Consider the following 57,522-nt stretch of genomic DNA (forward strand, 5'->3'; position numbering starts at 1 on the left):
CTCGTTGTCATTGGCGACTTTTTAATAATAACAGAAGTCGTTTTCTGAGTCAAGATTTTTTTGAAAAGTTTTTTTAGTTAGTTACCAAGTTACCTTAGCAACAGATAATAATATACCATCTCAAACGAATCTATGCAACTACTTTTAAAAAGAAAAAATATTCTTATAATTTAATCATAATTCGTATTTATTTTCTCAAAGGATATTAAATGCTATTCTTTCATTTAATTAAAATATTATCAAACCACCTTAAAAGTATAAACCCATATAAAAAGAAAAGCGGAGCACACAATCAAACGCCCCGCTTTCTTTATTAACGATGTCTCATTAATGGGAATAACAATACATCTCTAATAGATGGAGAATTAGTTAAAAGCATAACTAAACGATCAATCCCTATGCCCAATCCTCCTGTAGGCGGCATTCCGTATTCTAGCGCTTCAATGAAGTCGTCATCCATTAAGTGCGCCTCATCATTACCCTGCTCACGCTCTTTTAGCTGCGCTTCAAATCTTTCGCGCTGATCAATAGGATCATTTAGTTCTGTAAATGCATTCGCATGCTCTCTGCCAACGATAAACAATTCAAAACGATCAGTAAAGCGAGGATCCTCTTCATTTCTTTTTGCTAGAGGTGAAATCTCTACTGGATGTCCATATATAAAAGTCGGCTGAATTAATTTTTCTTCTACTCGTTGTTCAAAAAATTCATTTACAATATGTCCATATGCCATATTATCATTTATTTCAATATTATTTTCTTTAGCTAATCTTCTAGCATCTTCTAAACTTGTTTCTGGCCAAAAATCTACACCAGTATATTGTTTGATTGCATCTACCATATGAAGTCTTGTCCATTCTGGTTTTAAATCAACTTGGTATTCACCATAAGCAACAGTTGTGCTGCCATGTATTTCATTCGCAATATGAGCTACTAAATTTTCAGTCAAACTCATAATATCGCGATAGTCCGCATATGCCTCGTATAATTCAATCATTGTAAACTCTGGATTGTGCCTAGTCGAAACTCCTTCATTACGGAAAACACGTCCAATTTCGTACACTTTTTCTAAACCCCCGACAATTAGGCGTTTCAAATGCAACTCAATAGCAATACGCATATAAAGAGGCATATCTAATGCATTATGGTGAGTAATAAATGGACGCGCTGATGCTCCACCAGCAATAGAATGCATCATTGGCGTTTCTACCTCTAAATAGCCATGACTGTCTAAATATCTGCGCATTGCTTGTATAATTTTACTACGAAGAATAAATGTGCTTTTACTTTCTTCACTGGCGATTAAATCTAAATAACGTTGGCGATAACGCTGTTCAATATCTTTTAATCCATGGAATTTATCAGGAAGCGGGCGAAGTGCTTTTGTCAGCAATGTAAAATCTTTGACTTTGATTGATAATTCCCCAACATTTGTTTTAAACAATGTTCCTTCCACTCCAACAATATCCCCTAAATCTACAGAGTTAAATATAGAATATTGTTCTTCTCCAACATTATCTTTCCTTACATATAATTGAATTTGGCCTTGAAGATCTTGTATATGGGCAAACCCAGCTTTTCCTTTTCCTCTTTTAGTCATTACTCTTCCAGCAAGAGCAACAACGATATCTTTTTCTTCTAGTTCTTCTTTTTCAAAAGAGCTGTACTTTTGTTTTAGCTCTTCAGATAAATTTGTTCTTTCAAAACGTTTTCCGAATGGATCTATTCCCTGTTCACGCAACTCATTCATTTTGCTGCGTCTTACTTGCAATTGGTCATTTAATTCTTCATGACTCATTTTTAATCATCTCCAGCATCTTTTTTATGTATGATCACCTAAAAAAGGAATCGTAAATTTTTATACATACTTTATTATTCTACACAATGTCACAATTCCAGACACTAAAAAAGAAAAAAAACTGTCAGATTTTTGTCCGACAGCTGATTTTCAAAATATATTATAAAAAAAGAACCTAGCAAAAGTCAAAGTTACCCTACTTGAATTTCCTTTTTCTCCACTTCTATTACAAGACTATCTAACAAGTTAACTAGTTGTTCTCTTGTTTCACATTGATTAACTTCATTGCGGGCTTTTGCATTCCCTCTTATTCCTTTTAAATACCAAGCTGCATGTTTTCTCATTTCTCTTACCGCAACATTTTCACTTTTCAAAGCAATTAAACGATCCAAATGAAGTTTGCAAACCTCAATTTTTTCTCGCACAGATGGTTCTTCCATTAATTCGCCTGTTTCTAAATAGTTAACTGTGCGATAGATCATCCATGGATTGCCTAATGCTGCTCTCCCTATCATCACACCATCACAGCCTGTCTCCTCAAGCATTCTTTTTGCATCTTGAGGAGTTTCTACATCTCCATTACCGATTAATGGTATATTAATGGATTGTTTCACTTCACGAATAATATCCCAGTTCGCCTTTCCTTCATACATCTGCACACGTGTACGGCCATGAAGCGACACTGCACTTCCTCCCGCACGTTCCACAGCTTGTGCATTTTTAACTGCATATATATGATCTTCATCCCAGCCCATGCGCATTTTAACTGTAACCGGCTTATCCACTGCCTCTACAACCGCCGAAACCATCTCATAAATTTTATTTGAATCTAATAGCCATTTTGCTCCTGCATCACATTTTGTAATCTTCGGCACAGGGCAGCCCATATTAATATCGATTATATCCGCATTTGTATTTTTATCAACGAACTTAGCAGCTTCTACTAAAGTCTCTCTTTCACCACCAAATATTTGCAGACTTAACGGATTTTCTCTTTCATCAATATAAAGCATGTTCATTGTTTTTTCATTTTTAAAAACAATCCCTTTATCACTTATCATTTCCGCACAAACTAGTCCCGCACCAAACTCTTTTACCGTTAAACGGAAGGCAGAATTACAGATTCCAGCCATTGGTGCAAGAACTACTCTATTTGTCATTTCGACATTTCCTATTTTAAACAATAAATCTTACCTCCTTAATTAAATTATGATTTTATTTAGAATCAGGGTCTAAGTCTTGCCTAGTTATTTTTAAAGCTTCTGCAATTAAATTTATTATATCCTCTGATGGAATCCTGTTTCCCCGCTCAATTTCACCGAGAATAGATACAGATACAAGAATTTCTTTTGCCAATCCCTCTTGGGTATACCCTTTTAATTTTCGAAAAGCTCGAATACGTCTTCCCCATTTTTCTGTTGTCTCCATATCCTTACTCCTTCTTTACCCCGCAAAAACTCGTTGCTTTCTATTAAAGGCATTGATTTATTCGGTAGTTGTATTGCTGGAGCTATTTCCAATAAAGGAATCATAACAAACGCTCTTTCTTCTATTCTTGGATGTGGAATGCTTAGTTTCTCTGATTCTATATTTTCATGATTATACAATAAAATGTCAAGGTCTATTGTCCTTGGACCCCACCTTATTATCCTTTTTCTTCCTAATTCATTTTCTACTGACTGGCAAACCTTCAATAAATCAAGTGGAGTTAAAGATGTGCACACCTCTAAAACAATATTTAAAAAAGGATCTTGTTCTACATAACCAACAGGATCCGTTTCATAAATAGATGAAATACTTACCAAGCTAATCTCTTCCTGTTGCCCCAACATGCGCACCGCTTCTTGCAAATATTCTACCCGGTTACCAACATTAGATCCCAATGAAATATAAGCTTTATTTCTCATTGCCTGCTCCTAAAAATCTCAACAGATACTGATTGATAGTGTCCTGGTATCGGGGGATCTGGTTTAATGACAGCAACGCGCACGCTTTCAATACGATAATAGACAGACAAAAGCTTTTGTGCAATTTTTTCCGCCAACGCCTCAATAAGTTGACAAGGTGCACCCTCCACTATTTCTCTAACATCAAAGTACAGCTGACCATAATTAACCGAGTGTTCCAAATTGTCGCTTTCACCCGCTTCCCTTAAATCAGCTTCCACTTCTAAATCTATAATAAAACGCTGGCCTAGTTTATTTTCTTCTGGAAAAACCCCGTGATATCCGTAAAACTCCATTTTGGTTAAACGTATCTTATCCACTATATTCGCCCTTTCCCATTAATGCATCCATCATACGGGCCATTCTCGCCATTTCTTTTACATCGTGCACCCGTACTATTTGGCATCCCTTTTGTATTCCAAAACAAACCGTTGCTCCTGTTCCTTCCATTCTTTCAGCTACGGGCAAGTCTAATACATTTCCAATCATTGATTTTTTTGAAGTACCAAGCAAAACAGGATATCCTAGTTCTACTAGCTTATCCAAACCTCTCATCATTTCAAGGTTTTGCTGAAGGCTTTTAGCAAAACCTATGCCTGGGTCTAAAATAATATTAGATTCGGCTACTCCTGCATTTTTTGCAATTTGAATGCTTTCTGCAATATCTATTAATACATCCTCGATAAAGTTTGTATATTTCCGATCCTCTCTATTGTGCATTAAAATGATAGGCACTTTTTTTTCTGCAGCAATCATAGCTATTGATGGATCTTTTTTTGCTCCCCAAATATCATTTATAATATGGGCTCCTGCTTTTAACGCTTCCTTGGCAACCGGACTTTTATACGTATCAATAGAAATCGGAACATCTACTTCAGCAGCAATTGCCTCAATGATGGGAATCACTCTTTCTAATTCCTCTTCTATCGAAATTTCTACATACCCTGGTCTTGTGGATTCACCGCCAATATCAATGATATGCGCACCATTTTCAATCATATTAAGCGCATGTTTTAAAGCATAATCTCTTCTGTTGTATTTTCCACCATCAGAAAAGGAATCCGGATTAACATTCAGTATCCCCATGATCAAGGTTTTATTTTTATAATCAAGCGTATAGGGACTACATTTTAATTTTTTATCACTCATCATCAATTCCTCCTATCTCTTTCATTGCCCATAACGAACTAGTGAACTGCTGATACGCTTTATGAAGCATTGCAGTTATCTCCCCATCTTCCCCCTTAAAATAATGGGTTTCAATATGGCTCAATGCCACAATTTCTTGAATAGAATTTGTCGTAAATACTTCTTCCGCTTCTATTAAATGCTCTACAGGATAAAAATTTTCTTCTACCCTTAATCCCTTATTCCGCGCAAGAGAAATAATGAATCTTCTTGTAATGCCATTTAAAATACCTGTATTTAAACACGGAGTGTATAATGTATGATCCTTTACCCAGAACAAATTAGAAGTGATTCCTTCCGCTACATAATTATCTTTCGTTAAAAAAATCCCCTCTACATCCAACTTATCTCCTACTTCTCTTTTAGCAAAAACATTATTGAGATAATGGTGTGACTTTAACCGCTCTCTACCCTCAGGTGTATTGCGTGGAATAGTTACTATTTGCCCCTTTTTCTCGAACATGCTATTCCGCTTTTCTAATGATTTGATATAAACAATGACCGTAGGATTTATATAAGGGGCCGTTTGCAAACCAATTGCGCCACTCCCTGCCGAAACATTAAAACGAATATAAGCATTTGTTAATCCGTTTGCTTTTAGTAAATCATTTAATAATTTCACTACCTCTAAACGATTAAAAACTCTATTAATATTTAAAAGCTGGAGCCCTTCATTTAATCGAGTTATATGATCATCTAATAAAAATGGATGGCCATCATAAATACGAAATGTTTCAAACAATCCTAATCCATACATAAATCCATGATCAAAAGGAGATATTACCGCTTCTTCCTGCTTTACAATTTGTCCATTCAAATATATATACATTTATTTACTCTCACATCTAGCATAATGATCAATAAAATTTTTCAACAATTTCATACCAGCAGTTGTCATAATTGACTCAGGATGAAATTGCACTCCCTCAATCGCCAATTCCTTATGGCGAATCCCCATAATTTCTCCTTCTTCTGTCCATGCACTTATTTCCAAGCATTCAGGCAATGTTTCTTTTTTTACAATTAAAGAGTGGTATCTTGTAGCTGGAAATGGATTGGGAAGTCCAGCAAAAATTGTTTGATTATCATGGTACATAAGAGAAGTTTTTCCATGCATTTGGTTTTCTGCCTTTATAACATCCCCTCCAAATACTTGCGCGATGGCTTGATGCCCTAAACACACACCCATAATAGGAACTTCATTAGCAAAGGCAGCAATAGTTTCTAAGCTTATCCCCGCTTCATTTGGGCTGCAAGGACCTGGGGAGACCATTAAATAATCAGGAGATGCTTTTTTTATTTCTTGAATAGTTGTTTGATCATTTCTTTTGACAACTAGATGTTCGCCCATCGATCCTAAATATTGAACAAGGTTATAAGTGAATGAGTCATAATTATCAATCATATAGATCATTTCTTTACTCCTTTTTTTCTGCTAATTCTTTTGCATTCCATAAAGCTCTTGCTTTTTTCATAGATTCTTTATATTCATTTGCAGGAACAGAATCAATTACAATCCCAGCACCCGCTTGTACATATGATTTATTTCCTTTTACAAGCATTGTTCTAATCATAATATTTAATTCTATATCTTTGTTAAAGCCAAGCCATCCAAGTGACCCAGTATACGCCCCTCTTCTCACAGGCTCCAGTTCCTCAATAATTTCCATCGTTCTTATCTTTGGTGCACCAGTTATTGTTCCTCCTGGAAACATACTGTCTATTAAATCGAACTCATTTTTATCTTCAGCTAATTTTCCACGCACATTTGAAACAATATGCATAACATGGGAATATTTCTCGATTACCATAAACTCATTTACTTCTACCGTTCCATACTCGCAAACTCTCCCAAGATCATTTCGTTCTAAATCAACTAGCATGACATGTTCAGCACGTTCTTTTTCACTTTCTATCAATTCATTTGCAAGTATTTGGTCTTCGATGTTATCTGCTCCTCTTGACCTTGTTCCAGCAATTGGCCTTGTACTTACCTCACTCCCCTTCTTCTTCACTAAAAGCTCAGGAGAACCAGAAACCAGCTGAAAATCCGGCGTATGGAAATAGCCCATATAAGGAGATGGATTTAATACTCTCAACTGTTTATATACCTCGATTGCTGGAACATGCAATGGTTGAGATTGGCGGACAGATAAGTTAACTTGAAAAACGTCTCCTTGCGAAATATACTCTTGAATCTTTCTAACAGATTTCTGGAAGTCATTATCTTGGATAGATACTTCTACACCATATGATTTCTCTGCTTGCACAGCAACGTTTTCTTGGCCTGTATATTCCTCCAAAAGGCCAACACGTTTTTTTATTTTACTTTCTATACTATCTTGTACATCTTCTTTATATAATCCCATCAGCCATAAAAATTGTTCTTGATGATCATACACATACCACTCATCAAATAACAGAAAATATACTTCTGGTATTTCAAGGTCGTTTAGCGTTTCTTCAGGAAGTCTTTCAATATAACGAATATAATCATAGCTAATAAAACCAAGCGCCCCACCTTGGAAATCAGGCCATTCTATATTTGTTTCTACCTCATACTTTCTCATTTCCTTTTTCACTAAATGAAGAGGATTCCCTTCAAAAATTTCTGCGCTTCCTTCTTTTACAACAGTTAATTGATTATTTTCCCCTATCATTCTTACGATTGGTTTATTAGCAGCAATGCTATATCTTCCACCTCTTCCGCTTTCTAACAAAACATAATATGGTTCATCATTGGATAGTTGGAGGAATTTTTTATAAAAATGCTCATATGGCATTGGTCTTTTTTCGCCGTATACTTTAAACTTTTCCAAAAATTTTTCGCCCCTTACCATTTTTTCTTTTATCATCATACATGAGATTGAAGCAAAAAGACAAAAAAATTAGAATTTGATTACAAAAAAACAAGCAACCTTAATAGGATGCTTGTTTTTTTAAGTATAAAAGCAATTTATTGCTTTTTCTTTTTATTCCTCATCAAACTGATAAAGTGGTGTGCTCAAATAACGTTCTCCATTACTTGGAATAATCGCCAATACCTTTTTGCCTTTTCCTAACTCTTTAGCTACTTTTAATGCAGCATAAATTGCAGCACCAGAAGAAATGCCGCCTAATATACCTTCTTCCTTACCTGCACGGCGAGCATATTCAAAAGCCTGTTCTGTAGTTACTTGAATAATATCATCATATACTTCTTCATTTAATGTTGCCGGAACAAATCCTGCACCAATTCCTTGAATTTTATGAGGACCTGGTTTACCGCCAGACAATACTGGTGAATCAGCTGGTTCTACTGCATATATTTTGATATCATTATATGCTTCTTTTAACACTTCACCAGCACCAGAAATAGTACCGCCAGTTCCAATACCAGAAATAAATGCATCAAGTTTTTCTTCTCCAAAAGCAGCAACAATTTCTGGTCCAGTTGTTAATTTATGCACTTCTGGATTAGATAAGTTTTTGAACTGCTGTGGCAGGAAGTATCCATTTTCTTTAGCCAATTCCTCTGCTTTGCGAATCGCTCCGCCCATCCCTTCTGGTCCTGGCGTTAATACGATTTGTGCACCGTAAGCCTTAAGTAATCTTCGTCTTTCAATACTCATAGTTTCTGGCATCACAAGGATTGAGTTATACCCTTTCGCTGAAGCTACCATAGCTAATCCAATTCCAGTGTTTCCACTAGTTGGTTCAATAATAGTGCTTCCTTCTTTTAGATCTCCGCTTTTTTCGGCAGCTTCAATCATCGCAAGAGCAATACGATCTTTAACACTGCTTCCAGGGTTCATATATTCTAGTTTCAAATAGACGTCTGCACTGTTTTCTTCTACTAAACGATTTAATTTTACTATAGGTGTTTGACCGATTAATTCTAAAATTGAGTTAGCTAAGCGTGGCATACATAATCTCCCCTTTTTCTTAATCCGAGTATTTTAATTGGTTTTATAATATATAATTTATCAATGAATCTTCTTTTTGTCAATTAATACACTTTAATTTTACAAAAAATTCACACTACAAGGGTAATTTTATTCTACTGAAAAAACTCTTCTAAATAAAAAAGAAGATAAACACTATAATAAGGTTTATCCTCTGTTTATCTCCTTTTATCTTGCTTCAGATAAAAGAGCCTCTAACTCACTTTTTGTAAATAAGTACTTTTCATTACAAAAATGACAATGTGCTTCTGCCTTTTCATCTGTTGCAATCATATCTTCAATTTCGTCATTTCCTAAGCTGATAATAGCATTTGAAAATCTGTCTTTGGAACATGTGCAAGTAAAAGATACTGGCATTTTTTCAATGATCTTCATATTATTTGCTCCAAAAATTTCTTCAAGAATTTGTTCAGGAGACAATCCCTTTTGAATAAGTTTCGAAATAGGCGGTATTTCTCCTAAACGTTTCTCTATTGCCGTAATCGTTTCATCATCAGTTCCTGGCATCAATTGAATAATAAACCCTCCAGCTGCAAGAATAGAATTATCTGGATTTACAAGTACGCCAACACCTACTGATGATGGAACCTGCTCTGATGTAACTAAGTAATAAGTAAAATCTTCACCAAGCTCACCTGAAACAATCGGCACTTGTCCTGTAAAGTAGTCACGCATGCCAATGTCTTTAACAACAGATAATGTCCCTTCAGTTCCTACTGCTCTTCTGACATCCAATTTACCATGTTCATTTAAATCAAAATGAGTTTGCGGATTCGTAACATAACCCCTTACTTCTCCTTTTGCATTCCCATCTACTAAAATTAAACCGATAGGACCGCCGCCATCTATTTTAACAGTAAGCTTTTGGTCACCCTTCAATAAGGCTCCAAGCATAGCAGTAGCTGATATCGCTCTTCCTAATGCCGCAGATGCTGTAGGCCATGTATAATGCCTTCTTTGCGCTTCTGCTACTGTTTCCGTGCTTTTTATAGCATATGCGCGTACTTGATCATTAAATGCCAATGCTTTAACTAGATAATCACTCATTTTTTTGACTCCTTTTTAGGCTTATTCCCCAAAGCAACATCTTGCTTTTTCACCTTACTTTATATTTTCTGTATTTTTATTATAAATAAGCTGCAAGCCTTTTAATGTTAGAAATGGATCTACAACATCAATAACATCAGATTCTTTTGCTATTAAGTTAGCCAATCCCCCTGTTGCAATAACTTTAGGATTTGCTTTACTGTATTCTTTCATGCGTTTTACAATTCCCTCAACTTGACCAACATATCCAAATAATATGCCAGATTGCATAGCAGAAATGGTATTTTTCCCTATAACTCCTTCAGGACGAGCTATTTCTATTCTGGGAAGTTTTGCTGCTTTTGAATATAATGCTTCCGTAGCAATGTTTATGCCTGGAGAAATGGCTCCTCCCATATATTCTTTATTCTCATTAATATAACAAAATGTCGTTGCTGTCCCAAAATCTACAACAATCAAAGGACTTCCATATTCTTCAATCGCCGCTACCGCATTTACAATTCTATCTGCCCCTACTTCTTTAGGATTATCATATTTAATATTTAAGCTTGTTTTTGTTCCAGGACCAACTATAAGCGGTTTAATATGAAAATATTTGTGGCACATTCTTTCTAAAGCAAACATGATTGGAGGCACTACTGATGAAATAATAATGCCGTCTATGCTAGAAAAACTTAAATGGACATGATCAAATAGCGATTTAATGATCATGCCATACTCATCTTCCGTTTTATAACGATTTGTTTCTATTCTCCAATGATGTTCTAATTTATCATTATCATATACTCCTAAAACAATATTCGTATTTCCAATATCAAAAACAAAAATCATGACCCTCACCACTTTATTATTATTGTACGTTATACGATTTTAGTTTAATGCTTAATCTATTTTAAAGAAGAAAACAATTCTATGCAAAACACTGCAAACATCATAACATATTACCTTGCCAATAGTGAAATATTCGAATTCTGCACATATAATACAAAAAGATGTGCAAATAAATCGCACATCTTTTAATGTATTATAGTTCTTCTTTTGGATCCACATCTTCTTTTTTCATATTAATGTTTACTTTCACATCATCTGAAGAAGAAGAAATAGTTTCTGTTGAAGAGGAACGATCCGGAAGTTTCCCCTCTTTAAACAAACTATTAATTTGTTCAGCATCCAACGTTTCTATTTCAAGAAGTGTTTCCGCAATTAAATTTAGCTTCTCACGATTTTCAGTAAGAATTGTCTTCGCTCTCTCGTAACACTCTTTAATGATTCTTTGAATTTCTTGATCAATATCATAAGCAATAGCATCTGAATAGTTTTGCTCATTATTCAAATCTCTTCCTAAGAATACCTGCCCTTGAGATTGACCAAACTGTAATGGGCCTAGTTTTTCACTCATTCCATATTCTGTTACCATTTTTCTTGCAATATTAGTAGCTCTTTGGAAGTCATTATGTGCTCCAGTGCTTACTTCGCCAAACACAATATCTTCTGCTACGCGTCCGCCTAATAAACCTGTAATCTTATCAAGAAGCTCTTGTTTTGTCATTAAAAAACGATCTTCTTTCGGAAGCATTACTGCATATCCGCCTGCTTGACCGCGAGGAACGATGGTTACTTTATGAACCATATCTGCTTCATCGAGCACTACACCTATAATTGTATGTCCACCTTCATGATAGGCAACAATATTGCGTTCTTTTTTGGAAATAACACGGCTTTTCTTAGCAGGTCCTGCAATAACGCGATCTGTTGCTTCATCCATATCTTCCATATCAATCTTTTTCTTATCTGCTCTAGCAGCAACAAGAGCTGCTTCATTTAATAAATTTTCTAAGTCTGCGCCAGAAAAACCTGGAGTACGCATTGCAATTGCTCTTAAATCAACAGCCGCATCTAACGGCTTATTGCGTGCATGAACGCGAAGAACTGCTTCACGACCATTTACATCAGGTCTATCAACCGTAATTTGACGGTCAAATCGGCCTGGGCGCAATAATGCAGGATCTAGAATATCTGGCCGGTTTGTTGCCGCAATGATAATAATCCCTTCATTCGCACCAAATCCATCCATTTCTACTAGAAGTTGGTTTAATGTTTGTTCACGTTCATCATGGCCACCACCAAGACCCGCTCCACGCTGACGGCCTACTGCATCAATTTCATCGATAAAAATAATACATGGCGCATTCTTTTTAGCAGTTTCAAATAAATCACGAACACGTGATGCACCGACACCAACAAACATTTCTACAAAGTCAGATCCACTGATTGAGAAAAACGGCACACCAGCTTCACCAGCTACAGCTCTTGCTAATAATGTTTTCCCAGTACCTGGAGGTCCATTCAGCAAAACGCCTTTAGGTATTCTTGCTCCAAGCTCAGCAAATTTTCTTGGGTCTTTTAAAAATTCAACCACTTCCACCAGTTCTTGCTTTTCTTCATCAGCGCCAGCTACATCTTTAAAGCGCACTTTTTTCTTTTCTTCATTGTAAAGTTTTGCTTTGCTTTTCCCAAAGTTCATTACTCTTCCGCCGCCGCCTTGCGCTTGGTTAAGCAAGAAGAAGAATAAAATGAAAATAATCACAAAAGGAATGATTGAAGTAAAGAATGTTACCCAGCTGTTTGTTTCCTGTGCCGGCAAAAACTCTACTTTTGAGCCTTCTTGTGCAGCTTTGTCAATTCTTTGCTGCACCGTTTCGCTATTTGTTACGTAAGACACAAAATATTCATCGCTTTTGTATGAATTTAACTGTCCTTTAACTTCTAATACCCCACGCTCAGGCTGGCTTGTAATAGATTTCACTTCACCTTTTTCAAGATGGCTGATTAATTGATTATAGGATATATGCTTGGTAGGTTCGTTGTTTCCATTGAAAAAACTTACTACACCTATAATTACTAAAAATATTAATAAATAAAAGATGGTATTACGGAAAATACGATTCATCCCTTACCTCCTCCCACGGTAAACAAACTATAGTGTATAGTATCATAGAAAATTGTGTAAATTCAAGAAATTACCCTTTTGTTTGCTGCCTTTAATTATTGTTTGGTTATTCGTTAGTTGCAGTGTAAACTTCCGGTTTTAACACTCCAATATATGGAAGATTACGGTATTTCTCTGCATAATCTAATCCGTACCCAACAACAAAAGCATCCGGTACAATAAAGCCTACATAATCTGCCTGTAGATCTGCCTTTCTTCCAGTTGGCTTATCCAAAAGTGTAACTATTTTAATTGACTTTGCTTTGCGGTATCTAAATAATTCCACCAAATAGCTTAAAGTTAAACCACTATCAATAATGTCCTCAATAATGAGAATATCTCTTCCTTCCACTGAAGTGTCTAGATCTTTTAAAATTTTCACTTCGCCAGATGAAACAGTTGAATTTCCATAGCTTGATACATCCATAAAATCCATTTCCAAGTATGTATCAATTCGCTTCAACAAGTCGCCCATAAAAGGCATTGCACCTTTTAAAACGCCAATTGCAAGAGGAAATCTGTCTGTGTATTCTTCTGTTAATTGAAATGCTAAATCCTTTATTTTTGCTTGAATTTCTTCTTCCGATATTAGAACTTTTTCAATATCTTGTTTCATTAAATATGTGCCCCCTAGAAGATCATTGCTTTTTATATGTTATTAATAGATAACAATCACTATTCTTATTGCTAAAAGAATAAATAGATTTTTTTAGACCTGGTATCCATAAAAGATTATTTTCCGCATCTGTTACAATTGGCCATGCTGCTCTTTGCTGTATAGGTATTTTTTCATCGATAAATACCCTGTTTACTTTTTTAGTGCCAGCCATTCCTTTTAGCTTTATCCTATCTCCATTTCTCCTAGTGCGAATGATGAGTGGATATTTAATAGAATCAGTGCAGAGAAGAATGCTGTCAGCTTCTAAACCTTCTGGCCTTTTATCTATATATTCTACCTTAATATAGTACCCATTAGGTAATAATAACTCTCCTGTTTTTAAAATTTCATAATAAAAGGGGTCTTCAGCTGGAAAATTCAATTGAAAATAGGCTAACTGATAGGATTTAACCACTTTTAGATTTTCAGGGAGATCAATATTTCCTGATGAATGAGGACTATTCAACAATGCAATAATTTGGTCTGTATGTAATGCGGATAATGAAGCAGGTTTATCTTTATAAAGATAGTTTAATATTAGTTGAATACATCTTCTTTGTAAAGAATTAGCTGTTGAAAGAAATGCATTAATGTCAATAACTATTTCATTCTCTTTCTTATCCATTATCACTGTATTCCATATTTGAACAGTTAATTCCATTAAAAACTGCTCATCTTCTGCCATTTCTTCACTAAATCGCTGAAAATGCTGAATAACACGGTTATTTTCCTTTTTCAGAAAGGGCATTACATGTTTGCGAAACCTATTTCTGCTATATATTTCCTTATCATTACTTGGATCTCTTCTTGGATTCAATTCATTTATTGTACAGTAATTCTCGATTTCCTGTCTTTCTAAACAAAGAAATGGCCGAAATAGTATTCCATTTCCAAATTTCCTTTCAAATGGAATTCCCGCTCGCGCACGCCCGGCACTTCCTCTAGTTAAATGCATCAGGATAGTTTCTGCTTGATCATCTCCATGATGACCTAATGCTAAATAGTCCATATTATACATTGCTATCATTTCTTTAAAAAATGAATAGCGGCATTCTCTTGAAGCTGTTTGCCCATTCACTCCTGTTTCCCTTATGTATTTAGGCACATCTATTCTTTTCCAAACAAATGGGATCGATTTCCCCTCACAAAATTCTCCAACAAACTTTGCCTCTTCTAGTGATTCCTCCCCCCTAAACATATGATCAACATGCGCCGCCATAATAGAAATATTCCACTCTTCCTGTTTGGCCCACAGGAGATGTAGCAATGCAAGAGAATCTGGACCTCCAGAAACTCCTACTAAAACTTTACTTCCTTCAAGGGGCAATCCCTTCTTTTTTAAAAAATCTTTTACCTTTAGTTCTAGCATATGCATAACTTCCTTATTTCATTATCACAATTCTTTCAACCGCTGCTCATCTTTAAAAACAGATATAAAATAGAATTCTTACTAATAGGATACCACTTTTGTTTTACTATTTTCAAAAAAGACCTCTAAATTATAAATAAAACCCATCAGTTTTTGATAACATTTCCTTAGCGAGGAGGCGGTTTAGCTTTTTCATTTGCTCTTCTATGAAAGTTCACCAATTAATAAAATCAATTTTAACCGTTAACTTGCTGATTTATAAAAAACAATATTATCCTCTACAAGTAGTTATCCCCCGAAATATCAAGAGGCAATTAGCCTTTAACCCTCAGCGTTAAGTTAGTTGGCCATAAATGTAAAAGAAATATAGCAATGAAATAATGAGAATAAGAAGCACCGATTCCAAAATGCCTGTTTTCCTTTTTCGTTTTTTCACTAGTTGTCTACTTCTTATATTTGGTTTAGCCGCTGATTGTTTCTTTGGATTAGAATCCTGATTTTTCACCTGATTAGCCGATGATGCGTTTATTGTTCCTGGCCCTGGCATTAATTTGCTGCCACTAGAAAGCTTCAACAGTGCCTGTTTCATTTCGTTAGCACTACTGTATTTTCCCATAAAGGCTTGCATCAGAACATTTTCAAATGATCGCAACTCTTTTTTTTGTTGAATCATGGCTTTTAACTGGGCAATCCCTCCTGTTGTTTTATTAAACCTTTTTGGATAAGCAATATTCATTATTACCATACCAACCGCAAATAGGTCATAAGATGGTTCTGCCTTTCTTGTTCCTAGCCCCCAGTAGCCCCGATCAAAGAACTCTGTGAACTCCTTAATGGCCCTTCCCTTTATTGTTGTTCCCCCTACATCAATGCATCTAATCCTTGTAGGAGGGCCAGTAATAATTAAATTTTCTGGTTTCAAATCACCAAAAACCCAATTATTGTCATGCAGGACTTGTAAATCTTTTAATAGCTGAATCATTAATACATTGACCCAAGAACTCTCCTTTTGAGAAATAAATGTTAACAGTTCAGGCCCCTTTATATATTCCATTGCATAAAAAGATATTGTTCCCCCTCCTGTCACCCAATCATCTACATCTATCAAAGAAGGTCCAAGGCTGTAACCTTGGACCTTTGCAAAGGATTTTAATACATTGACTTCAGAAATAATAGACAGTCCATTATCACTTATTTTTAATGCAACTTTCCCCCATTTGCATTCTGCTAAAAAAACAGTCCCGTTTGCACCAAAACCCAGTTCTTTTAAGATAGTATAATTATTCCCATGCCATTTCCCCTTAATAACTGTACCTGAATTGATTCTAAATGGACTCTTCGAAGTATTCATCATCATGAGAAATTAAGCCCCTTAATGAACGTTTATTTTTAAAATAGTGGATAGCCTCTTTTAAAGCAGGACCTGTTGGCGTAATGCCTCCTGTGGAAAGTTTAGAAAATATAGTAGTAAGCGATTCTAGTCTAGGTGTCCAATCAAGCAGTTTTTCTACCTCTTTCTTTTTCCCGGGAAATACAAAAACAGCATATTTATTTTCTCCTGACCTTGCATTTAAACTTAAAGATAAATCAATTAATGCTTCCTTGACTGTTGGGAGTTTATGCTTCATACTAGCGCTTGTATCAACAAGAATGAGTACTTCTAGCTCTACCGTTTCACCTAATTCATCTACAACTTCCATTACCTCTCCCCTTTTTTCCGGAGAAAGATCTTCTACTGTTTTTGATTTCCCTAGTATTTGTTGAAGTTCTTTATTTACAACACCCTGTAACGTTTGTGTCATTGCCTTTTTTGTAACCATTTGAACGGTTTGCGCTAAAGCTTGGGCATATACTACTTGACTGACTCCTCCGCCAGAAAGCGCAATATCCTCAATCTCTTGCATCCCCCGCTCTTCTATCGTATCATGTTCCATCACACCTATTACATTAACAGTAATTCCTTGCTCCATAGCTAATGCGGCCATCGCTATAGGGTCTTCTCCCTGGTTAGAGCATCCATCTGTAATCAGAAGTATTTGTTTAAGTTTTCCAGTTTTCATAATTACTCCCCTCCATTTATGAGTTAGTTCCATTTTCGACGGAATAGGGAGTATTTATACTTATAATTCAGATTATTTACTTTCTAGTTTGCCGCTTGACTATATGTCTGAACTGGAATAGACTTCCACTTCGGTGTGTTGTGATTGATTTGCGCAACTAAAACTGTCATATCGTCTTCAATCAGCCCAGATCTAGAACGAATTACTTCTTCCATAATTAAATCAGCAATTTCTTGTGGATTATCTGTTTTTAGCTCTTTAATTTTTCTTTTCATCCATAAATCAAAATTTTCCACATGCTTTGGCCCTTCAAAAACGCCGTCACTCATCATAATAAGCAAATCTCCAGCCTTTAATTGCTCACTGACTACATCTACATCAAACTCCTGAAGTATTCCCATCGGAAGATTACTTGCTTGAATTTTTATAATTTGTGAACCCCTTTTAACAAAACTTGGCGTTGAGCCTATTTTTAAAAATTTAGCAGAAGCATTTTGCAAATCAATCATTGCTAAATCTAACGTAGAGAAGATTTCATCTGTTGTCCGTAAAGACAGTACAGAATTAATGGATTTTATCGCCACTTGCTCTTCGATTCCCGATTGAAGGATTTTTTGAAGAAGCTGCAAAGTTTCTTCACTTTCTACGTGTGCGCGTTCTCCATTTCCCATGCCATCACTTATCGCCATCGCATATTTTCCTAGACCAAGTTCAATGGTAGAATAGCTGTCTCCAGAAATAAACCCTCCATCTTTGGCTGCATGTGCCACTCCCGTTTCTACCACAAATGCTCTAGCGGATCGAAACGTTGCATGACTATAATCATTAGAATAGAGACTTTCCGTATTCACGATAATATTTTCCCCCAAAATATCAGATAGCATTGGTGCAATCAGCTTTTCACTTTCACCATACCCCGTGTTATACGGAATAGTAATGTCAATATCCACATTCCCTTGTTCTAGACTGTATATTTCCACATTCTCTATATCAATGCCAAACTTCTGAATAGCCTCTAGGATTAATTCTTCCTGCTTATGATGATTTTCCCTTTCTCTCTGTATTTCCTTAGCAAAGTCCTCCATTACTTCGGATACGCCTTGAAGCTGGTCTGCAACAAGTTTCCGACTTTCTTGCACTTGTTTTTTCAGCTTTTGATTTGCTTGGTATAAGGTTAGCTCTTGATGGATAGCATCTGTTACTTTTTTCGATCTGGTGCAATGTTTTTCCCAGTCTCTTGCTAAACTCAATGAAATATTGCCATTCGTCTCAGACATTTCTGTCATAATATCTTTCATGAAATCATAGGTTGTATTAAAGTTCCTTGCCCAACAGTGTTCCTTCCTAAAGCATGTTTGACATGTTTTTTCAGTAACATTGCTTAAAAAATAATCTAGTTCCCTATCATGATCTTCATTTTCGGCAAGGTTTTGATTTGCAGAAAAACTCTTTGATAAAGCATGAAAAACTGTAGAAAACTGAGACACTCTTTGTGCTGTTACATCCCGCATTTTCCGCATATATTGTTGCTGCTCCATGGAGTATTCCATTGTTCCCGGAATATGTTTTGCAATTCTTGTAGTTAAAAGCTGAGGCGTCAGCATAAAAATAACGACGGCAACTGTTGTTTCCATTATAGAAGTTGATAATACGCCGCCTCCTTCACCATACATCCCTATAAGCAGCGTAGCAATATAAAGCCCTAAAGCTACCCCAACCTTTTTTCCCTCTTTCAGCAGTCCGCCTAATAAACCAGAAAAAGCAAGCAAGCTCATATGATAAAAACTAGATATATTTGCAAGGCTGAAAATTAAACCCGTCACAACTCCAACAGTGGAACCAATAGTAGCTCCTGCAATGTAGGCGAATAATAATACCAAGTATCTCGACATAATATGTTCAACAGACATATCATAGACAGTCCAACCAATTGTTCCAGTCATAACTGATGCTAACATAATAATTAAACAAACAATCTCTTCTGTTTTTAATGCTTGTCTTCGTTTATTGAAAGATAGCAATGGCAAACTTTGCAAAAAAATCAATGTCAAAATAAAACCCAAACTTCCTTCTACAAGCGACATCATTCCTCCATATAAAGTAATTTCCCCCTGAAATAAATAGCTTTCTACTAAACTTCCTCCGACCAAACTTATTAAAACAATAAATGGAACGAGACTTTGTTCATTTTTTTTCCATTTGCTTAATAATTTATAAATAATAAGAAATATAAAGGAGAGTGCAAAACTAGAGAATGATTCTTTTAAGGAAATAGTTGCCGCTCCTCCAATTAATCCAACTAATGCAATAGGAGCCTTCTCTTTTCTAGTTAAATAAACTGCTGCAAAAAAGGGGAGAGTAAATGGAGTTAGTTTCGCTAAAATTAATGCTCTCCCCAACAGAAAACCGATGAAAAGGAGCATATATCCTTTTACGATAAAAAGGTTCTCTATTTTGACATGAAATTTATTAAGAAATACCCCAAATCCGGCCTTCGATTTCCCAAAATTAACTTCACCTATTGTGTCTATTAAGTCCCTTTCTACTTTTTCCATTTAACTACACTCCCTATCCAGTATCGTTGCTGAAAATTATAGAATGCTTAGTATTAGAAGTTTGTCAAAATGGCAGACAAGCATTAAAATTTCGCTCGACTTCTTTCACTTATTTTTTTAATAAAATACATATTTCGATAAAACATCAGCCGTTATAAAACACTCTAAATAAAAAAAACGGTAGTAAAACCAACTATTTCGTAAAAAAAAGTATTTTTCTTTCTCTTGGCTCCGCTTTTCTTGCCTCATTTTGTCAAAAAGTAAATACATATAATTAAATATTAAAATTCACCTATACTTTCAAATCAATTGCATATCTTTTAAAAACTGTTTTCTCAATGATTCTTTGAACTGATCAACAATCAAGTTTACGAAAAGACATTTTTTAAAAAAATAATTGACTTTTTAATAATTATTTTGTAATATATAAATTGTGTCTGATAACTATATAAATATGGCGGCGTAGCTCAGCTGGCTAGAGCGTACGGTTCATACCCGTGAGGTCGGGGGTTCGATCCCCTCTGCCGCTATCTGAAAAAAGACTATAGAACAATGTTCTATAGTCTTTTTTGTTAATTTATTATAAATGAATACTGTTCCATATAGATTGCTTCTTTTAAAAATGCAACCTGAATACTGGAGTTTATGTGCGTTCAGACTGCTGCGTCTTTCTTCTCCCAAATTGTCACTGTCTAAACAAAAAAGCAAGCCTAATCGGCTTGCTTAAAGCTACGGGAATATATAAACGATAAACCGTGCTATTTATTAGAAATTCAGCAGCAAGTTACCCTCGTCTAGCGCCTCTTCCCCCGCGTTTAGACTCAGTATTTCGTTTAAGCGAAGCTAAACGATCTTCACTATCTTTTAAGAAACGGGCCATTTTTGATTCAAAATTCTCTCTAGGCACACGATTTTCATTTGGTTTTGCATGACGTGGTCTTTGAGAATTGTTAGAATATCCTCCTCTAGACTCTCTTCTTTCTCCGCGTTCAAATGATCTCTCTGGTCTTTCCGGTCTTTCCGGTCTTTCTGGTCTGTCTTTTGCCTTTTTAATGGATAGGCCAATTTTTCCATCCTTCTCCACATTAATAACTTTTACTTCTACTTGATCGCCTACTTTTAAGTGTTCATTAATGTCCTTAACATAATTGTCTGCGACCTCGCTAATGTGAACAAGACCTGTTGCTCCTTCAGGGAGTTCAACAAACGCACCAAAATTAGTAATACCTGTAACCTTTCCTTGTAACTTGCTGCCTACTTCGATTGACATAAAAAAGTTTTGCCTCCTTAAGGATATAAAAAATCATGCTTATAACATATTATACATAATGGAAAAAAAGAGTGTCAATATAACTGTCATTCTTATTCATTTCCATTTTATTTCTTTTTCTCTTTTTCTTCTGGAATATTAAAGATTATTTCTCCTTTTTCAGATAAAAATAAATCTTTTCTCGCTAACTTTGCTAAGTAATCCTCATCCTGCAGCTTCACTATCTGATCATTCAGCTCTTTTTCTTGTTCTTGAAGAGATGCTACTTTGACTTGTAATTTCTTCTTTTCGGCTATCTTCTCATCCAAAGTGGAGCTTTGAGATATGAGTGTGGAAATCATTATAAAGCCCATAACAAATGCAAATAGAAAAAATAATGTCAATCTGCGAAAAAGCAATTTTTTTCTTCTTGCCGCACTCAAACTATTAGCCTCTTGCTTTATATTATCTTCTGTTTGCACTTTTGCAACATCTAGTTTTTTTATTGCACTCATACACCGCTCCTCCTTTCGCTATTGTTTTTTTCTATTAGTCACCCAATTAATCCAATATTTCTTTATTTTATGGAAATATCCTGCCATTTTCCCAGAAAACTTCTCGACTGAATTTTTGCCTCGTTTCGGCAATATCAGCCAAACAAGGTAAAATAACCATTTAAATGGCAGAAACATTATCTTCAAGATAAAGCTTAATACCCTAACAGCAATCTTCGCTAGTGCCATAAGTCCCTTATATAAAAATACAACAATAGATATAAGAAAAAATATTAGAGATTTAATCGGTTTGTAGACTAGATTAATCAATAGCTTAACAATAAGATGATAGAGCCGAATACTAATAGAAATAACCAATTTCAATAAAGTAAGATACACCGTTTTTAATAGGGCTTGATAAATGGCAAATCCTAAAAAAAGAGCTAAAACTATATAGATTCGCACTTCTCCCTGATTAACAAGAAAAAGAATATAAAACAGCAATAATGCTTGGAAAATCCAAAATAAAAGATCATGAAAAAAAACAATCAGCCTTTTTCGTACTGGTCTTTTTAAAAAATATTGGTATGTCTCTAGACTAATTCCAAAGAACAGGCCCATGCCAATCATAGCAAGCATGGTCATAAATTGGACCGATAACGTCATCGGAATATCTTGCTAAAGAATCCCTTAGCTTTGTCTCCATTATCATCTACATATACTAAATCGAAAACCTTTCCCTTTATAGAAACAATCCCTTTTTCTACATCTAAATTTTTCATTTGAAGATTCTGACCTCTTATCGATAAAAACCCCATTACTGTTTCTAAAAGAAATTCCTCGCTATCAAAGCTCTCTACCTGTTTAACGCCAGTAATGTCTACAAGCTTTCGTCCCCTCATTATTACATCATGCTCCACATTGCTGCTTTTTGATGGATTTGATTCATAATATTGGCTCATCTATTTATCCCTCACAATCACTTAGTACATTTCTACTTGTACAATTGTATGAGGGATAATAATAAATTAGAACAAGCTTTCCAACATGGGTTTATACAATAAAAGTTATTAATATAGATAAAAAGAGTACATGTTTATTCTTATATCTTTTTCCCCACCTATTTCTATTTTTAAACGTCCGCTTATTATAAATATAGACTGTTTTCTAAAAGATTGTTGTTTTTCGGATAGTTCCCATGAGTAAATTCACGGTTAAACAGGTTGATTGGAGTGAAAGGTGAGATCCTATTTCAAAGAGGCTACCGCCCGCCTTACGGAAAGCGAACATCCTAGAATGAAAGCCAACCCGCTCCCTTAAAAGCAACAAAGTTTACGAAAACAGACTAAATATAAAAATGCCATTTTAAGAAAGGTTTTCTTCTTTAATAATTGTATACATATTTGCTGCATCTTCCTTTTTAGTAGAATCTTGCAATAACTCTATTTTTACCGTTACCACTTTTTGGCCAAATCGAACTTGCAATTCATCCCCTACTTTTACACTTGAACTTGCTTTTGCTTGTTGACCATTAATCAATATCCTTCCTTGATCTGCGACTTCTTTTGCTAATGTTCTTCTTTTAATTAATCTTGATATCTTTAAAAACTTATCTAACCTCACAATAATCCCCTCCGTTTAAATTCCTTTTTCCTTTGCTTCATTCCAAAGATTATCTAATGATTCCAAATCCAACTCATGAATCTCTTTTCCTATTTCACCCACTTTATTTTCTATATATTGAAATCTACGCTTGAATTTTTGATTTGTTTGGTAAATAGCTAGTTCAGGATCTATTTTATAAAATCTTGCTATATTCACAAGTGAAAAAAGAATATCTCCAAACTCCTTTTCCATTTGGTCCACACTTTGTTTTAATTTCAGCTCTTCTTTAAACTCTTGCAGTTCTTCTTGGACTTTTTCCCATGCCCCTTCTACTTCTGGCCAATCAAAACCAACATTCGCAGCCTTTTTTTGCAATTCATATGCTCTTAAAAGATTAGGGGCTGCTTCGTTTATTCCATCTAAAATTGATTTTTGCTTCTCCGTACGCTCTAAACTTTTTGCTTTTTGCCAATGCTCCATTACATCATCCACTGATTCAGCATCTTTATCTCCAAACACATGGGGGTGCCTTCTAATCATTTTAGCAGAAATGCCTTCAATAACATCATCTATACTAAAGAACCCTTCGTCTTCTCCAATTTGACTATGCAGCATTACTTGAAGCAAAACATCTCCCAATTCTTCTATTATATGATCGATATCATCTTCATTTATTGCTTCAATTAATTCAAAACATTCTTCTATTAAATATTTTCGCAACGATAGATGAGTTTGCTTTTTGTCCCAAGGGCAGCCATCAGGTCCTCTTAATGTAGCAATAATTTGGCGAAATCTCGAAAATTCTTTATTTAATAACTCTTCATCTTTCACTGGAGGCACATAAACAGAAGTCAAGTTATTCAAGTTTATTTCTCTATCCAATTCATGCAATGGAACTTCTTTTACCCATTCATCTTTACTGCCTGCAGCTGTTACAATTTTAATAGGATAGTCATACGGAAGTCTTTCCATTAATGTCAATTTCACTTCTGAAGCAGAAAAAGAATCATATACTTGGCCAATAATTAGATGATGACGAAATTGTATATCACCAATAGATAACGCAGTGCCATCTAACAGTTGAAATCCATCAATCGGATCAATTTTTAATGCCTGAAAAATACTGTCTAAAAAGCTTTGTCCCCCGCCAAACGCTAAATCTATTATGCCAATTTTACTTTTTTCTATTAAAAGCTGCACTGTTTTCTCAGCGACAAGATGATGTCCTGGAACTGCATAAATAAGTTCTTCCTTCTCTGCCTCCGTTAGAAGAATGGCAACTATTTCTTTGTAGACATCTTCAAATTGATCATGCTTCTCATATACATCGTCTAAAAAAGTAAAGTCTGCCCCTTCGGCTTCTAATTCCGGCACAAGAGGGTGGTCTTTTGTTCTTAAATAAGTTCTTTTATTCTTTTGCATTAACAACTTATATACTCCTAGAGGAAGCTGGTTTATATCGCCTGCTCCTAGCCCCACAATAGTAATTTTATTCAAAACATCATCTCCCTTTCCTCGGTAAAAAATATGATAACTTGCTGCCTAAAGGCAATAAATTCAAATCTTGTTCTTTAAAAATATCTGCTTTCATCACTATAAATAAATAGACAATCCCGCCTATGGCTACACCGCTTATCGCCTGAAAACTGGCCAAAACACGAATAGAGTGAAATATTGGTTCTATAAAATTTGTTATATAGAGATATAGTTTTAATAGCATGAACATAATAATGGAACTGCATCCAATAACACAGACACTTTTTTTATCAAATAATGGTGCCTTTATTATAGACATCATCTTTCCTACTAATAAAATCATAATGAGGAAAAGAGTAATATTAGAAGAGACTGCCGCCCCAAGCGTTCCATATTTAGCAATCAGCCATATATTCAATCCATATTTCACAAAAATTGAAATTAAAATGATAATTGCAGGATATAAAGAATAACCTAATCCTTGCAGTATTGCCGTACATGTAGAAATAATCGCATTAAAAAATATGATAAAAGTCAAACTAGCAAGGACCGTAGAACCATTTGCATTTTCAAACAGCATAATATTTGTCTCTTTTACAATTCCACATAACCCCATCGTGGCGCCTAAACCAATAAACAACCCTATTTTTAAAGATAATTTGATTTTCCCTATCAGCTCATTTTTATTATTTTTCAGCTTTTCTCCAGTAATAAAAGGAACAAGCGTTAACGCCATTGAAATAGAAAGAATGGATCCCATTTGAATTAAAGGCTGCCCTCTATCATAAATCCCCTTTAAGGATTTTGCAGCGTCACTGTCTATTCCTGACGAAACAAGCTGCCCATATAGATTTAAAGAATCTGCCAGCTGCATCAAAACAAGCAGCATGCTGCTAATGGAAATAGTAAAACCTTCAAAAAGAATTCTTTTATAAAAATTTTTATCGCAATCATCCCACACCGAAAAAGGGATATAAAGGACAAGGTTTCTTTTCTTATAATAGTAGAGCAATAGTAGAAGAGAAATTAGCCCCCCTGTCACAGAACCAAACATGGCACCTGCTCCAACTTTGTATAAGGATGTATGATAACTCATTAGAACTGTTGCTGCAATTAGAATAGTGCCGACTCTTATTAGTTGTTCTCCTACTTGTGATACAGCAATGGGGAGCATATCCCCCTCTCCTTGAAAAATTCCTTTTAACGTTGTTGTAAAAGGGAATAACAGAAAGGAAAAAGAAATAACTTTTAATAATAAAGCTAATTCTTTATCTCCCATCCATTTTGCCAAAAAGTCTGAGCAAAAAAACAATAGAAAAAAAGAAAAAATACTTATACAGGACAATAGAAAAAAAGCAGATTTTATTAGTGCAGCTATTTCCCCTTTATTTCCTTTCAATTTTATTTCCATATATATTTTAGAAAGAACAACAGGAAAACCATATGTAGAAACAGCTGCTACTATTCCATAAAAAGGATATACTTGCTGGTATATATAAAAGCCTGTATCTCCTACAATATTCTGAAATGGAATACGGTAAACTGCACTTAGCACTTTTGTAATTAGCGCTCCTACCGTAAGAATAAATGCCCCTTTAAACCAATTATTTGTATGCATATTAGGCTTCATCAAAAAAGCCCCTTCCTAATTTTTATCATTTCCCGACAAAAACCCTCGCTTCAAGGAATGCGAAGGGCGTGGCCTAATGAGTAAACAGGCGATGAATGCCGAGAAGTCTAAGCCTAAATCGTTGAACAACACAAACAAATGCACTATAACATTTCTGTAAGTTGTTCTTTGAAAACGGAAGATATTATTTCTGGCAGGAAAAACATCTGCTAAATAAAATCTTTAACGTTCTAAACGCTCACTTCAAGCTAGTGGCGAGGCGAGTAGAGTATTCAACACTAGTATTATAGCATAGTTCTAGATTTATTAAGTGAACGCGACTATCCCCCCTTTTGGAATAAGAAACATAAAAAAATCTGATGAATGATATATCTTCATCAGACTGACTCATAATAAAATGAACCTTCAACCGATTGAGAGCATAAGGCTGTTAAGGAGTGATAAAATAAGCTTTATACTAATGAAACAATCTTAAATATCATGGAAAAAGGCAGCATAATCCAACTGCTGCCTTTTGCTTAAACACTTGATTATTTTTTATGACTCCATTTGTCTAGCTAAAAAACCAGCTGCTGTTTCCACTGCTTTCTTTTCTACTTCTCCAAGCGAATTTTCTTTGGAGAAAATAACAACTGCTCCTATTGGATCTCCATTAGCAATAATAGGACCAATAGTGTAAGATTGAATGCTCTCATTATTATTTTCCACTAATGCTAATTCTTCTTGCTGATTTTTTAAAATGGAGCCTCTTTCTTCCATTGACTTTTCTACTAACTCACTTATGTTCTTATTGAGATACTCCTTCTTAGAGCCCCCAGCTACTGCGATATATGTATCTCTATCGCATATCAAAACAGAATTTCCTAAACTGTCATATAATGCCTCTGCATATTCTTTTGCAAAGTCACTTAGCTCACTAATTGGAGAATATTTTTTCAAAATAACTTCTCCGTCACGATCCACAAAAATTTCTAATGGATCTCCTTCGCGAATTCTTAATGTTCTTCTGATTTCCTTTGGGATTACAACACGACCCAGATCATCGATTCGACGCACAATTCCAGTTGCTTTCATTTCATGTTGCCTCACTTTCATCAGATGATTTTAATTTGGCAAATATTCCTTTAACTAATTATGAAATGTTCGCCATATTTAAACATAGTATCTTTCATATGGAAAGTTCTATACACTTTAACAAAAATTTTTCTTTTATTGTGATTATTTCTATAAAAATAAGGATAGATTGAATAGCTTAAGTTAATTTTTCTCTACTGTATTTAAATCCTTTATTAAGATATAAATAAACGAAAAATCAACAATATTCTTTGACAAATCCAAGAGTAACAAGTTCCAACAGACCATTGAATACCAATTTCTTACTTAACATATTTATTTAAATACCCTTGTCCCAGCAATTTAAACCTAAAAAAATAGCATTATTCCCGCGGATTGTCGAACCAAAATACTTTGGAAACAGCAAAATATACAAATAGAAGGTGAAACTTTTTTAACGGTACGTTTCTCCCCAACCAAATTGCTCATTTCCTCTTATAACCTTAGAGGGAACATAAGCCCATTAATGCATAATAAAAAAAGGAGTGTTCCAAATAGAATATTCGAAACACTCCTCTCCCTCATTAACTTGTCTCTTGCGGTTCTTTTTTAAAACTATTTAATGATTGTACCATCTCATAGCAAGCGTCAAGCCATTTGTCTGTTTTTATTCCTTTCACATGCAAAACGATTTTTAATTTTTTCCCTTCCATTCCAAGACCAATCATTCTTCCATATTTAGAACTTTTCTCAAATATCTTTTGCCCATCCATTAGATTGCTGCTTTTCTCTGATAAGAGTATCAGCACTTCTTCTTTATTTTGTTTGATTAACTCTACTCCAGCTTGTTTTCCATATACCTTCATTTCTGTCAGTTTAAATAAATAAGCAACTTCAGGTGGATAATCGCCAAAACGATCTGTCATTTCTTCTTGAAGTTCTGATAATTCATCTAAAGATGCAACTCCTCTAAATCTTTTATACATTTCAATTTTTTGCTGGCCATTATTTATATAAAAATCAGGGATATATGCATCTATATCAAGATCCAGTTCTATTGTTTTTTTGCTTTCTTCATCAAGTGTTCCTTTGCGCTCTTCTATTGCCTCTTTTAACATTTGAGAATACAGGTCAAAACCAACAGAATCAATAAACCCATGCTGTTGTGCACCCAATAGATTACCTGCTCCTCTAATCGTTAAATCTCTCATCGCAATTTTAAAGCCGGATCCTAACTCTGTAAATTCTTTGATTGCTTGTAAACGTTTCTCAGCCACTTCTGTCAACACTTTATCCTTTCGATAGGTAAAATAAGCATATGCAACACGATTAGATCGTCCTACCCTGCCTCTTAATTGATAAAGTTGAGAAAGTCCCATTCGATCGGCATCTTGCACTATTAATGTATTAACATTGGGAATATCTACACCTGTTTCAATAATCGTCGTGCTTACTAAAACATCATATTCTCCTTCAAGAAAACTAAGCATAACAGATTCTAATTCATTTTCTGTCATTTTTCCATGTGCATAAGTAACTTTTGCATCTGGGACTAGCATAGATATTTCTTCTGCTTTTCTTTCGATATCTTCTACTCTATTATATAAAAAATATATTTGCCCGTTGCGCGCCAACTCTCTTTCAATTGCTTCCCGAACCAATCCTCCATTATATTCCATAACATATGTTTGAATCGGAAAACGGTTTTCTGGCGGTGTTTCAATAACAGAAAGATCTCTTACTCCCAGCATAGACATATGCAGTGTTCTTGGAATTGGTGTAGCAGTTAAAGTTAAAACATCTACATTTGTTTTAAGCTGTTTAATTTTCTCCTTATGCGTCACACCAAAGCGTTGTTCCTCATCAATAATCAGCAGACCTAAATCCCGATAAGAAATATCTTTTGATAGAATCCGATGTGTCCCTACAACAATATCAACTGTTCCTGCTTTTAATCCTTTCATTGTTTCTGTTTGCTGTTTTCTTGTTCTAAATCTACTCAGCAGGCCAATTTCAATCGGATAATCTTGAAAACGCTCTCTAAGCGTTTCGTAATGCTGTTGTGCCAAAATAGTAGTTGGCACCAATAAGGCGACCTGCTTTCCATCTGCAATTGCTTTAAATGCAGCACGAATGGCAACTTCTGTTTTCCCATATCCAACATCTCCGCAAAGTAGACGGTCCATCGGTCTTTCCCGTTCCATATCTTTTTTTATTTCATTAATGGATCGCAATTGATCCTCTGTTTCCTGATAAGCAAAGGAAGCTTCAAACTGTCTCTGCATGTCTCCATCTGGTGAAAAGCCATAGCCAACAGATGCTTCTCTTTCTGCGTATAGTTTAATTAAATCATCGGCAATATCTTGAACAGAAGATTCTACTTTTCGTTTTACTCTCTTCCACTCATTCCCGCCTAATTTATATATTTTAGGCTCCTTGCTTTCAGATCCAACATACTTTTGCACTAAGTCAATTTGTTCAACAGGTACATATAGTTTATCGCTACCTTGATATTTTAAATGCAGATAATCTTTATGCACGCCATTTATTTGCAGCGTTTCTATCCCAAGATATTTCCCTATCCCATGATTGACATGAACGACATAGTCCCCAACCTTCAATTCAGAATAACTTTTGATTCTTTCTGCATTAGATAGCTTCTGTCTGCGTTTCGAGCTTTTTTTCGTTTTTGTTTTAAATAATTCTTCTTCTGTTATAACGGCCATTTTTAAAATGGGCAGCTCAAATCCAGATTGAAGATTCCCTTCTATAAGCTGTACCTGTCCATGAATAATAGGTTGGCCGCTGTCCTTTATAACACTAACTATTTCATAATCCCCAAGCACTTGTTCTAACTTCTCTAAACGCTCTTGGTCACTCCCTACAATAAGCACAGAGTATTGATTTTTCTTCCAACGTTCCATTTCTGCTTTAAGGACATTCATCTGTCCATGAAAGCTTTGCATTGGTTTGCAGGATATATTAATAATATTTTGTGGATTTGTATTTTGGACATGTCTTAAAAATAAAGATAAATAAACAATTGACCGCTTAGACTGATGAAGCAGATGATTAACATTTTGAGACAATGTTAAATCATGAATAATCTCTCCTTCATTAAGTAAGTTTGTGTACCAGTCTGCTTCTTCTTTTTCCAAAGTATCATTCATTTCTTGAACTCTACTAATTTCATCAATAAAAATAAGTCCATTAGACGGCAAATAATCTATTAAACTTGTTTGATTTCTATATAGAATGGATAAATATTTATATAATTGTTCTGGTTTTTGCCCTTCTTTTAATCGCTCTATTTCATGTCCGATATTTTGTGCCAGCAATGTTTTTATCGAAGAATCTTTTAGTTTTTTCAAACTTTTTGCAAGTCCTGCTTCCATTTTAGCAATAAGGGATGCCACCTCTTCTTCGCTAAATAAGATTTCCGTTGCAGGCCCAATATCTATTGTTGATAATTTATCTTTTGATCTTTGATCTTCTAAAGAAAATGTGCGAATAGAATCTATTTCTGTATCAAATAGTTCAATTCGTAATGGATCTTCTTCTGTTAAAGGATAAATATCAATAATTCCGCCTCTAACACTAAATTCGCCTGGTGCAGAAACCATATCATTTCTTACATACCCCATTTGAACAAATTGTTTTAACTGTACTTCCAGATCCATTTCTTTGCCAACTTCTATCCTTACTTGGCTACTATCCCACATTTTTAATGGAGGAAGCAGCTTTCTTAAACCGGCAACAGGAACAATCATGATACCTTTTTTTTCTTTGGTCCAGTAATTTAAAACCTCAATTCGCTGGGCTTTAAGTTCTGGGCTTGCAATGCTTATTTCTGCTGCTATCAATTCATTAGCAGGATATAAAAATACTTCTTTCTCGTCAATTATATTTGTAATATCATCATACAGTTTCTGGGCTTGAAGCAAGTTATGTGTAACAATCAATAAAGGCTTTTTCGTTCTCTCATATACAGATGTCAAAAACAATGTTCTTGCAGATCCTGAAAGGCCTGATACTAATTGCTCATGTAACCCGACCTCAAAACCAGAAATCAGATTTTGAATATCTTCTTGTTGGTTGAATTCTTGTTTTAGCCCTAACAATGGATTTTTCCCTCCTTACTGAAAAACTTCAGCATTAAGATAACCATAACGGAAGAGGAACATAAAAACATGCTCCCCCAATCTATAGTTTTTATTCTTTTTGTGCAGCGGATGTCCTTATATCCTATACAAAAGGACCCCCTCCCAGAAAAATCATCACACTAATGGAAATCTAGCATAATAAAAGGCAGCACATTAAAAAATAATTTTACTTTTTCCTTTTCCTATTTAAAATTAAGCTTTATCTCAACATCTATACAGGCCCAACCATCAAAAAAGAATTAGTCCTAAGTTTACGCTTTTTGCTAAAAGTATAAATAAAAGTGCTAGTGAGTTTATATACGATAAACATATCTAATATTCCTGCATGAAAGGCCATTGACATATCAATTCCATCATTTTTATCCGTCGTTACTAAGCAATAAAATGTAGATTTAATCGGTGGGTGAGGATCTTAACGTCCACTAATGCGCGATAAAATGGCAAAACGAGGGTTCCCCAAACTGATTCACCCCCTCTATTAATAGAGGGGATATGAACAATTTTTTGGGGTTACCCTCTAATTTTTTGTTCCGATCCGATAAACATTAATAAATGGCAGCATAATTTTTAATGAATTAAGTAATCATTTTCGTAGAAGTCAGGATTTTTGGATAAGGATTCATAGCAATCTTCACAAATGGACTTTATATGTACATGTCCATCTTCACTATAATTAACCATCTCTACCCGATCTTCATCTGTTAACAAATGAATTCCTAATCTACTAGTATCTACAGACTCTGCTTCAAGTGTTCCCATATTCACATTACAATGTCTGCAGCGATAATGAATAGCCACGCTCAAGCCCCCCTGCCAATCATAATACTTTAATTGCTAGTATTTACAAATGGCAAGGTATCTATACCTTTACCTGGATTAAAAAACATTTAAGCAGTCGAAAGCATGTGGTCAATAAGTTTACTTTTTAACTATTCTATTATATGACAAAACTGAAAAATAATGCTTAATTCCCCTATTTTTATTACTATCTCTTCCTAACCTGGTTTACTATTTCAATAATTTGCTTATTGATTGAAATTTTTCTTTACTGGATATTATATTTATTCATGACTTGCAAAAATGGTTCCTTCATCCATTGTCCGCAAGCTTCTGAACTTTTTTTAATGACAGCTTCCAAATCAGCTTGTTCTTCTTTAGTGAATTTCCCTAAAACATAATCTGGAACTTTCATACCATTTTTCGGTCGGTCAATTCCAATGCGAATCCGATTAAATTTTTCTGTTCCTAGATGAGCAATAGTGGATTTGATCCCATTATGTCCCCCAGAACTTCCTTTTTGCCGCAGTCTTATTTTTCCAACAGGTAAATCTAAATCATCATAGATAATTACAATATTTTCTAATTCTATATCATAATAATCTACGATTGGACGAATCGATTCACCTGAAAGGTTCATATATGTAAGAGGTTTTAATAATATAACCTTCTCTCCTTCTATTGTGCCCATTCCAAAGATGCCTTTAAACTTTGCTTTATCTAAAGCAATACTGTAATCTTTTGCAATGCAGTCAATAATATCAAAACCAATATTATGTCTTGTATTCTCATATTGTTTTCCAGGATTTCCTAAACCAACGATTAATTTCATATAAAATCACCCTTTGTAAAAAATAAACTCTCATATAGAAAAAGAAGGTTCATCCTTTTAAGAACTTTCTTAAAGGACAAATCCTCCCATTCCTGCATGTATCAAGCGTAATAGAGAAAGATTTCATCTATCACTTCATTAAATCAACCAGTACAAAGGGTAAAAACTGTCAATAGAATACCTATTTTATTATTCTATTTCCTCTTTCACAGTTTCTCTGCCTTCAAGATTATCTGGAACGCCGCCTTCTTGCTGTTCCCCTGTACTAATTTCCTCTTCTTGTCTAGGAGCTAGAATAGAAGCAATTACTTCTTCTTCTTCATGATTAATGTCTACTCCATTATACCCTTTTATATCTGCAATCGTAAGTGTATCTCCAACATGCAATTCATCAATAGAAATTTCAATTGCAGCTGGGATATCATTTGGTTTTGCCGTTACTTCTACTTCATGCAACGCTTGCTGCAGAACCCCGCCATCCTTCACTCCTTGAGCATCTCCTATTAAAGAAACTTTCACCGTAGCTGTAATAGCTTGGGATAAGTCAACTGCAAGGAAATCAACATGGAGAATTTTACGCTTAATTGGATCTGAATCATAGTCATTTAAGACAACATTATGTTTTTGTCCCTCTACATCAAGCTCAATTACACCATTGCGCCCAACTGCTTTCATTACTTTTAAAAAATCTGCTTCATCTAAGTATATGGAAGTATTAGTTGTTTTTGTCCCATAAACTACTCCTGGAATGCCTCCACTTTGGCGTAATCCTGTTAGTGCAGAATGTTTAAATTCCGTACGTTCCTTTGCTTGCAATAAAGTACTCATTTAATTAATCACCTTCCATTATTTTTTCAAGAAACACTCTAATTAAAAAATGCCCTAAATAAGGAAGATTTAAACATAGCTATTTTACCTAATATAGAAATTTTCATTTACAGATAAGGAATAAGATGGGGAAAAGTTTTTTTGCTCTTAGGCATCTCCAGGCTATAAATGCTTGCAAATGCTGAGAATAATGCCCCAAAATTTATTTAACTAATAGATATAGTAAAAAGGCAGCCTTTTATTAAAGGGACTGCCTTCATTCTTTTTAATCAAATAAAAGACTGACAGATTGATCTGAATGAACTCGAATAATAGCTTCGCCTAAAAGGTCTGCCACAGATAATTGAATAACATTATCTGATAATTTTTCTTCAGCAAGTTCAATAGAATTTGTTACAACAAGTTCTTTTATTTTAGAATTTTTAATTCTCTCCATCGCCGGTCCAGATAGAACAGGATGTGTACAGCAAGCATATACCTCTTTTGCACCATTTTCAGCAAGAGCATTAGCGCCAAGTGTAATGGTTCCAGCAGTATCAATAATATCATCAATAAGGATAGCTATTTTCCCTTCAATGTTTCCTACGATGTTCATTACTTCAGCCACATTTGGTTTAGGACGTCGCTTATCAATAATTGCAATCGGTGCTTTTAAGCGCTCAGCAAGCTTGCGGGCTCTTGTTACACCGCCATGATCTGGAGAAACGATAACAATATCTCCATCAAATTCACGTTTGCTGAAGTACTCTCCTAAAATTGGAACACCCATAAGGTGATCAATAGGAATATCAAAAAATCCTTGAATTTGCGGAGCATGTAAATCCAATGTAATGACACGTGTTGCACCAGCTGTTTCTAAAAGGTTTGCCACTAATTTAGCAGTGATAGGTTCACGAGCTCTCGCTTTTCTATCTTGTCTTGCATATCCATAATAAGGAATAACTAAGTTAATCGTTTTTGCAGAAGCACGTTTTAAGGCATCAATCATAATCAACAGTTCCATAATATGTTCATTTACTGGAGCACTTGTAGACTGAATAATGTATACATCGCATCCGCGGATACTTTCTTCAATATTAATTTGAATTTCCCCATCACTAAATCGTGTAACTGAACATTTCCCTAATTCTACTCCGATAGATTTAGCAATTTCCATAGCTAAACCAGGGTTTGAATTTAAGCTAAACAACTTCAAATTTGGATCTAAATTCTTAACTGACATCCTGAACCTCCATTGGCTTTTTCCTAACTAATAGGTTGTTCTTTTTTGTTAAGGAATAAGAAAACTTTTAGTACTTATTCCATTTACCACTAGTTTTTATCTTGCTGTAACTTTTCTGCATAATTTTCCTTGTTTACTTGACGGGCGCGAGCAATAGAAAGCGCGTTTCCTGGCACATCTTCTGTAATAGTAGAACCAGCCGCTACATATGCTCCTTCGCCAATTGTGACTGGTGCAATTAAATTAGAGTTGCATCCAACAAATGCTTTATCCCCAATTGTTGTCAAAAATTTATTTTTGCCATCATAATTAACGGTTATTGTACCACAGCCAATATTCACATCACTGCCAACCTCAGCATCCCCAATATAACTTAAATGAGATGCCTTACTGCCTTTGCCGAAGTTTGCTTTTTTAATTTCGACAAAATTCCCAATTTTGACTGCATCGTCTATATTTGATTGTGGTCGAATATGTGCAAATGGTCCTATATTTACTTCGGAACCAATTTTGCTATCATGTGCAACAGATTGTTTAATAACTGTATTTTTTCCAACAATACAGTTTTTTATTTCTGTATGTGGTCCAATCACACAATCTGCATCAACCAATGTATCTCCAGATAAAATAGACCCTGGCATAATTACTGTATCTTCTTTAATTCTAACAGATGCCTCTATATACGTATTTTCAGGGTCAATAATGCTAACGCCATTTTGCATATGGAATTTGTTTATTCTTTTTTTCATAATTTTTTCTGCTTCTGCTAATGCTACACGATCATTTACTCCTAATGTTTCTTCAAAATCTTCAGTCTGAAAAGCAGCAACGATATCATTCTGCCTTTTTAAGATTTCTATTACATCCGGCAAATAATATTCGCCTTGCACATTTTCATTAGATACTTGATTTAAAGCATGAAACAATGCCATATTATCAAAACAATATGTTCCTGTATTGATTTCTCTAATTAACCTCTCTTCATCTGTTGCATCTTTATGCTCAACTATCTTTTCCACTTGTCCATCACTATTGCGTACAATACGCCCATATCCACTTGGATTTTGAGTTACTGCTGTAAGAATAGTGGCCTTAGCAGATGTCTCATCATGATGTTTAAACAGCGCCTCAAGCGTTTCTGACTTAATAAGCGGGGTATCTCCACAGACTACCAAGGTAACCCCTTCTTTATTATCAAGAAGGTCTTTCGCTTGTATTACTGCATGTGCTGTCCCTAACTGCTCTGCTTGGTTAACATATTTCACTTTATCGCCAAGCTGCGCTTTAACCTGTTCAGAACCATGCCCTATTACTGCCACAACATCCTTTATTTGAAGATTTAAAACTTGGTCCAAAACATGCTGTACCATTGCTTTTCCACATACAGGATGAAGCACTTTATATAATTTTGACTTCATTCTAGTTCCTTGTCCTGCAGCTAAAATGACTGCGTAACGAGTTAACATTCACAGGCCTCCAATATAACCTTTTTATCCATTAAAAATATTATCTTAAATACTGCCTGATTTCAAGAAAGGATTCAGCTATTTCACGATTTCTCTACACATATAAAAATATTTATGCAGATCTACATTATTTTATTTTTACTAACTATCTATAAGTGTAGTAATTTTCCCTTATTCTCCCTTATTAAATTTTTTTTTGCTTTATATGTAACTTTAATGCTTTTAAGAGAAAAAAATCATTGATAAAAGGAAACTTCAATCAGACTTTTACAGACAAGTTTCTACCTACTTAAATTTCTCATTTTCTCCTATCACGCTGGTGGGATCAAAATACTATTAATGCACGCTAAAACAACAATACTATCATACTAGAAGAAAGAAAGGTTTACCTTAGAAAATAAAGGGAATTAGGAAACAAATTGGAGCATTTGCATGGAGAGTTTAATCATAAATCTAAAGAATGCGCTCAAAACTACATAATTTCCACCAAAAAAAGAGCCTTACTCATAGGAGGTAGGCTCTAGTTGCTTATTATTTAGGAAGCACCAGCTTCTTCAAATTCAACTTCTAATTCACCTAAACGGTGGTATTCTGCTAAAACAGCTTCTTGGATTTTACCTCTTGTACCAGAATTAATTGGATGTGCAATATCTCTAAACTCTCCATCTGGTGTTCGTTTACTAGGCATTGCAACAAATAATCCATTATTTCCATCAATTACCCTAATATCATGAACAACAAATTCATTATCTAGAGTAATAGAGGCAATAGCTCTCATTCGTCCATCCGTATTAACCCGGCGCAACCTTACGTCAGTTACTTCCATTCTGTTCACCACCTTTACTAGAAGATAAAATCTAGTTTATTAAATTCAACAGAACTTTCGTAACTCCTGCTTAATTATTAAAATTTTTTAGAATATTTAGGACAAATTGATGAAATTTGCTAAATAATAGTTTAAAACCCTTACATTTTGTAATATTTTCAAACTATTACCCTATTAAATATAAAGGTAATAGTTTGAAATTCCATTCATTTGCAATTTTCATCCGACTAGATAATATAAAAACGCTTATTCTTTACTTTCCTGTAGAAAATAAGCGTATCCTTTTATCTATTTTATTTGCAAAGTGCAATCACTTCAATTTCGAGCAGCACATCTTTTGGCAATCTTGCTACTTCTACACAAGAACGTGCAGGTTTATGAGTTTGAAAATATTCGCCGTACACTTCATTTATGGCAGAAAAATCCGCCATATCTTTAATGAAAACTGTTGCCTTTACTACTGTTTCAAATGAAGCATTGGCTGCCTCTAAAACAGCATGCAAATTTTTGAATACTTGATGCGCTTGTGCTTGAACATCACCGTCTACCAAAATGCCTTCAGCTGTCAATGGAATCTGTCCTGAACTGTAAAACATATTATTGACAATAATCCCTTGTGAATACGGCCCAATTGCTTGTGGCGCAGCATTTGTCTGAACAACTTTCATATTTAACTCCCCCTACACTAGTTATTGTTAATCAAAGTAATTTCCCATCTCTACAGAAATTCTTTTTTCTTTGACATCTACACCAGATAATTTTACCAGTGATAAATAGTCATCTACAAGTCTTTCCTCTGCTTCTTCTGCCTCTACTAAAACAGCAATGCCTGCAACATATGCATTAAATTCTTCCAATAGACTAATCATGCCATTTACCGTGCCGCCAGCTTTCATAAAGTCATCTACAATTAGCACTCTTGATCCTTCTTCTAAACTTCTTTTAGAAAGCAGCATTGTTTGAATCCTTTTTGTGGAACCAGAAACATAATTAATGCTTACAGTGGATCCCTCTGTAACTTTGCTGTCCCTTCTAACCATAACAACAGGTACATTTAAATAATTGGCAACAGCATAAGCCAATGGTATTCCTTTTGTAGCAACAGTCATTACTACATCAATATTTGTATCTGCAAAAGCAGACGCGAACAATTTACCTACTTTTTGAACAAGAGCTGTATCACCCAATATATCTGTCATATATAGATAGCCACCTGGTAAAAGTCTATCAGGCTTCATAATCAGCTCACAAAGTTCCTCTATAAAAGGCTTTGCATCTTGATCATTCACCTTGACCTGATATTTGACTCCCCCGGCTGCTCCCGGCAGTGTTTGAAGAATTCCTATTCCTCTTTGCTCAAAGGTCTCTTTAATAATAGTCAAATCCTCACTGATAGAAGATTTAGCAGAACCGTACTTTTCAGCAAAATAGGATAATGAAACCAACTGCCTTGGATGCTCTAATAAGTAATTCGTCATGTCTATTAAACGCTCACTACGACGAAACTTCATGCTAAGGACCTCCAAAAACCGAATAATTTAACGTTAATATACCATAAATATACGGATTTAATCAAGACTATGACGACTTCCGATTATTCTCACTGCAAATACTTGATCACAAAAGCCACGTAGACCATTATAAACACGGTGCATTCTAGAATCATGATGCATTAAACCAAATACTGTCGGACCACTTCCGCTCATTAAGACAGCATCCGCTCCAAATTTACCCATTTGTTCTTTAATTTGGGAAACTTCCTCATAAAGATTTAAGGTAACATCTTCTAATACATTTCCCACATTTTCGCACATTTGATTATAATCTCCATGATAAATAGACTCAATCATCAATTTTGTATTTGGATGATTAACGGCTGAAACATCAAGCCTTTTATAAATATCTGCAGTAGATACTCCTATAAATGGTTTAGCTAATACGACCCAACAAATAGGCGGTGCTGGTAATTCTTTAATAATTTCTCCTCTGCCAGTCGCTAAAGCTGTCCCACCATATACACAAAAGGATACATCTGAGCCAATTTCAGCTCCAATTTCAGCTAATTGGTCAAGACTCAATCCTAAATTCCACAGCTTATTTAACCCCCGTAGTACAGCTGCCGCATCACTGCTGCCGCCAGCTAAACCTGCTGCCACTGGAATATTTTTCTCAATTTTTATCGAAACGCCCTTTTGTACATAAAATTTATCTTTTAATAGCTTTGCTGCTTGATAAGCAAGATTCCTCTGATCATCTGGAACAAATCTATTAAGTGAAATAATTTTTATTGTGTCATTTTCTTCTAATGAAAGCTCTATTCTATCTGCTAAGTCAATTGTTGTCATGATCATCTCAACCTCGTGATAACCATCTGGCCTTTTATTGAGTACATCTAATGATAAATTGATTTTAGCTGGTGCCTTTACCAAAAGCTTCAATATTTCCACCTACTTAATTTTCTTTATCTCCACAGTTTTTGTCCTGATTTATCATCATTGAAGAAAAGGAAGAGTCCTTTCTAAAAACGCAAGCCTATTGAACTTTTAGAAAGAGTTTTTGCTTTTCTTGTATGTTTATTAATTCTTAAGTGATGATTCTTTTTATTTCATGCACAGCAAACCACGTACTATATTGTAATAGAATAAAAAGGGACATGACTACACTTATATGGATATAGTGATTTTACCATAAAACATGTAATTGCTTGCATTTGTATCCATGTTTTTTATGTATTATTCTACCCTATTATTATGATTTTAAAAAAGGAAGGATTTAAATAGAATTTATTCTGAATAAAACAAAAAATAAAGCCTCACACTTTTATTTGTTAAAGAGAAGTTCTCTTAGACAAACTAAAATGTGAAGCCAAAATACCATGGATGAATCCATTATGATAAAACTCGTGTAAACAAGATGGATGAATCAGATCTCAAAAACACTATTGTTTTTGATTTAGAAGACTTTGCTCAGCAATTTCTATTGCTCTTTTGACCATGTTTCCTGCATCTTTAGCTCGAATGCTACCCCATCCGTCTTTTTGGACAACATCATAAAAACCTAATTCTTTGGCCAATTCTTCTTTTAATCCTTCAGACATAACACCTTTTCGTCTACCCAAAGCAAACCTCTCCTTTCATCATCCATGGTAGTTATAGTATATAGCTTGAGATTATTTTAATGTATATTATTTATTGTTAGTTTTTTTCTGTTTTTCCAAATGAAAAAGCAGTAAACATAAATGTTCACTGCAATACAGAAACACTATATATTAGCTTAAAGCAACTTGTCCTGATGTATCTTCATAGAAAGTAATTTGAACCGTTTCTGTTAAAACATCCGCATAGCTGTATGATACACGTTCAAACGCATTTTCATCCTGGTCTAACTCAACCACAAAAACAGAAGGATAAGTTTCTGCTAAGACTCCGGAACGTTCAATTGTTTTACGACGTCCACCATTTGCCTTCAGCATAAGTCTTTTCCCTAAATTTGAATCAAGAGCTCGTTTTATATCTGATAATGTTTTCGCCATTCGGTCCACCTCACTGTGTAAAGTATATCACACTGACACAACAGAGTCAAACAAAAATATAAATTATAACAGTCTTTTTTAGAAGTTGTCAATATTTTTTATTCTTATTTTTCTCTTATTTTTCAACATTTTTATATTTCACCTATTAGTTGGTAATTATGTAGAAAATTAATATTTTATTTTATGCATAATAAATGATTGTCATAAAATAAAAATATTAATCCATTTTTCCTTTATTGCCTAGCTTACTTTAGGATAGGGATAAAGCTTGATAAATAAGGGCTAGTTTGGCCATTGTTTGGAATCAAAATTAAATAAAACTAAAGAATATTTTGTACAGATTTTTGTTTTTAAAATTGAGCAGCCTAACATACACTTCACTTTCCGCTAAACAAACGTCGAGAATGCTTGTCGAATACACTCTCTTTTGGATCTTCATTTTCTCTGCATTTCCGCAGAATTCTACTTATATGCCTTCTATCCAACATATTTTTTGTTAAAAATAGCAAAAATAAAAGACGAAAGTAAACTAAAATGTTATCCTTCGTCCTTTATGATTATTCTATAGGATTTAGATTATATGGCATCCCTGTTCGAAGCACTCCTTTTGTTTCAATGCCTCCAAGACCCTTCTCCCCTGTTAAGGTACTTCGAAGCACTTCCCAGACATTCACTCTCTCCATAAATGGCGTAAAACCAATTTTAGCAACAATATATACAGGATCTAAGGCATGGATATTTACACGAGATGGGGAACTTGCAAAATTGGCTCCTGCATGAATAAGTGATTCAAAATGAGACTGGCAAGCTCCAGCAAAAATTACCAGCTGATCTAAATGAGGAATTTTCTTTCTAGCCTCTCTTACCGTTTGAACAAAGTATTTTGAATGTCTATATGCATTTATATCTTGTTTTTCGCCCAATGTTTTAGAATAGGCATCATGTCCTGTAATAACCAATATATCTGGGCGATAATATTCAATTAATTTCCCTATTTTTTTATGCATTTCTTTCTCGTCGCAATGTATGCCTGTAACTGGTATTCCTATTTTTTCGTATAGGGTTAAACATTTTTTTAAATAGGCTGGATCTCCATCTAAATGCAACACTTTCCCGGGCAATTGAAAATAGTTCATTTGTTTGCTATAGGCGTTTGTTGCCACATATTCTTGTTTTTGCCTAAGCAAATTAACATCTTGGCGAAATAGCTCTAAAGATTGTTCTTCAAGAAATTCAAATTTCTGTGATATCTTCCTTTGCATCGGTTTATTAATACTCATTAGATCCTCATAAGGAGCATCTGCAATAAGACGAAAATCTTCCCCATATAAAACGGCAAGTTTTTGCCCATTTTCTTCTTTAATATCAATAATTCGGAAAACAATATCACAATGATATGACTTTCTGCCGACGATATCCATGATTTTTATACTCACTGTCGTCACTCCAGTTACCCTAATGTAGAGAGTTTTTGTTTCTTTCCTTATCTTTCATACATTATGCAGCAAATGGTCCAGATGTGAGAAATCCTTCATAGGAACTTGAGAGTAAGTTGCTTTCAGTTAATAAAAAAGCTTAGCTCATAAGTAATTATTATACAGAGCTAAGCTTTTTCATCTAATATATTTAAGGTTTATTAAGCAGTAAGGTTTTTGAGCTTAAAATGAAAAAAGGAATAAAATTTATCGATAAACGGACTTTCAATAACTTAAAGAATCGCCTATTTTTTAAAGTGGACATATAAAGCATCACTTAATGCTGCAAACTCTTCAATCGATAGCGATTCTCCTCTTCTAGTAGGTTCTATTCCTGATATTTGAAGCGATTCTAATATCAGTTCTTTTTTCTCTTTACCTTTGTCCAACTGTCCCACTAAATTATTTAAGATTGTTTTTCTTCGCTGAGCAAAACTTGCACGTGTTACTTGGAAAAAGAAATCTTCATCTTTTACATTAACTAATGGCTTTTCCCGCTTAGTAAGCCTAATTACAGCAGAATCCACGTTCGGCTGTGGCATAAATACTGTTTTTGGAACAATCATAACCACTTCCGGTACAGTGTAATATTGGATAGCTATAGAAAGAGATCCATATTCCTTTGTACTCGGTTTAGCAGAAATTCTCTCTGCCACCTCCTTTTGAAGCATAACAACGATGCCCCTTATCGGAAGATGAGCTTCTAATATTTTCATGATGATGGGCGTAGTTACATAGTAAGGCAAATTAGCTACCAGCATCACGTCATCCATGCCTTGAAACTCTTGTTCCATTACTTTCTTAACATCTGCTTTTAAAATATCTTCATGAATGATTTTTGTATTGTCATATGGAGCAAGTGTTTCATCTAAAATAGGCAATAATCTTTGATCAATTTCAAAGGCGACTACCTTTTTGCTGCGTTTTGCCAATTGCTCTGTCAATGCTCCAATACCAGGCCCAACTTCAATTGCTCCAGATTGATCTGTAAGCAGTGCGTGGTCTACTATATTTCTTAATATATTTGTATCAATCAGAAAGTTTTGTCCTAAACTTTTTTTAAAGGAAAAACCATATTTTTTTAATATTTCCTTTGTCCTAACAGGTGTTGCTATATCTTTATACATTCTTTTCCTCCTGGCGCATCACTTTTAAGGCATTTGCAAACTCTTCTTTTGTAATTTGAAACATCATTAACCTTTTATGCAGCTGTTTCCCATTTGTATAACCAATTTTTAAAATGCTTCCTAATATTTCCCGCCGCTCTTTTGCTCCATCACCGCCAATAAGTTGCGCACAGATTAAATCATCCTGTGTAATTTGTTCAACTGGTGACTCTCTCATAATATGTGCGTCTTTTAAGGATGCGCGAATCGCCTCAACAGAAGCATGTTCAACCCCTACACCTTTTCCCTGTTTCTGTAAGGCCATTTCCTTTGGTATAAAGGCATGCTTACATCCTGCTACATGTTTGGTAATGGTATCGCGAATTTTTTGGCCTGGATAATCAGGGTCGGTAAAGATAATCACACCTCTTATGCTTTGGGCCAACTTGATTTTTTCTATTGTTTCTTTATTGACAGCTGATCCATTTGTCTCGATAGTATCTGCATCAACCGCTCGCTTAATTGCAGTAGTATCATCTCTGCCTTCCACAACTATTATTTCTTTAATTTTCATGGATCCTCCAAAAAAAAATAAAATATTTGAAAAAAACGAAACATTTTTGTAACATGAATCGTCTATATATATATAGTAAGAAATGAAAGATGCTATCTATTTATATTAAGCCATCTACATAACATATCAGAAGCTTTACCTAAAAAATTGCTTATCGTAAAAATTATATTATTCATTATAACGTAAATTATTACTTTCAACAAAATACTCATCATTTTAGAAAACAAGTATATTTTTAATAAAAGATTAAATATGAACCATGTTGTTAATAAAAAAACAGAGGACTTATTATCCTCTGCCAAATGTACTATTGAATAATTTTTATTTTTACTGGTTTATTACCCCAACGATAAGCATCTGCCTTTGAAGGGAAAAACACGTCAATCTTCTTTCCTTTTATGGCACCGCCGGTATCAGCAGCAACAGCATATCCATATCCTTCTACATATACTTTTGTACCTAAAGGAATGTAACTTGGATCAACAGCAATCACTTTAGCATTTGGATTTGCCTTTAAATCAATTCCTGTAGCAGTACGACCAGAACAGCCATTACAACTTGCTGTATATGCCGTTGAGTTGACATACATATCTGCGCTCTCTCTTGAACTCTCACCACGGGATGCGATTTGTACAACGTCACTTTTTGTTCCAACAGCAACTAATTTATCTTGTTTTTCTTTAATGTTTTTTTCACTTAATAGCTTTCTAGAAACTTCTTTGCCGTTTTCTTTTGTAACTTCAAACTTTTTGGATACTAACCCTTTTTTCCCCTCTGTCACAACTTTTTCTGTGCCAGCTTTTAGGGTATGATCTTTTTGAGTAACAACAGCATAATCAATCGGTTGTTCCACTACATCGGTGACCTTTTCTACTCGTGTAATATTTACAACAGCTTTTTCTTTCACTTTTTCTTTTAGATTTGGTTCAACTCGGTCTAATTTTGCAAGTGAGATTTCTTGTTGTGTTAAAAAGTCAGCGACCGTAGTCGAAGTGGACCATACTTGTTTTTTCTTTCCTGCGTCTAATAGTGTAACTGGAAATGCAATATGTACTACAATCTCCATTTTCTGTTCTATGGTGGTATCCATTTGATGATTTACTTGATCATGCTCGTTCAAAGAAATTTTTTGTTCTTTCAAAAACTCTTCAACACTTCCTGCTGTCGTCCAAACCGTTTTCTCCTCGTCGTCCTTTTTCAATTCAACCTGTTTTGCTCGTTTCCAAACAACCTTCATATCATCGGTTATTTTTTTCTCTAACGAGGGAAATACGTAATCTTCTGAGCTGATGGCAATATCTAGTTCATCAAATATTTCTTGTATAGTGGATGAGTGCGTCTCGATGACCTTTTCTTTACCATCTAGTGTTAGAGTCACGGTTTTTTTGGATATTTCATAAAAAAGAAATCCAAAAGCACTTGCAAATACTATGAAACTAGCAAGCATAATGACCCATTTTTTTCTGCTCAAAGATGTGGAAAACAGGGCTTTCATGTTTGTGAATACGATGAAAAACGCCTCCTTTTCTCTTCGGAGTGATTATATAGAGTATCGCGTCTGCTGTCAACCCATATATTTCTATGAACGCATCTCTTATTATGCAAGGTATTTTCCCAAAAAGGAAGAAAGAAATCTCGACATATTTATCCTATGAGAAAAGAAAGCTCTGTAGAATTTTTTCGAAAAAGCCAAAAAAAGACAGGCAGCTTTATCTTTCGACAGCATTCCCTATCAACTTATGCCGAATAATTTTTTTGCATTTTCTGTAGTTTTTTTTGCAACTTCTTCATAAGAAATTCCTTTAATTTCCGCAATTTCCTCTGCTACTAATTGGACATAGCTTGGTTCATTTCGTTTGCCTCTATATGGAGTTGGCGCTAAATAAGGGCAATCTGTTTCAATAAGCAGCTTTTCCAAAGGGATACTAGCAGCAACTTCTTTTGGTTTTTTCGCATTTTTAAAGGTTACTGTTCCGCCAAGTGAAATATAGAAGTTCATTTCGATGCATTCTTTTGCTGTTTCCACACTACCGCCATAACAATGCATAATACCTCCTACTTCTTTTGCTTCCTCTTCCCTTAAAATCTCTACGATATCAGCTGTTGCCTCTCTATTATGAATAATTATTGGCAATTTCACTTTTTTTGCTAATTGTATCTGTTTTCTAAACACTTGTTTTTGAATATCTTTAGGAGATTTATCCCAATGGTAATCTAATCCCATCTCACCTAATGCTACTACTTTGGGATGCTTGGCTAATTCCTCTATCCAAACCAGATCCTCCTCTGTCATATCTACAGCATCTACTGGATGCCATCCAATACTTGCATAAAGAAAAGAGTATTTATCAATTAACTCCATCGCTTTTTCTATTGTTGGCCGATCAAATCCTACAACAATCATTTTCTCCATTCCTGCATCTAATGCACGCTGAATGGTCGCTTCTAAATCATCTTCAAATTGTTCAGCATTTAAATGTGTGTGTGTATCAAATAACATAAAAATCCCTCTTGCTTCATAATTATTTTTATATCTTTTTAGAATTCCTTTTTTAGCAGGATATTAAACCCTTTCAGAAGAAAAACATAGGAAATCCAAATTCATTTTAGTAACTGGATACCTATGTTTTTGCTTTATTATTTTACTTTAGCTCCTAACGGCAATGATTCATCTACAGATGCAACAGACAAAATGCCATCTTGGCTTCCAGCTAAAATCATTCCTTGAGAAAGCTCTCCTCTTAATTTCACTGGTTTAAGATTTGTTACACAAATAACTCGTTTGCCAACTAAATCTTCTGGCTTATAATGTTGAGCTATTCCAGAAACTACTTGTCTTTTTTCATATCCTAAATCAAGCTGCAGCTTAAGAAGTTTATCTGCTTTTTTTACTGGTTCGACACTAAGCACCTCAGCAACACGAAGATCTATTTTCATAAAATCATCAATAGCGATTTCTTCTGCCTCTGGTACTGGCTGCTCTTTAGTCTTTTCTTCTTCTTTCACAGCAGGCCCTTGCATCTCAGTCTTAATAAATTCCACTTCTTCTTTCATATCCAAACGTGGGAAAATTGGTTCTCCCTTCACAACCTTTGTACCCGTAGGAATGACACCAAAAGTTGTTAAACTATCCCAAGATTTTAACTTTTCATCTTGGACATTCAATTGTTCAAAGATTCTATCAGGCGTTCTAGTCAAAAATGGTTTAAGAAGAATGGCAATTCTTCTTAAAGATTCTGCTAAATGTGCCATGACAGCTGCTAATTCCTCTATTTTTTCCTCTTTTGCTAAAATCCATGGTTGGGTTTCATCAATAAATTTATTATTGCGGCTTACCAGCTGCCATAAATTTGTTAGCACTACAGAGAATTCCATTTTATCCATATGTTCTTCATATTTTTCTACAGTATTAATATGTGCTTGAACAAGAGACTTTTCAAATTCCCCAACTGATTCTTTATAGTCAGGAATTATTCCATCAAAATACTTTTGGATCATAGCAACTGTTCGGTTTAATAAGTTCCCCAAATCATTTGCCAAATCAAAATTTACTCTTTCAACAAAACCTTCAGGAGTAAATACACCATCTGCACCAAAAGGCACTTCTCTTAATAGGTAGTAACGCAGTGCATCTAGCCCATATCTGTCAATTAACGTTACAGGATTTACGACATTCCCTTTAGATTTCGACATTTTTCCGTCTTTCATTAAAATCCAGCCATGTGCGAAAACCTTTTTCGGAAGAGGCAAATCTAAAGCCATTAGCATAATTGGCCAATAAATGGTATGAAAGCGAACAATTTCTTTTCCGACTAGATGTACATTAGCTGGCCAAAACTTAGCATAATTCGAATCGTTTTCTGTTCCATAGCCTAATGCTGTAATATAATTAGACAGCGCATCAATCCATACATATACAACATGCTTAGGATCTCCTGGCACTTTTATTCCCCAATCAAAAGTCGTTCTTGAAACAGCAAGATCTTCTAATCCTGGCTTAATAAAATTGTTAATCATTTCATTTTTACGAGACTCTGGTTGTATAAATTCAGGATTTTGTTCGTAAAATTCTAATAGACGATCTGCATATTTACTCATTCTAAAAAAGTAAGATTCCTCTTTTACCAATTCAACAGGATGGCCGCTATCAGGGCTCTTTCCGCCAATGATTTTTCCATTGTCATCATAAATAGGATCTACCAGCTGCAATTCAGTATAGTATGTTTCATCAGATACAGAGTACCATCCTTGATATTCATCTAAATAAATATCTCCTTGATCAACTAATTGCTGAAACATTTTACTTACAACCTCTGTGTGCCTTTTCTCTGTTGTACGAATAAAATCATCATAAGAAATATCCAATTTATTCCATAGTTTTTTTATGCCAGCAACAATTTCATCTACATACTCTATTGGCGTTATTCCAGCTTCTTCTGCTTTACGCTGTATTTTCTGGCCATGTTCATCTGTTCCCGTTAAATAGCGAACATCATATCCCCGCATCCTTTTATATCTAGCCATTGCATCTCCAGCAACAGTCGTATATGCATGCCCAATATGTAAATTACCGCTTGGGTAATAGATAGGGGTTGTTATATAGAAAGTATTATTTTGGTCTTTCAATTTTTTCCCTCCTAAAATTCTGTTTAGCTTATGTAGCAGATCATTTTTAAACCAATTAAATAATCTAATCTATTTCTTATTGTATCAATAGTTAATGCATTTCCAAACTACCAATTTAAAGTTTTATGAAAGAAGATTTATTTTTCTTATTTCTATGATACTGCTATTTTTATAAAGAACAGCGGACAAAGTGTCGAAAAGTTGTGAAGTAAAATTTCAGGCTGAATAAAACGTTTGACTATCAAGGATCTCCCCCCTTTTTGAGAAGTAGAGTTACCGTTTTCAGGATAATAAACATCACAGAAAAGGAAAGTGACGAGGAGAGTGAGCATTTTTCAAAAGCCTGAATGTTATTTTTATAAAGAATAGCAGATGAATCATTGCCATTTTTGCCGAATGCACCATCAAAATATACCTAAAAAACAAACTTTCTGCAACTAACAATCCTATTGCCTTCTTACTAGTTTATTCAACTTTTTCTAGAGAAATATTAAACCGACATTTTTTGTTGAAATATGTCGAAAAAAATTCATGTTTTTTCTGTCTCATCCCTTAATAGAATTAGGGATAATTTTACACAAAAATAAATAAATAGTAAATATCATCAAAAATCACCTATTTTTTAGTAGATATACTTTTCAAAAATAAAATAATTGACGATTATGGGAATGGCTGGTATTATATAAACAAGCAAAGATTTTGTCGAATATTATCGAAAAAAACATAAATTAATAAATTAGCAATCAATTGGGAGGAGAAAAGAGAATGAAATCTACAGGTATTGTTCGTAAAGTTGATGAGTTAGGTCGTGTGGTAATTCCAATCGAGTTAAGACGTACATTAGGTATTGCTGAAAAAGATGCTTTAGAAATTTACGTGGATGATGAAAAAATTGTCTTAAAAAAATATAAAGCTAATATGACTTGCCAAGTTACAGGTGAAGTTTCTGATGACAACTTATCATTAGCAGACGGCAAATTAATTTTAAGTCGTGAAGGTGCGGAACAACTTCTTAACGAAATTAAAAGCACTTTTGAAACATCTAAATAATTACAACTTATTTTATATAGAAAAAAGATGAGAGTTTAAACTCTCATCTTTTTGTTTATAACCGAAAGAGGAATGGATGCTTCTATTAATCATTGATATGATATTGTTGATATACTTCTCTTTTTTGAATCCCTCTATCAACAGCTGTTTTTTTTATTGCTTCTTTTGCAATAAATCCCTTTTCCTCTATGTAAAATTGTACATGTTCAACAACTCCTAAACCTTTCCACCATTCCTCTTCAGATTTTATTTGGTCACCCTTTTCGATGACAATGCAAAATTCACCACGAACTTCTTCTTTTTCTGCCCACTCCAGTACTTCTTCTATTGTCCCTCTGATAAACTCTTCATAAATTTTTGTGAGCTCCCTGCACAGACAAATATTCCTATTTCCTAAAATATCATACATAATGGTTAAGGTCTCTTTTAGACGATGTGGTGATTCATAAAGTAATATAGTACCTTGAATCCCCTTTAAAAAAGTTAATTCTTTTTTCTTTTCTTTTTTCTGCCTATTAAGAAATCCATAAAAGAAAAATGGATGAGTAGGCAATCCAGATGCTATCAAAGCAGTAAGTGCAGCATTTGCACCAGGCAATGGAATTACTGCGATTTTTTTTTCTACTGCTGCAACTACGAGTTCATAGCCTGGATCCGCAATTGTCGGCATCCCAGCATCACTTACTAAAGCAACTGTCTTTCCTCCCTCTAATTCCTCAAGCAATTTGCGTCCACTAGTTTCTTTATTATGTTCATGATAACTAACAATTGAAGTGGGAATATCAAAATAATTACATAGCTTTTTTGTATTCCTGGTATCTTCCGCTGCTATTATATTTGCTTCCTTTAACATTCTAACAGCTCGGAAACTCATATCTTCTAGATTTCCAATAGGAGTGGGAATTAAATACAAAGCTCCCTTATCCTCTTTATAACTCTTTTGCTGCCACAAACCCCTCACCTGCTTCCTTAATTAAAAACCGTTCCTTTTTGCTTCTGCTCCATTGTTTAAAAGCATATTCTGCTTTTAATGCTTCTGACTTAGTAGAATAATCTTTCCAGTAAACTAAACAGACTGGCAGCCTCCCACGAGTATATTTAGCACCTTTCCCACTATTATGTGTCTCTACTCTTTTTTTTATATTATTTGTATAGCCTGCATAAAAACTTCCATCTCGGCATTTTAATACATAAAAATAATGGCTATTTGTTTCCATTTAAAATATAGCTCATTTCTTCTGTATACTCATTTTTAGTATTATAAACAAAAAGGGGCGGAAGTATTTTTAAATCTGGCTTTCCATCTTTAATTCCCTCTATTAAAAGAATGTTTGCATCTTTTCCTTCCTTAGGATACACAAATTGCACTCTTTTAGGCTCTATTCTATATAACCTCATTAATGTAACAATATCAAGCAATCTTCCTGGACGGTGCACAAAAGCTACTTTTCCTCCTTGTTTTGCAAGTTGACTTGCAATGCGAATAGTATCTTCTAATGTACAAAGAATTTCATGCCTTGCTATTGCATAATGCTCATTTAAATTTCTCTCTTGAATGGAATCTGTCTGAAAATAAGGAGGATTGCATGTCACTACATCATACTTCTCATAACCGATCACAGGGGGAATCTCTTTTATATCGCCATGAATCATTTGTATTCTTTCTTCTAGCTGATTATAGGCAATACTCCTATTTGCCATATTATACAAACGTTCTTGAATCTCCACTCCTAAAATGGTGCCTTTTGTTCTTAATGACAAGAAAAGAGGAATAACCCCATTTCCACTACATAAATCCACTAAACTTCCCCTTTTCATCGGTACCGATACAAAATTAGCTAATAATACTGCATCAAGTGAAAAGGAAAAGACAGAAGGACTTTGAATAATTTTCAAATTTTCTCCTAATAAATAATCGAGCCTTTCATCTCCCATTAACTCTATCACTTTATAACCTCCATCCTAAATGCTTCTTCTTATAAAATATTTCTTCTAGAAATATTTTACTGACTCACCTAATAGTCAAAAAACCTCCCTAGTAAAAGGAAGGTTTCATGTGTGCTGAAAATATCTTTCACTTCGCTAGTGAATCGATAGAAGTATATGATAAGCTTGCCTTACTTTTTATTAAGAAAAGATAAACAAAACAAACAATCTCCATCTTTTCGTGGACTTCCAAAGTGAAGATTGCAAATATGAAATCCTTCTTGATAAAGTCGAGCCAGATTATCATATCCCTCACCAACATCCAAACTTTTTTCCTCTGTTTGGCCTGTCGGTTTAATTTTCTTTTTATTTGTTGCTTTATTTCCTTGATTTAAGCCACTGGAGCTTTCTAAATGTCTCCGCAAATTCTCATTTTCGAGTTTTAATGTATTATTCTCTTCAATTAGTTCAGCAACATGCTGCTTTAATTCTCCTAATTGCTGATATAAATTCCCAATTTGGCTTTCCATATTAATTACTGAATCAAAAACTTCTTTTTTATCCACTCTTCCACCTCATTAATCTGTGGATTGAACTGAAACAGCATCTTCTTGTAGTATTTCTTCTAAAGTATATTCAAGCACTCGTTCTTGTTCAGAAATTTCCACTTGGAGTAAACGTTCCAATATATTTAGACCTACTACTTTCCCTCTTCCATCAGGAGTATTAATCCACTCTCCTAAATCTGGAAGCTGTTCTTTAGCAGACTCATATTCATCATTTTCATATTTTAAACAACACATCAACCTGCCACATAATCCAGAAATCTTAGTAGGATTTAAAGAAAGATTTTGGTCCTTTGCCATCTTTATTGAAACAGGTTCAAAATCCCCTAAAAAAGTAGAACAGCAAAGCATTCTTCCGCAAGGGCCTATCCCTCCCAGCATCTTCGCTTCATCCCGAACACCGATTTGGCGCAATTCTATTCTTGTTCTAAAAATGGATGCTAAATCTTTTACAAGCTCCCGGAAGTCCACACGTCCATCTGCTGTAAAATAAAAAATCACTTTATTTCTATCAAATGTATATTCTACATCCACTAATTTCATATCTAAATCATGGAGACTAACTTTTTCGCAGCAAACCTCATATGCTTCTTTTGCTGCGCTGCGATTCTCATCCACAATCATTTGATCTTTTTGATCCGCTATTCTTAATACCTTTTTTAAGGGCAAAACAACATCATTTTCATTCACTTTTTTTGGAGCGATTACTACTTTTCCATACTCTACCCCACGCACTGTTTCGACAATGACATAATTCCCTTTTTCGATAAGAATATCACTGGGATCAAAATAATATATTTTTCCAGCTTTTTTAAAGCGGATTCCTACAACATTATACAACTGAAGATCCCTCCTGCAGCTTTAGCACAAGCTGCTCCATCAATAACTGCGGATTCATATTGCTCTGCAGCTTACGCTTAGCTTCAAAAATAGCTGTTATTTTCTCTATTAAAAGATGATTTGAAAACTTTAATGCCGATGCTTCCAATATATCTTTTTCATTTATATGAACAATCTGCTCATATTTGCCAAGCTTTATATATAATAAATCCTTGTAAAGCAACAATAATAAATCCAACCCTCTATCATACTGATCCTTCTCTTTAAAATGAATAAACCATTCCCTTTGCAGGGATATTAAAGCGTCCAAAGGATTTCCTCTAAGAGTCTGATATAATTTTACCACTATTTTTTGCGCTTGTACAAACCATTCATCAGAACTTAACAATAATGCTTCTTCGTAATTATTGGTAAGCTGTGCAATTTTTGGCGCATCACTTTTTTTTATTCCACTGGCAATAAGCTGCTCTGACATTTTATCAGGAGCTAAAGGTGTAAAAGATATGATCTGGCATCTAGATAGAATAGTCGGCAGAATTTGCTGAATCTGCTCTGTTAATAATATTGCTACTGTCCATGCATTTGGCTCTTCTAAAAATTTTAATAAGCTATTTGCTGCATTGGTTGTCATTTTATCAGCATGAGTCAATATATAAATTTTCCTTTTAGATTCGACTCCAGTTTTAGAAAATTCCTCTTGAAGGCTTTGAATTTGATGCTTTTTAATCGATAATCCATCAGGCTCTAATAGATGGACATCTGGATGATTTCCATTTGCAATTCTCTTACAGTTGTTGCAGCTATTGCACGGAATATATCCTTCTATTAATTTTTCACATAAAATACTTTTGGCAAAAAGAATACTTCCTTCTTTTTTTCCAGTTCCTTTCATACCCTCAAAAAGATAAGCATGTGCAAGACGATCTTTTTTCAAGCTGTTTTTCAACATTTTTAAAACGATGGGCTGTGTCTCTCCTAGCAGTTCCCATGTTCTTGTCAAGACAATCACTCACTTACGTATATAAATTAATTAGCATCCCTTTAATTTCTCCGATTTTATTAAGAAGATTTAAATGGCTGCTTTCTTTATCCCTTATCTCCTCTGTTAAGGAGATAAGCTGTTCATCTATCACTTTAACAATATTCAAATCTTTTCCTTGTCCAAATTGATCCCAGGATTGATCCTTTTTTAGCTGCAGCCCATAATCAACTGCTTCTTTTACAAACTGTTTTACGAGAGATTTAAATTTAGCCAAATCTCTTAGATTTTGTGATTTGCTTAAACGGTTCCCAGTATCATCGATATGTTTCATTAGACTGCTAAATTGCTCTGCTTGTAATTTTTCATTTTGTTTCACAACATACTGTTGAAAATTCACTTCATTGCTTGCAATTTTAATATCTTGCTTCGTATTCTCAGCAGCATACCTAATATCTTTATTAATCTTCATTTATTTCCTCCGATTAAGTATTTAAAGATTAAATACCATAATCTTCTCCTATTACAAAGGATCCAGTATCTATATCCTAAAATTGCTTAAACTGTTCAACTGGAACAACAAAAACAGTCGCCCCTCCTACCTCTACTTCCACAGGATAAGGAACATAGGAATCAGCATTTCCTCCCATTGGCGATACTGGAGCTACTAATTGATCACGGGATTGACAGTTTTCCTTAATGATTTGCAAACACTTTTCTACACGGATATCTTCTGTTCCAATCATAAATGTAGTATTTCCCGACTTTAAGAAACCGCCAGTACTAGCTAATTTTGTTGCCCTGAAATTATGTTCAACAAGGGCATTTAATAGCTTGTTACTATCTTTATCTTGAATAACTGTTAAAATTAATTTCATCATTCCCCATCCTTTATCTCTATACTTTTCTGATTAAATATTTATTTCTATTATATCAATAAATGCTTAATCCTCCATTATGCAGTCATTATTTTAGATTTTCAAAATAGGATGTTGATTTATAAGCCATATTCGTAATGAATACCTTTTTTATAAACCTTATTGATAAAACAATTTTAAGTTTAATTATATAAGAAAACCTCGCGAATTTTTCCAAGTTATTAATATAATACTATTGTTGCTATTTTTTTTCTAAATAGTCAATAATAACCTTTTTTGCTTCCTCAAAAACTTGTTCTACTGATTGAGATGCATTCACTTTATATATTCTATTAGGAAACTTCTCTATTATTTGATAATATCCTTCTTGAACACGTTCATGAAAATCAATTTTTTCTAAATCCAGCCGATTTATTTCTCTCTCATCTGTCTTATTAATTCTTTCTAAACCGATTTTTGGATCTATATCAAAGTAAATAGTTGCATTCGGCATTAATCCACCTATTGCAAACTCATTTATTTTCCAAACATTATCAATTCCTAAACCCCTAGCATACCCTTGATAGGCTAATGAACTATCAATAAAACGATCGCATAATACAATATAACCTTTTTCTAACGCGGGCATTACTTTTTCCACTAAATGTTGACGCCTTGCTGCAGCGTATAACAATGCTTCTGTTTTTCCATCCATTTCTGTATGATTGGGATTTAGAATCACCTGTCTAATTTTTTCTGCTATATCAATACCACCAGGTTCCCTAGTTGCTAGAACCTTTTTTCCAGATACAGAAAAATATTCAACAAGCATATTAATAATAGTTGTTTTTCCTGCCCCCTCTGGACCTTCCAATGTTATAAACACACCATCCATCATTGTTAACTTCTCCTACTTTCTTTATCTGTATATATAGCTAACATCCTTTTGTATACAGAGGAATCTCCTTGAAAATTAGCGCCTACTTGCACCAATTTCTTTAATTGCTCAATATGGTTTGAAGTGATTTCCTCTCCAGGAATTAATAAAGGAATCCCTGGCGGATATGGAATCACTGTTTCTGCACTAATGCCGTTTTCAGCTTCATCGAATAATACATATTTCTTTTTGCGCAGAGATTGCTCCCCTTCACTAAGTTTTAATTCTACTATATTAGTGTCTATATTTATAGATACTCCTTTATCTTCCAAGACATGATTATCATTTGGTAATTTTTCAAATACTCTTTTTATTCTTTTTATTGCTTCCTCTATTGGATAATACATCCCACTTTTTAATAAAGGAAAAACAAATAGAAGATTCTTTGCATCTGCTAATTCTGTATAAATACCTTGTCTTTCCAGCATTTTTTGTAAAGAAAATCCACTTAAAGAGCAAGTTGACTGTATTGTAATTTTTAACGGGTCTCCTGCTCCTTCTTTATATTCTAATACTTTTATCTGTTTAATTTTATTTAATTCTTTTCTGAATTCAAAAATTTGCATCCTTAAATACTCTTCATCTTTCCTATTAAATGTAGCTATGTAACTTCTAGCTATATCTAGAGATGCCATAATAGGATAGGAGGGGCTGCTTGATTGTAACATAGATAGATACCCTTCTATTCTTTCCTTCTCTATTAGATTGCTATTAAAATGCAAATACGAACCCATTGTTAAGGCAGGCAATGTTTTATGTGCTGATTGTACAACTACATCTGCCCCTGCCTCTACTGCTGAAATCGGAAAATAATTAGAACCAATAAAATGTGCACCATGTGCTTCATCTACCAGCACTACTATTTTATTATGATGTGCTAGTTGAATCAGTTTTGCTAATTCTCCTACCATCCCATAATAGTTAGGCGATGTTAAAATAAGAACTTTAACATCTGGATATAATTTAATTGCTCTTTTTAGCATATCAACTGAAATGGTACTTGGTACTTCCCATTCCATATCATATTGTGGGTTTAAAAGGATAGGTTTTACTTTGGAAAGCTTTATAGCATTCATAATAGATTTATGGCTGTTTCTTTGCACAAATACTTGCTGCCCTTCATAAGCGGTTCCTAAAATCATTGCTAAATTTCCTACTGTCGAACCATTTACTAGAAAATAACTCCTTTTTGCTCCATATAATTCTGCTAATAATTCCTCTGCATGTAAAATTATATCAGTCGGAGCGTGAAGGTCATCCAATTCTGTTAGTTCGGTAAGATCATAACTTAATAAGTTTTCCTTCCATTCTTTTAGAGATAATAATAAGCCGTTCTTATGCCCAGGTACATGAAAGGATATATTTTTTCTCTCTTGAAACTTGCTTAGTCTTGTATATAACGGTGTATTAGTTTGCATAATAAACCTCTTCTCTATTTTATATATTTTACTATTTGTTTCACGTGAAACAATTTAATTTTTCAGAAAAATTAAATTTCTGAATATTGTATATGAAATGAAAATAACGGAGAAAATAGAAGTATGGAGGTGGAGAAAATGAGCTTATATCAAAAAAAAGTAAAACCGTATTCAGATACAGAAATTTGTTTAATTTGTGAAAAACAAAAACCATTAGGAATTCATTTATATCATTCTTTTATTTGTTTGGACTGTGAAATGGATATTATAAATACTAAAACTAGTGATCAAAAATATCAGTTTTATGTTCGTCGTCTGAAGCAAGTACAATTTAATGAAAAAAGAAGACAGGCTTAGTTTAGCATAATTGCAATATAATATTCTACTTTTGGTTTTCTAATTATTTTTAAAGTTATTAAATTTTCTCTATAAAAAAAGAGTATCTAATTAATTAGATACTC

General features: G+C 34.4%; 56 protein-coding genes and 1 tRNA gene. 3 read left to right on the forward strand and 54 right to left on the reverse strand.

Translation table 11 applies throughout. The features are described 5' to 3' along the window. Positions 1-313 precede the first annotated feature (313 nt). The 18 genes from lysS to spoIIE form a co-directional block, all read right to left on the reverse strand. Positions 314-1,798: a lysine--tRNA ligase gene (gene lysS / locus NCCP28_RS21710; protein ID WP_248563295.1), complete on the reverse strand. Its 1,485-nt coding sequence runs from the start codon at positions 1,796-1,798 to the stop codon at positions 314-316. A gap of 191 nt (positions 1,799-1,989) precedes the next feature. Then, on the reverse strand, positions 1,990-2,982 hold the full coding sequence (gene dusB / locus NCCP28_RS21715) for a tRNA dihydrouridine synthase DusB (protein ID WP_248563296.1): 993 nt from the start codon (positions 2,980-2,982) through the stop codon (positions 1,990-1,992). Positions 2,983-3,013: 31 nt separating this feature from the next. Continuing rightward, positions 3,014-3,226 carry a helix-turn-helix domain-containing protein gene (locus tag NCCP28_RS21720; protein WP_248563297.1) on the reverse strand — a complete coding sequence of 71 codons (213 nt, stop codon included), beginning with the start codon at positions 3,224-3,226 and terminating at the stop codon, positions 3,014-3,016. Continuing rightward, on the reverse strand, positions 3,175-3,705 hold the full coding sequence (gene folK / locus NCCP28_RS21725; RefSeq protein ID WP_248563298.1) for a 2-amino-4-hydroxy-6-hydroxymethyldihydropteridine diphosphokinase: 531 nt from the start codon (positions 3,703-3,705) through the stop codon (positions 3,175-3,177). The genes NCCP28_RS21720 and folK overlap by 52 nt, the downstream gene beginning before the upstream one ends. Beyond that, on the reverse strand, positions 3,702-4,064 hold the full coding sequence (folB, locus tag NCCP28_RS21730) for a dihydroneopterin aldolase (RefSeq protein WP_248563299.1): 363 nt from the start codon (positions 4,062-4,064) through the stop codon (positions 3,702-3,704). The genes folK and folB overlap by 4 nt, the downstream gene beginning before the upstream one ends. Next, positions 4,057-4,896 (reverse strand): dihydropteroate synthase, encoded by an 840-nt coding sequence (folP, locus tag NCCP28_RS21735; protein ID WP_248563300.1) that lies wholly within the window; start codon positions 4,894-4,896, stop codon positions 4,057-4,059. The genes folB and folP overlap by 8 nt, the downstream gene beginning before the upstream one ends. Continuing rightward, complete coding sequence (gene pabC, locus NCCP28_RS21740) at positions 4,886-5,761, reverse strand: aminodeoxychorismate lyase (RefSeq protein ID WP_248563301.1); 876 nt, start codon at positions 5,759-5,761, stop codon at positions 4,886-4,888. The genes folP and pabC overlap by 11 nt, the downstream gene beginning before the upstream one ends. Next, entirely contained in the window at positions 5,762-6,346 is a 585-nt protein-coding gene (pabA, locus tag NCCP28_RS21745) for an aminodeoxychorismate/anthranilate synthase component II (RefSeq protein WP_248563302.1), read from the reverse strand. A 4-nt stretch (positions 6,347-6,350) separates the two neighbouring features. Further along, complete coding sequence (locus tag NCCP28_RS21750) at positions 6,351-7,715, reverse strand: anthranilate synthase component I family protein (RefSeq protein ID WP_248563343.1); 1,365 nt, start codon at positions 7,713-7,715, stop codon at positions 6,351-6,353. A gap of 189 nt (positions 7,716-7,904) precedes the next feature. After that, positions 7,905-8,837, reverse strand: coding sequence for a cysteine synthase A (gene cysK, locus NCCP28_RS21755; RefSeq protein ID WP_248563303.1), 933 nt, complete (start codon positions 8,835-8,837; stop codon positions 7,905-7,907). A gap of 207 nt (positions 8,838-9,044) precedes the next feature. Then, positions 9,045-9,923, reverse strand: coding sequence for an Hsp33 family molecular chaperone HslO (hslO, locus tag NCCP28_RS21760; protein WP_248563304.1), 879 nt, complete (start codon positions 9,921-9,923; stop codon positions 9,045-9,047). Between the two features lie 54 nt (positions 9,924-9,977). Next, the gene (locus tag NCCP28_RS21765; RefSeq protein WP_248563305.1) at positions 9,978-10,754 is read right to left on the reverse strand and encodes a type III pantothenate kinase; all 777 of its coding nucleotides are present in this window, start codon (positions 10,752-10,754) and stop codon (positions 9,978-9,980) included. A 193-nt stretch (positions 10,755-10,947) separates the two neighbouring features. Continuing rightward, complete coding sequence (ftsH, locus tag NCCP28_RS21770) at positions 10,948-12,873, reverse strand: ATP-dependent zinc metalloprotease FtsH (protein ID WP_248563306.1); 1,926 nt, start codon at positions 12,871-12,873, stop codon at positions 10,948-10,950. A 106-nt stretch (positions 12,874-12,979) separates the two neighbouring features. After that, the gene (hpt, locus tag NCCP28_RS21775; RefSeq protein WP_101178388.1) at positions 12,980-13,528 is read right to left on the reverse strand and encodes a hypoxanthine phosphoribosyltransferase; all 549 of its coding nucleotides are present in this window, start codon (positions 13,526-13,528) and stop codon (positions 12,980-12,982) included. 22 nt (positions 13,529-13,550) lie between these two features. Further along, positions 13,551-14,939 (reverse strand): tRNA lysidine(34) synthetase TilS, encoded by a 1,389-nt coding sequence (tilS, locus tag NCCP28_RS21780; RefSeq protein ID WP_248563307.1) that lies wholly within the window; start codon positions 14,937-14,939, stop codon positions 13,551-13,553. 334 nt (positions 14,940-15,273) lie between these two features. Beyond that, on the reverse strand, positions 15,274-16,296 hold the full coding sequence (locus NCCP28_RS21785; protein WP_282579597.1) for a serine/threonine-protein kinase: 1,023 nt from the start codon (positions 16,294-16,296) through the stop codon (positions 15,274-15,276). Continuing rightward, the gene (locus NCCP28_RS21790) at positions 16,265-16,999 is read right to left on the reverse strand and encodes a vWA domain-containing protein (RefSeq protein WP_248563308.1); all 735 of its coding nucleotides are present in this window, start codon (positions 16,997-16,999) and stop codon (positions 16,265-16,267) included. Before NCCP28_RS21790 ends, NCCP28_RS21785 begins: the two co-directional genes overlap by 32 nt. 83 nt (positions 17,000-17,082) lie before the next feature. After that, complete coding sequence (spoIIE, locus tag NCCP28_RS21795) at positions 17,083-19,554, reverse strand: stage II sporulation protein E (protein ID WP_248563309.1); 2,472 nt, start codon at positions 19,552-19,554, stop codon at positions 17,083-17,085. 456 nt (positions 19,555-20,010) lie between these two features. Between spoIIE and NCCP28_RS21800 the strand changes: the two genes are divergently transcribed. After that, positions 20,011-20,084, forward strand: a tRNA-Met gene (locus NCCP28_RS21800). A gap of 254 nt (positions 20,085-20,338) precedes the next feature. On the opposite strand, the gene NCCP28_RS21805 is transcribed toward NCCP28_RS21800, so the two are convergent. The 26 genes from NCCP28_RS21805 to metG form a co-directional block, all read right to left on the reverse strand. After that, entirely contained in the window at positions 20,339-20,824 is a 486-nt protein-coding gene (locus NCCP28_RS21805) for a S1 domain-containing RNA-binding protein (RefSeq protein WP_248563310.1), read from the reverse strand. A 107-nt stretch (positions 20,825-20,931) separates the two neighbouring features. Then, the gene (locus NCCP28_RS21810) at positions 20,932-21,318 is read right to left on the reverse strand and encodes an FtsB family cell division protein (protein ID WP_248563311.1); all 387 of its coding nucleotides are present in this window, start codon (positions 21,316-21,318) and stop codon (positions 20,932-20,934) included. 18 nt (positions 21,319-21,336) lie between these two features. Then, complete coding sequence (yabQ, locus tag NCCP28_RS21815; protein ID WP_248563312.1) at positions 21,337-21,963, reverse strand: spore cortex biosynthesis protein YabQ; 627 nt, start codon at positions 21,961-21,963, stop codon at positions 21,337-21,339. Beyond that, on the reverse strand, positions 21,960-22,259 hold the full coding sequence (gene yabP / locus NCCP28_RS21820; protein WP_248563313.1) for a sporulation protein YabP: 300 nt from the start codon (positions 22,257-22,259) through the stop codon (positions 21,960-21,962). The genes yabQ and yabP overlap by 4 nt, the downstream gene beginning before the upstream one ends. 403 nt (positions 22,260-22,662) lie before the next feature. Further along, a complete protein-coding gene (locus NCCP28_RS21825; RefSeq protein WP_248563314.1) occupies positions 22,663-22,920 on the reverse strand; it encodes an RNA-binding S4 domain-containing protein in 258 nt (85 codons plus the stop codon). 15 nt (positions 22,921-22,935) lie between these two features. Further along, positions 22,936-24,399, reverse strand: a complete 1,464-nt coding sequence (gene yabN, locus NCCP28_RS21830; RefSeq protein WP_248563315.1) for a bifunctional methyltransferase/pyrophosphohydrolase YabN — start codon at positions 24,397-24,399, stop codon at positions 22,936-22,938. A gap of 4 nt (positions 24,400-24,403) precedes the next feature. Continuing rightward, a complete protein-coding gene (locus NCCP28_RS21835; protein WP_248563316.1) occupies positions 24,404-26,008 on the reverse strand; it encodes a putative polysaccharide biosynthesis protein in 1,605 nt (534 codons plus the stop codon). Positions 26,009-26,545: 537 nt separating this feature from the next. Then, on the reverse strand, positions 26,546-27,082 hold the full coding sequence (gene spoVT / locus NCCP28_RS21840; protein ID WP_248563317.1) for a stage V sporulation protein T: 537 nt from the start codon (positions 27,080-27,082) through the stop codon (positions 26,546-26,548). 563 nt (positions 27,083-27,645) lie between these two features. Beyond that, entirely contained in the window at positions 27,646-31,182 is a 3,537-nt protein-coding gene (mfd, locus tag NCCP28_RS21845) for a transcription-repair coupling factor (protein ID WP_248563318.1), read from the reverse strand. Between the two features lie 609 nt (positions 31,183-31,791). Further along, positions 31,792-32,022 carry an anti-sigma-F factor Fin gene (fin, locus tag NCCP28_RS21850; protein ID WP_248563319.1) on the reverse strand — a complete coding sequence of 77 codons (231 nt, stop codon included), beginning with the start codon at positions 32,020-32,022 and terminating at the stop codon, positions 31,792-31,794. A 247-nt stretch (positions 32,023-32,269) separates the two neighbouring features. Then, positions 32,270-32,833 carry an aminoacyl-tRNA hydrolase gene (pth, locus tag NCCP28_RS21855; RefSeq protein ID WP_248563320.1) on the reverse strand — a complete coding sequence of 188 codons (564 nt, stop codon included), beginning with the start codon at positions 32,831-32,833 and terminating at the stop codon, positions 32,270-32,272. A gap of 189 nt (positions 32,834-33,022) precedes the next feature. Further along, a complete protein-coding gene (locus tag NCCP28_RS21860; protein WP_248563321.1) occupies positions 33,023-33,661 on the reverse strand; it encodes a 50S ribosomal protein L25/general stress protein Ctc in 639 nt (212 codons plus the stop codon). A 265-nt stretch (positions 33,662-33,926) separates the two neighbouring features. Continuing rightward, a complete protein-coding gene (locus NCCP28_RS21865) occupies positions 33,927-34,883 on the reverse strand; it encodes a ribose-phosphate diphosphokinase (protein ID WP_248563322.1) in 957 nt (318 codons plus the stop codon). An 89-nt stretch (positions 34,884-34,972) separates the two neighbouring features. Then, positions 34,973-36,349: a bifunctional UDP-N-acetylglucosamine diphosphorylase/glucosamine-1-phosphate N-acetyltransferase GlmU gene (glmU, locus tag NCCP28_RS21870; protein WP_248563323.1), complete on the reverse strand. Its 1,377-nt coding sequence runs from the start codon at positions 36,347-36,349 to the stop codon at positions 34,973-34,975. A gap of 535 nt (positions 36,350-36,884) precedes the next feature. After that, the gene (spoVG, locus tag NCCP28_RS21875) at positions 36,885-37,175 is read right to left on the reverse strand and encodes a septation regulator SpoVG (RefSeq protein ID WP_003347151.1); all 291 of its coding nucleotides are present in this window, start codon (positions 37,173-37,175) and stop codon (positions 36,885-36,887) included. 293 nt (positions 37,176-37,468) lie between these two features. Then, on the reverse strand, positions 37,469-37,843 hold the full coding sequence (locus NCCP28_RS21880; RefSeq protein WP_248563324.1) for a RidA family protein: 375 nt from the start codon (positions 37,841-37,843) through the stop codon (positions 37,469-37,471). A 27-nt stretch (positions 37,844-37,870) separates the two neighbouring features. Further along, positions 37,871-38,686, reverse strand: a complete 816-nt coding sequence (gene purR, locus NCCP28_RS21885) for a pur operon repressor (RefSeq protein WP_248563325.1) — start codon at positions 38,684-38,686, stop codon at positions 37,871-37,873. Between the two features lie 57 nt (positions 38,687-38,743). After that, entirely contained in the window at positions 38,744-39,613 is an 870-nt protein-coding gene (gene ispE, locus NCCP28_RS21890) for a 4-(cytidine 5'-diphospho)-2-C-methyl-D-erythritol kinase (protein WP_248563326.1), read from the reverse strand. Positions 39,614-40,113: 500 nt separating this feature from the next. Further along, positions 40,114-40,293: a small, acid-soluble spore protein, alpha/beta type gene (locus NCCP28_RS21895; protein WP_248563327.1), complete on the reverse strand. Its 180-nt coding sequence runs from the start codon at positions 40,291-40,293 to the stop codon at positions 40,114-40,116. A 150-nt stretch (positions 40,294-40,443) separates the two neighbouring features. After that, on the reverse strand, positions 40,444-40,707 hold the full coding sequence (veg, locus tag NCCP28_RS21900) for a biofilm formation stimulator Veg (RefSeq protein ID WP_101178366.1): 264 nt from the start codon (positions 40,705-40,707) through the stop codon (positions 40,444-40,446). Between the two features lie 557 nt (positions 40,708-41,264). Further along, a complete protein-coding gene (yabG, locus tag NCCP28_RS21905; RefSeq protein WP_248563328.1) occupies positions 41,265-42,143 on the reverse strand; it encodes a sporulation peptidase YabG in 879 nt (292 codons plus the stop codon). Between the two features lie 284 nt (positions 42,144-42,427). Next, positions 42,428-43,309 carry a 16S rRNA (adenine(1518)-N(6)/adenine(1519)-N(6))-dimethyltransferase RsmA gene (rsmA, locus tag NCCP28_RS21910; protein ID WP_248563329.1) on the reverse strand — a complete coding sequence of 294 codons (882 nt, stop codon included), beginning with the start codon at positions 43,307-43,309 and terminating at the stop codon, positions 42,428-42,430. Beyond that, the gene (rnmV, locus tag NCCP28_RS21915; RefSeq protein WP_248563330.1) at positions 43,302-43,862 is read right to left on the reverse strand and encodes a ribonuclease M5; all 561 of its coding nucleotides are present in this window, start codon (positions 43,860-43,862) and stop codon (positions 43,302-43,304) included. Before rnmV ends, rsmA begins: the two co-directional genes overlap by 8 nt. Positions 43,863-44,169: 307 nt before the next feature. After that, positions 44,170-45,357 (reverse strand): resuscitation-promoting factor, encoded by a 1,188-nt coding sequence (locus NCCP28_RS21920; protein WP_248563331.1) that lies wholly within the window; start codon positions 45,355-45,357, stop codon positions 44,170-44,172. A 237-nt stretch (positions 45,358-45,594) separates the two neighbouring features. Further along, positions 45,595-46,362, reverse strand: coding sequence for a TatD family hydrolase (locus NCCP28_RS21925; RefSeq protein WP_248563332.1), 768 nt, complete (start codon positions 46,360-46,362; stop codon positions 45,595-45,597). 137 nt (positions 46,363-46,499) lie between these two features. Continuing rightward, complete coding sequence (gene metG / locus NCCP28_RS21930; protein WP_248563333.1) at positions 46,500-48,488, reverse strand: methionine--tRNA ligase; 1,989 nt, start codon at positions 48,486-48,488, stop codon at positions 46,500-46,502. Positions 48,489-49,253: 765 nt separating this feature from the next. Between metG and NCCP28_RS21935 the strand changes: the two genes are divergently transcribed. Continuing rightward, positions 49,254-49,538 (forward strand): transition state genes transcriptional regulator AbrB, encoded by a 285-nt coding sequence (locus NCCP28_RS21935; protein ID WP_248563334.1) that lies wholly within the window; start codon positions 49,254-49,256, stop codon positions 49,536-49,538. 85 nt (positions 49,539-49,623) lie between these two features. Here NCCP28_RS21935 and rsmI read toward each other — a convergent pair whose 3' ends face one another. The 10 genes from rsmI to NCCP28_RS21985 form a co-directional block, all read right to left on the reverse strand. Beyond that, positions 49,624-50,490 carry a 16S rRNA (cytidine(1402)-2'-O)-methyltransferase gene (gene rsmI, locus NCCP28_RS21940; protein ID WP_248563335.1) on the reverse strand — a complete coding sequence of 289 codons (867 nt, stop codon included), beginning with the start codon at positions 50,488-50,490 and terminating at the stop codon, positions 49,624-49,626. Then, positions 50,468-50,755 (reverse strand): GIY-YIG nuclease family protein, encoded by a 288-nt coding sequence (locus NCCP28_RS21945; protein ID WP_248563336.1) that lies wholly within the window; start codon positions 50,753-50,755, stop codon positions 50,468-50,470. Before NCCP28_RS21945 ends, rsmI begins: the two co-directional genes overlap by 23 nt. After that, positions 50,742-51,482, reverse strand: coding sequence for a tRNA1(Val) (adenine(37)-N6)-methyltransferase (locus NCCP28_RS21950; protein WP_248563345.1), 741 nt, complete (start codon positions 51,480-51,482; stop codon positions 50,742-50,744). Before NCCP28_RS21950 ends, NCCP28_RS21945 begins: the two co-directional genes overlap by 14 nt. 173 nt (positions 51,483-51,655) lie before the next feature. Beyond that, entirely contained in the window at positions 51,656-52,030 is a 375-nt protein-coding gene (gene yabA, locus NCCP28_RS21955; RefSeq protein ID WP_248563337.1) for a DNA replication initiation control protein YabA, read from the reverse strand. A gap of 12 nt (positions 52,031-52,042) precedes the next feature. Then, positions 52,043-52,870, reverse strand: a complete 828-nt coding sequence (locus tag NCCP28_RS21960; RefSeq protein ID WP_248563338.1) for a PSP1 domain-containing protein — start codon at positions 52,868-52,870, stop codon at positions 52,043-52,045. Beyond that, positions 52,863-53,870: a DNA polymerase III subunit delta' gene (gene holB, locus NCCP28_RS21965; RefSeq protein ID WP_248563339.1), complete on the reverse strand. Its 1,008-nt coding sequence runs from the start codon at positions 53,868-53,870 to the stop codon at positions 52,863-52,865. The genes NCCP28_RS21960 and holB overlap by 8 nt, the downstream gene beginning before the upstream one ends. 13 nt (positions 53,871-53,883) lie before the next feature. Further along, complete coding sequence (locus NCCP28_RS21970; protein ID WP_248563340.1) at positions 53,884-54,321, reverse strand: YaaR family protein; 438 nt, start codon at positions 54,319-54,321, stop codon at positions 53,884-53,886. Positions 54,322-54,397: 76 nt separating this feature from the next. After that, on the reverse strand, positions 54,398-54,727 hold the full coding sequence (locus tag NCCP28_RS21975) for a cyclic-di-AMP receptor (protein WP_248563346.1): 330 nt from the start codon (positions 54,725-54,727) through the stop codon (positions 54,398-54,400). Positions 54,728-54,968: 241 nt separating this feature from the next. After that, positions 54,969-55,601: a dTMP kinase gene (gene tmk / locus NCCP28_RS21980; RefSeq protein ID WP_248563347.1), complete on the reverse strand. Its 633-nt coding sequence runs from the start codon at positions 55,599-55,601 to the stop codon at positions 54,969-54,971. 5 nt (positions 55,602-55,606) lie between these two features. Continuing rightward, entirely contained in the window at positions 55,607-57,064 is a 1,458-nt protein-coding gene (locus NCCP28_RS21985; RefSeq protein WP_375709442.1) for an aminotransferase class I/II-fold pyridoxal phosphate-dependent enzyme, read from the reverse strand. A gap of 135 nt (positions 57,065-57,199) precedes the next feature. On the opposite strand from NCCP28_RS21985, the gene NCCP28_RS21990 reads away from it, so the two are divergent. Continuing rightward, entirely contained in the window at positions 57,200-57,418 is a 219-nt protein-coding gene (locus tag NCCP28_RS21990) for a sigma factor G inhibitor Gin (RefSeq protein ID WP_248563342.1), read from the forward strand. Positions 57,419-57,522 lie beyond the last annotated feature (104 nt).

The sequence above is a fragment of the Niallia sp. NCCP-28 genome (assembly GCF_023168165.1).
GTDB lineage: Bacteria > Bacillota > Bacilli > Bacillales > Cytobacillaceae > Niallia.

Coding starts and splice junctions, on each gene's coding strand:
- lysS (WP_248563295.1), bottom strand. CDS start 1,798: ATGAGTCATGAAGAATTAAATGACCAATTGCAAGTAAGACGCAGCAAA.
- NCCP28_RS21720 (WP_248563297.1), bottom strand. CDS start 3,226: ATGGAGACAACAGAAAAATGGGGAAGACGTATTCGAGCTTTTCGAAAA.
- folK (WP_248563298.1), bottom strand. CDS start 3,705: ATGAGAAATAAAGCTTATATTTCATTGGGATCTAATGTTGGTAACCGG.
- folP (WP_248563300.1), bottom strand. CDS start 4,896: ATGATGAGTGATAAAAAATTAAAATGTAGTCCCTATACGCTTGATTAT.
- pabC (WP_248563301.1), bottom strand. CDS start 5,761: ATGTATATATATTTGAATGGACAAATTGTAAAGCAGGAAGAAGCGGTA.
- pabA (WP_248563302.1), bottom strand. CDS start 6,346: ATGATCTATATGATTGATAATTATGACTCATTCACTTATAACCTTGTT.
- NCCP28_RS21750 (WP_248563343.1), bottom strand. CDS start 7,715: ATGCCATATGAGCATTTTTATAAAAAATTCCTCCAACTATCCAATGAT.
- cysK (WP_248563303.1), bottom strand. CDS start 8,837: ATGCCACGCTTAGCTAACTCAATTTTAGAATTAATCGGTCAAACACCT.
- hslO (WP_248563304.1), bottom strand. CDS start 9,923: ATGAGTGATTATCTAGTTAAAGCATTGGCATTTAATGATCAAGTACGC.
- NCCP28_RS21765 (WP_248563305.1), bottom strand. CDS start 10,754: ATGATTTTTGTTTTTGATATTGGAAATACGAATATTGTTTTAGGAGTA.
- ftsH (WP_248563306.1), bottom strand. CDS start 12,873: ATGAATCGTATTTTCCGTAATACCATCTTTTATTTATTAATATTTTTA.
- hpt (WP_101178388.1), bottom strand. CDS start 13,528: ATGAAACAAGATATTGAAAAAGTTCTAATATCGGAAGAAGAAATTCAA.
- tilS (WP_248563307.1), bottom strand. CDS start 14,939: ATGCTAGAACTAAAGGTAAAAGATTTTTTAAAAAAGAAGGGATTGCCC.
- NCCP28_RS21785 (WP_282579597.1), bottom strand. CDS start 16,296: ATGATGATGAATACTTCGAAGAGTCCATTTAGAATCAATTCAGGTACA.
- NCCP28_RS21790 (WP_248563308.1), bottom strand. CDS start 16,999: ATGAAAACTGGAAAACTTAAACAAATACTTCTGATTACAGATGGATGC.
- spoIIE (WP_248563309.1), bottom strand. CDS start 19,554: ATGGAAAAAGTAGAAAGGGACTTAATAGACACAATAGGTGAAGTTAAT.
- NCCP28_RS21805 (WP_248563310.1), bottom strand. CDS start 20,824: ATGTCAATCGAAGTAGGCAGCAAGTTACAAGGAAAGGTTACAGGTATT.
- NCCP28_RS21810 (WP_248563311.1), bottom strand. CDS start 21,318: ATGAGTGCAATAAAAAAACTAGATGTTGCAAAAGTGCAAACAGAAGAT.
- yabQ (WP_248563312.1), bottom strand. CDS start 21,963: ATGACGTTATCGGTCCAATTTATGACCATGCTTGCTATGATTGGCATG.
- yabP (WP_248563313.1), bottom strand. CDS start 22,259: ATGAGCCAATATTATGAATCAAATCCATCAAAAAGCAGCAATGTGGAG.
- NCCP28_RS21835 (WP_248563316.1), bottom strand. CDS start 26,008: ATGAAGCCTAATATGCATACAAATAATTGGTTTAAAGGGGCATTTATT.
- spoVT (WP_248563317.1), bottom strand. CDS start 27,082: ATGAAAGCAACTGGAATTGTGCGTCGAATCGATGATCTGGGTCGTGTT.
- pth (WP_248563320.1), bottom strand. CDS start 32,833: ATGAAATTAATCGTTGGTTTAGGAAATCCTGGAAAACAATATGAGAAT.
- NCCP28_RS21860 (WP_248563321.1), bottom strand. CDS start 33,661: ATGAGTACTTTATTGCAAGCAAAGGAACGTACGGAATTTAAACATTCT.
- NCCP28_RS21865 (WP_248563322.1), bottom strand. CDS start 34,883: ATGTCAGTTAAGAATTTAGATCCAAATTTGAAGTTGTTTAGCTTAAAT.
- glmU (WP_248563323.1), bottom strand. CDS start 36,349: ATGTTAACTCGTTACGCAGTCATTTTAGCTGCAGGACAAGGAACTAGA.
- spoVG (WP_003347151.1), bottom strand. CDS start 37,175: ATGGAAGTAACTGACGTAAGGTTGCGCCGGGTTAATACGGATGGACGA.
- NCCP28_RS21880 (WP_248563324.1), bottom strand. CDS start 37,843: ATGAAAGTTGTTCAGACAAATGCTGCGCCACAAGCAATTGGGCCGTAT.
- purR (WP_248563325.1), bottom strand. CDS start 38,686: ATGAAGTTTCGTCGTAGTGAGCGTTTAATAGACATGACGAATTACTTA.
- veg (WP_101178366.1), bottom strand. CDS start 40,707: ATGGCGAAAACATTATCAGATATAAAACGAGCTCTTGATTCAAATTTA.
- rsmA (WP_248563329.1), bottom strand. CDS start 43,309: ATGTATAAAGATATAGCAACACCTGTTAGGACAAAGGAAATATTAAAA.
- rnmV (WP_248563330.1), bottom strand. CDS start 43,862: ATGAAAATTAAAGAAATAATAGTTGTGGAAGGCAGAGATGATACTACT.
- NCCP28_RS21920 (WP_248563331.1), bottom strand. CDS start 45,357: ATGAAAGCCCTGTTTTCCACATCTTTGAGCAGAAAAAAATGGGTCATT.
- NCCP28_RS21925 (WP_248563332.1), bottom strand. CDS start 46,362: ATGTTATTTGATACACACACACATTTAAATGCTGAACAATTTGAAGAT.
- NCCP28_RS21935 (WP_248563334.1), top strand. CDS start 49,254: ATGAAATCTACAGGTATTGTTCGTAAAGTTGATGAGTTAGGTCGTGTG.
- NCCP28_RS21945 (WP_248563336.1), bottom strand. CDS start 50,755: ATGGAAACAAATAGCCATTATTTTTATGTATTAAAATGCCGAGATGGA.
- NCCP28_RS21970 (WP_248563340.1), bottom strand. CDS start 54,321: ATGAAGATTAATAAAGATATTAGGTATGCTGCTGAGAATACGAAGCAA.
- NCCP28_RS21975 (WP_248563346.1), bottom strand. CDS start 54,727: ATGAAATTAATTTTAACAGTTATTCAAGATAAAGATAGTAACAAGCTA.
- tmk (WP_248563347.1), bottom strand. CDS start 55,601: ATGGATGGTGTGTTTATAACATTGGAAGGTCCAGAGGGGGCAGGAAAA.
- NCCP28_RS21990 (WP_248563342.1), top strand. CDS start 57,200: ATGAGCTTATATCAAAAAAAAGTAAAACCGTATTCAGATACAGAAATT.